Consider the following 56,937-nt stretch of genomic DNA (forward strand, 5'->3'; position numbering starts at 1 on the left):
CAATATAGAGTTCATAGCCTAAAACATAATGATGTCCCAGGCTCATAGTTATTACTGAATTATATTTCTACTTTAAAATCCACAACTTGTGGCATGTTATTTAAATTGTGGTGTGTTAGATAATCGATTAATAGCTGTGCACCCTCCACTTGTATATCTTTAACCACCTTTGCTTCTGCAAACATGTTATAATCACCGCCACCTACAGCACGATAATTGTTTACACAAACGGTATAGATCTTATCTTCGACTAATGGCTGTCCTTCCACTTTAATATCATGCACGCGATGCCCCATAGGCTCGCTCACTTTAATATTATATGATACGCCTCCAAATATGTCATAGTTATAATGTTGCGGTTTAGGATTTAAAAACGTGTCATTAATACCTACATCCCCGCTGTCCGTAAGATCAAAATAGCGTGCTGATTGTTCTAATGCTTCACGAATGCCCTTACCCGTCATCTCTAATACTTTAAACGTATTTGGAAACGGATAGTTATTGATAATATCACGCATTGTAATGGTCTTATCAAAGCCAGTCGCAGAATCAAATAATGCCGTACTTGCTATTTGAGCGCCGCTTGTTTGTAATAATGCATGTAGTAACACATTAATAAAAGGGTGCGGTGCAATTCTTGCAGTAAATGGCTCGTCAACAATCATATTCTGCTGAATTTCAGCAATCGGCGTATCTAACCACGTGTCCACATCACTTATTAATTGACTATCTTTATCGATTAATTTAAAAGCGCTGTCATCGTGCACTGGCAACAGTTCACTTGTACGCTGAACCAATTGTCTTCGATCATTGAATGTTAGCGTAACTTTACCAATTTGTGTCGCACGTGTTCCTGGTTGTAGAATAACTGTATCGTGCTTGATAGCAGCAATTTCACGGTGTTGATGCCCCGTAATAAGCACGTCAATGTCCGACCCAAAGCGCTGCAATATCTCAGACGCTTCATTTTCTCCAGTTAATACTTCAGTTGGTTGATACGTGTCAATGTTACGTTCAAAGCCCCCATGATAACTAACAACCACGATATCAGCCTGTTCACGTACTTGAGGTAATATGTCCTCTAACGTTTGAACTGCACTATTAAATGTTAAGTGTTGAATATACTCTGGTCGTTCCCAATGTGGAATATATTGTGTCGTTAAACCAATAATACCAATATTGTATCCTTGCTTCTTAATATACATGATTCCTTGTTCTGTTAATGGTTTATTATCTTTTAAAATATTGGCACAAAGGATTGGATAATTTAAGCGATTGATACTTTGAGTTAAATAGTTGAGACCATAGTTAAATTCATGGTTTCCTAATGTACCAAAGTCAAAACCAATACGATTATAGATATCCGTCAATGGCTTGCTAGAATGTATATGTGTAGCAAGGTAATGACAAAAAGGTGAACCTTGTAAAAAATCACCATTATCTATTTTAAAGCTAGCATCATAGCGCTGACGATCTTGTTCAATTATGTGGTTCGCCAATAATAGCCCCATCGGTTTATAACCTTTTGTCTGTTTAAAATCTGTTGGGAAAATATAACCATGTATATCACTTAAAATGTAAAATGCAAGTTGTGTCATCGCATGTTGTCCTCCATTACTTCAATTTTTCAGTTTTAAGGGTTTTATCTCCTTGCTTTAACCGTATATTAGCCCCTTTTAAAGACTCCGTTACCTTTGCTGAAATCGTCACTGAAGCTGTGCCATCTTTATTGACTTTAATGGTTGGAAGTGAACCATAGCCGATATTACTATATGATTTACCATCCGTTGAAAATTGACCGATTTGTTTACCACCATCTTGATAAATTCCTAATTTCAAATTATCTAATGCTTGGTTAGCCGGTAATTGTGACAAATTGATCGTGATGTTAAATGGCGTGTTAGTTTGCACATCTTTAGGAATAGCAAAGGCTACATTTTGCACAGCCGGTTGGTCTCCTGGTTGTTTATCACCATCATCTTTAGTAGATTTTGTACTGCCATAACTACCAGGCGCAAACGTTGATCGATCGTACCAATGATAACCTTCAGGTGGTTGTGACCATGGTTCTTTTTGCGGTTCTGTTGAATTTTGTGGCTGTTCAAAATCATGTAACACAGTCGCTTTATCTAATTTTACACCACTTTTAGCTAAATTCGGTGTTGCTTCTTTCTTACTTAACCAAGAAGTTAAGTTATTCAACAATTGTGCGTTATCTTCTTCTTTAAAACCATCATACGTTTTCTTTGTTTTACCCGTGTCTTCACGTAAATATTTTGGAGAACTGTCTTCTACCAATGAGGAGTCTCCAATAAAGGCAGCTTTTCCTTTACCTACCTTTGCAATAGCAATATAGGCACCTTCAGCTTTACCTCCACCATTATAAACACCTTGGTCAACTGCATGACTCCATTTCGCATTGTTACCTAAGTGATCAGGTGTGTATACAATTCCTTTTGCTTTTTTAGGATCTGTAATAGCAAGTGTTGAACCAGCATGCATAGACACAGATTTAACGCCTTTAGTAATGCCAAAACTTTCATCGCTTGAGACAAGATTAGATGTATTCAAATCCCCTAAAGCATTATAACGGAAACGCACACCAAAATTTTGGGCTAACCAGTCTGAGCTTGAAACACCTGCCATTGCTTTAGATTGTTTCTCTCCTTGATCCATATCCTTGGTCATATCCGCATAGGCACCACGACGATAGCCATTCATAGCTTCAGAAGAATCTATGCGGTTTAAATTTCTATCTGCATTGTAATGGTCAGAGATAAAAATGATACTTCCACCATGATTTACAAAATTCACAATGGCTTGTTGTTCAGTCGTCTTAAATGGAATATTCGCTTCTGGTATAACTAAAATATCACTATTTTTTAATGACTCTTGGCTAATATTTGCTTCCCCATCTAGTGATTTAACAGCAAAACCTTGTTTCTTCATTGAATCCGCATAATCAGAAAAACCACCATCAATAACCCAATCAGCCGCGCCAGCAGTTTGTCCATGAGAATTATCAAATAGAACTGTGCGTGAAGCTGTATTCGTTTCAGCTGCTTGTGTAGATGGAAACATGGATAATGCTAATGCTGAGGCAACTATAGTAGAGCTTACAACTTTTATCATTTTCATACTTGTCTAACTCCTTTTATTAACTTATTTTCACATACCAGCAGTATATTAAAAATCACACACAAACGGGTTACTATTAATGATATTTTATATATCTTTACCGATTTTAAATAATTTTTATTTAATTTTAACAAAAAGTTAACGAAATCTACACATAACATATAGTATAGTGTGCTACTCTATAATTGTCGATATTAAAGACATAGATACATATTGCAAAATAGTGAATGGGGGCAATGTTATTATATGAAACACGTTAAATATCTTCTACTACTCGTGTTATCGGTGGTTATCTTTGCAGCTGCTTGTGGAGGTAACAGTTCTTTAGATAACAATTCCAAAAGTTCCAACTCAGAATCAGGCAAAGGTAACTACAAACCAAAAGAATTAACGGTCCAATTTGTACCATCTCAAAATGCGGATAAATTAGAAGCAAAAGCAAAACCACTTGAAAAGCTACTATCCAAAGAATTAGACATTCCAGTAAAAGTATCCGTATCTACAAACTACAACACGATTGTTGAAGCGATGAAATCGAAAAAAGTCGATGTTGGTTTCTTACCACCAACAGCATACACATTAGCACATGATCAGAAAGCTGCTAACTTGTTATTACAAGCACAACGCTTTGGTGTGAACAAAGATGGATCACCTACGAAAAAGCTTGTTAAGGACTACAAATCAGAAATCTTAGTTAAAAAAGATTCAGGCATTAAAAGCTTAAAAGACTTAAAAGGGAAAAAAATTGCATTACAAGACGTCACATCTACAGCTGGTTATACTTTCCCAATTGCTACATTGAAAGAAAAAGCTGGTATTGACGCAACAAAAGATATGAAAATCGTCAATATGAAAGGTCATGACCAATCGATTATTTCATTATTAAATGGCGATGTGGATGCTGCGGCAGTATTCCAAGATGCACGTAATGTCGTTAAAAAAGACCAACCAAATGTATTCAAAGATACAAAGATTTTAGAATTAACAAAACCAATTCCAAACGATACAATTTCAGTTAGACCAGATATGGATAAAGATTTCCAAAAAAAATTGAAAAAAGCATTTAAAGATATCTCAAAAACTAAAGAAGGTCATAAAATCATCAGTGAAGTATATTCACATGAAGGATATACAGATGCGAAAGATTCTGACTTCGATATTGTTAGAGAATACGAGAAAAAAGTAAAAGATATGCAATAATTGGTTGTTATTTTCTACTGAATCATAGATAAAGAACGTCAATTGAAAAGCTAAGCCAAATTTTGGCATAGCTTTTCTTTATAACTTTATACAAAGTGAACCTTATTAGAGAAAGGTGTTATAACATGAGTCAAATAGAGTTTAAAGATGTGAGCAAAGTCTATCCGAATGGACATGTCGGCTTGAAAGATATTAATTTAAATATCGAAAAAGGAGATTTTGCAGTCATCGTTGGATTATCAGGCGCAGGTAAATCTACACTACTACGTTCTGTCAATCGCCTACATGATGTCACATCAGGGGATATTACAATTGAAGGAAAATCAATTACACAAGCAAAAGGAAAATCACTACTGTTGATGCGTCGTAATATCGGCATGATATTTCAACATTTTAACTTAGTAAAACGCTCTACCGTATTGCGTAACGTCTTAAGTGGCCGAGTTGGTTATCATCCTACCTGGAAAATGATTTTAGGCCTATTTCCTAAAGAAGATAAAATAAAAGCAATGGATGCATTAGAACGCGTCAATATTTTGGATAAATTTGATCAACGCTCGGATGAACTATCAGGTGGTCAACAACAACGTATTTCGATTGCGCGCGCGCTCGCCCAAGAACCTTCTATCATTCTAGCGGATGAACCAGTTGCTTCACTTGACCCACTAACAACAAAGCAAGTAATGGATGATTTAAAGAAAATCAATGAAGAATTAGGTATTACAATTTTAATTAATCTTCACTTTGTCGATTTAGCGCTAGAATATGGTACGAGAATTATAGGGTTGCGCGATGGTGAACTCGTATATGATGGTCCCGCTGAAGAAGCCACTGAAGAAGTATTTAATGAAATCTATGGTCGTCAATTAAAAGCCGACGAAAAGCTAGGAGTGAATTAAAATGACATCTCCAGCTACATCTACAAATAAATATGATAAATATTTAAATAAAAAACTATCATTAAAGACAAGCTTTTCTATACTAATCGTTGCCATCTTAGTCATTTGGAGTTTCGTGTATACGGGCTTTAGCTTCTCGGATTTAATGGTGGGTGTGCCTCAAATCGGAGACTTTTTCAAACAAATGTTTCCTCCTGAATGGAGTTATTTAAAAGCAATTTGGCAACCAATGTTAGATACGATTCGCATGGCAATCGTTGGGACATTTTTAGGTGCTATCGTTTCTGTTCCTATCGCATTAATTTGTGCCAGTAATATTATCCGTACAAAATGGATTACCATTCCTGCACGATTTATTTTGAACATTGTTCGAACAATACCTGATTTATTATTAGCTGCTATCTTTGTTGCTGTATTTGGTATTGGTCAAATTCCAGGGGTACTTGCCCTATTCATCTTAACAATTTGTGTTATAGCTAAGTTATTATACGAAGCAATTGAAACCATTGAACCTGGCCCAATGGAAGCCATGACTGCAGTTGGCGCAAATAAAACTAAATGGATTGTTTTTGGCGTCGTGCCACAAATTATTTCTACATATTTTTCATATGTATTATTTGCATTTGAAATTAATATTCGCGCTTCTGCTGTATTAGGACTGGTTGGCGCAGGTGGTATTGGCTTGTTCTATGACTCAACACTCGGCTTATTCCAGTACCCTCGTACAGCTATGATTATTTTATTCACTTTAGTCATTGTTGTTATTATTGACTATGTGAGTTCGAAAGTGAGGGAACAACTCGCATGACACACGAGCCACAAACTTTTCAATCACCTAAATATAATTTAAGCACTAAGAGACAAAAGCAACGTGTGATTAAACGCTGGGTTATCGCCATCGTGGTTGCCCTCATTGTGATATGGGGATTTGCTGGTATGCCAGCCCTTGAATTGAAAAGCAAATCTGTAGAAATCTTAAAAGCAATTTTTTCAGGATTATTCCATCCAGATTTAGGATATATTTATATACCTGAAGGAGAAGATTTATTACGCGGTCTGCTAGAAACCTTTGCCATTGCTGTCATTGGTACTTTTATTGCGGCAATTATTTGTATTCCATTCGCATTTTTAGGAGCCAATAACTTAGTCAAACTACGACCAGTGACAGGCACAACGAAATTTATTTTAAGTGTTATTCGTGTCTTCCCTGAAATTGTCATGGCACTCATCTTTATTAAAGCTGTAGGGCCTGGCTCCTTCTCTGGGGTTCTTGCTTTAGGTATTCACTCAGTTGGAATGCTAGGAAAACTCTTTGTAGAAGACATTGAAAGCTTAGATTTCACTTCTGTGGAGTCATTAAAGGCAAGCGGTGCTAATAAGACAAAGACATTAGTATTTGCTGTTATACCACAAATATTACCGTCATTTTTATCATTAATTCTGTATCGTTTTGAGCTTAATTTGCGTTCAGCATCAATTTTAGGATTAATTGGTGCAGGCGGTATTGGTACACCATTAATCTTTGCTTTACAAACACGATCTTGGGATCGTGTTGGAATCATTTTAATTGGCTTAGTGATAATGGTTGCGATTGTTGATTTAATCTCCGGCGCAATCCGTAAACGAATTGTATAACTTAAAACATTGATCATATCAAGCTGGAACATAATTTCCAAGGTAATAGCACAAAGATGGTTTAAAATTAAAAATCATCTTTGTGCTTTCTTTATATTTAATACTCCTTATTTTTAGGCTCTACGTCAAAATTGTTGGCTCACCTTCTTAGGGGACAGCTTCAGCTTGTCCTGTTCCCACAGGAGTCTCGCCAAAATACGTCATATTTATATGTAATTTTACATCAACATACTTTTAAAAAATAAGGCATTTTCGTATAATTTAATAAATACCACTAAGCGAAATGAACGAAGACCCTGAAGACCCTTATGAATGATTGTAATAGGACGCAACATGTACTATTAATAAAAACTCAATTTGAATACATTCAAATGATATATGCATTTTGATGTTTCTTTTTTGTCCGAAACATTTTTCTATATCTATACATAAGTTTTAAATTCTTACAAAATAAGTTGGAATTAGTATAAGTGTGCGTTATAATAATGATGTTCTTAATTATCTGAATATTCTAATAATAAATGGAGGTCCTTCTATGACAAACCAAAATTGGCATTTTGAAACTCAAACGATACATGCCGGACAAGAGATTGACGATTTTTCAAAATCACGTGCAGTACCTATTTATCAAACATCTAGTTATGTCTTTGATAATACACAACATGCCCAAGATTTATTCGCATTAGCACAACCTGGCAATATTTACACACGTATTATGAACCCAACCCAAAATGTATTCGAAGAACGCGTTGCAGCGCTTGAGGGTGGTATTGGCGCACTGGCTACATCGTCAGGCCAAGCTGCAATTACATTGGCATTATTAAATATTGTCAATGCTGGTGATGAAATCGTTGCTTCATCTAACCTTTACGGTGGTTCATACAACTTATTAAATGTCACTTTTAAAAAGCTTGGCATTACGGTCCATTTTGTTGACCCTGACCACCCTGAAAACTTTGCAGCACAAATTAATGACAACACAAAAGCAATATATGCTGAAACGATGGGTAATCCTAAAATTGATGCATTAGATATTACAGCAGTCGCTGATGTCGCACACCAACATGGCATCCCACTAATTATTGATAATACATTCGCCTCACCATATTTATGCCGACCTTTTGAATTTGGTGCGGACATCGTGATACATTCAGCTACAAAATTTATTGGCGGTCATGGTACGTCTATTGGTGGTATTATTGTAGATAGTGGCAAATTTAATTGGGACAATGGTAAATTCCCTGGTTTAGTTGAACCAGATGAAAGTTATCACGGTGTTTCTTATACAAAAGATGTAGGTGAAGCTGCTTATATTACAAAAGCACGTGTCCAACTTTTACGTGATTTAGGCTCAGCCGTATCACCTTACAATGTGCATGAATTCTTAATTGGTTTAGAGACTTTGCATTTACGCATGGAACGTCACTCCGCAAATGCACTCAAAGTCGCACAATTTTTAGATCAACATCCTAAAGTAACTTGGGTAAATTATCCTGGTTTAGTTAATAACAAATATCATGCTTTGGCAGAAAAATATTTACCTAAAGGTCAAGGCGCCATCTTAACATTTGGTGTTGATGGTAGCGTTGAAGATATTTCACGTTTTGTCGATGCATTAGATCTTTTCTCACTTTTAGCAAATGTGGGAGACTCTAAATCACTAGTTATTCATCCTGCAAGCACAACACATTTACAATTATCTGAGGAAGAACAACGCAAGTCAGGCGTATTACCTGAAATGGTTCGTTTATCAATTGGCACTGAAAATGCTGATGATATTATTAATGATTTAGCACAAGCATTAGAAACCGTTTAAGCATTAAAATATACTAAGGTTATCTATTATAAACGTTTTTGCCATAGATAATCTTAGTTTTTCTATTTATAATCTCTAAAAATATAATGTATAAGTTATATAAAAGACTCTCCAACACGTAAATTGCAAGAAATACACATGTTGGAGAGTCACTTTAAATTTGTTTTAATTTATTTTAAATTGCCAAACGTCATTTAAGTACTTATCAAAAATAATATCTTTTTGAAATACTTGGTACATTTCTCTTTGTTGGGCCCACCCCAACTTGCGTTGTTCGCGGAAATGCTTGTCGCATTTCTTTTTGTTGGGGCCCCACCCCAACTTGCGTTGCCTGGTGAATTTCTTCTCGAAATTCTCTTTGTTGGCCCCTATTTGGTCATTTTGCTTTTTTCTTCGAAGCCTAGTTTTTTGAGGTATTTGACGCTGTTTTCCATGTTGACTTTGTGGTTGTTTTTGTCGTATGAAAATAAGTCGAAGTTGCGTTTTATTTTTTGGATATCTGCTTTGTTATAATCGATATCTACTTTTTCGTCTATTTTTTCCCGTTCACTCGTTAAACGGTAGTCGACGCCTTTAGCATTTTCTAAAGCTTTGTGTTTCTTAAATAATGCTTTTCCTTCTTTTTCTGATAAGCCCATGTCATCATATTTTAAAGTGCTTATTGTTGATTGTGATATCACTTTATTATTTTTATAGGTTAATGAAGTAATGACATGCTTACCATCAATGTCCCCTTCATATGTCTTTGTGCGCTCTTTATCACATGCTGATAAAGTCACTATTGTAATAACAACAATGGCTATCATTGCTATAAACTTCTTCATACCTTCACCTGCTCATTTTTAGTTTATTTTATTATACCACTATATAAAAAATTTAGAACTTGTATGTAATGATTATTATGCATTTTTTGAAAATTCTATATACTTTTATTTTCTAAAACAAAACATGTTACAATGTAGTTATTCCAAGCTTAGGGGGTTATACATATGAAAGCGTCGATAGAATTATTAAAGACATTAACCGATGTTAATGGTATCGCTGGTCAAGAAATGCAAGTTAAAGAAACAATGAGAGATTATCTAAACCCAATTAGTGATAGTATCATTGAAGATCATTTGGGTGGCATTTTTGGTAAAAGAGAAGCTACGTATGGAACTAAGTCGATTATGTTAGCAGGTCATTTAGATGAAATTGGCTTTATTGTTACGAAAATTGATAATGAAGGCTTTATTAAGTTTCAACCCATTGGTGGCTGGTGGAGCCAAGTCATGCTATCGCAAAAAGTGACAATTACAACGGATCAAGGACAAGAAATACGAGGCATTATTGGATCTAAACCGCCCCATGTCCTTGAAGCTGAAGAGCGTAAAAAGGCTGTTGATATTAAAGACATGTTTATTGATATTGGTGCACGCAGCCGTGAAGATGTTGAGCAGCATGGTATCGAAGTAGGAAATATGATTACGCCATATAGTGAATTTGAAACATTAGCCAACAGTAAATATTTGACGGCTAAAGCATTTGATAATCGTTATGGCTGTGCTGTAGCAGTTGAAGTATTAAAAAACCTTAAAGATGAAAACCTTGGCATTAATCTGTACGCAGGTGCTACAGTCCAAGAAGAAGTAGGTTTACGTGGTGCTAAAGTGGCAGCTCAAACCATTAAACCCGATTTAGCTATCGCAGTTGATGTATGTGTACCTTATGATATTCCTGGTATGTCGGGTCAAACAAGTGAAACCGCACTAGGTAATGGTCCTGTAGTAATTATGATGGATGCCTCAAGCATAGCACATCAAGGCTTACGTCAACATATTAAAGAAGTTGCGAAAAAGCATTATATCAGTGTTCAATGGGATACTACACCAGGTGGTGGTACCGATGCCGGTAGTATTCACGTCGCAAATGAAGGCATTCCAACTATCACAATTGGTGTAGCCTTGCGTTACATGCATTCTAATGTCTCTGTTTTACATACAGATGATTATGAAAACTCAGTTCGACTTATTACTGAAATTGTTCGTTCTTTAAATGACGAGACCTATCAACAAATTGTGTGGTAAGTTACTTGGGTCAACACGTTTGACATCCTCATACGCTGTCAGACGTGTTTTTTTAAAGTCATCTTCTTTTATATTGTTCCAAAGACCAATCATCTCTTAAAAGATTAAAATTAAATCATATTATTATGTGCTATTACACACGATAAGTAAAACAAATTATAAAATATCGGAATATTCGCTTATTTAGTTATTGTATTTGATATACTGGGTGTTATCTTAAAGGAGGATGATGACATGCCCTCAAGTGTGAAACGTAAAGAGAAAGCATCGTTTATCACAAGATTTTTAAATGGCGTGGAATGGGTTGGAAATAAACTTCCTGACCCTGCAGTGTTATTCTTTATGATGTGTGTACTATTAGCCGTAATGACTTGGGTCATTTCTTGGTTCAATGTATCAGTCAAACATCCTGGTAATGGCCATACGATTCATATAAAAAGCATCATCAGTACTGACGGTATTGCTATGATTATGAATGATGCCATTAAGAACTTTTCAGAATTTCCTGCGCTTGGACTCGTATTAGCTGTAATGATTGGTATTGGCGCAGCAGAAAAATCTGGCTACTTTGACAAGCTTTTAATATCAGTCGTTAATCATGCGTCTAAAAAGCTCATCCTGCCAACAATTATATTTATCGGTATTATGGGCAGTATTGCTGGTGATGCGACGACCGTCATTTTGCCACCCTTAGCTGCAATGTTATTCATTAAAATTGGCTATCACCCTATTGCTGGTCTAGCCATGGCATATGCTTCTTCATTAGGTGGCTTTGGCGCAAACTTAATTATTGGCATGCAAGATGCATTAGTGTATGCATTTACAAATCCAGCCACTAAAATTGTGACAGATAAAGTGAACACCAATGTTGCTATGAATTGGTACTTTATTGCCGCAAGCGTCTTTATGCTTATACCTACGTTGTATTTTACAACAACAAAATTAGTAATACCGCACTTAGGTAAATACGATGATAGTAAGGCTGAGTTAGACGATACAGACCAACCTTCATCAACGGTTACACCGATTGAACAACGTGCATTACGTTGGGCAAATATCTCATTTATCGTTCTAGTTGTCGCATTAATTATCTGCGCTATTCCTGAAGGCAGCTGGTTGCGTAATCCAAAGACAGGTAGTCTCATCGATAATTCGCCATTGATTAATGGCGTAGGATTAGTGATACTCGTCATTTTCCTGATTCCTGGTGTAATATATGGCGTCCTTAGTAAACAAATCAAATCTACTAAAGATTTAGGAAAGATGATTTCTGATTCGTTAGCTACAATGAGTTCTTTTATTCTGATCGTGTTCTTTGCTGCACAATTGCTTGCTTTCTTAAAATGGAGTAATTTAGGTGTTATCGTGGCAGTTAAAGGCGCAAATTTATTACAAGGTCAACATGGTATCGTATTAATTATCGGTATTTTAATATTAAGCGGCTTGGTCAATATGGTGATTGGCAGTGCCTCTGCAAAATGGGGTATTCTGGCACCTATCTTTGTTCCGATGATGCTGTTAATTGGTTTTCATCCTGCGTTTACCCAGATGATTTATCGCGTTGGCGACTCTATTACCAATCCAATAACGCCAATGATGCCGTATATGCCTTTACTGCTAACATATGCGCAAAAATATGATAAAAATATGAAACTCGGCTCCTTATTATCTAGCCTAATGCCATACACAATCGTCCTTTCCATTGTATGGACGCTCTTCCTCATTATTTGGTATTTACTAGGCATTCCAGTAGGTCCTGGAGGTCCAATAAAAGCAAATTAGCAGTATAATCAGTTTGGACATAAATATAGAAAAAATTCGATAAGCAAGTTGTCTCCTTAGCGAGCCCATAACACAAAGTATGGATTATCAAAAAAGCACAAAGACGATTTTTTATTTCAAATCATCTTTGTGCTTTTATTTGTTGCCCCACCTCATTTTCAATTTGAAAATAATTATTCCGAGAAAGATACAATGAAATTCAAATATAATTCCCACTAATGTATTATAAAAACAAGGATTTTAATGTAGAATAATAGTAAAGAGGGTAATCATAATTAATAGACTATCCAAAGGCAATAGGAGGATACAATGGAAGAACGCATCGGCTTAATTGACATAGGATCTAACACAATTAGATTAGTCATTTTTAAATTTAGCAAAACAGCTGGCTTGAATGAAATACTAAACATTAAAACACCGGCAAGACTAAGTCAATACTTAACATCTAAAAAGGAAATGAGCAAAGACGGTATTAAAGTGCTCATTGAAGCGCTTAAAAGCTTTAAAAAAGTTGCGCAAGAATTTAACGTTACCGAGTTACATCCGATTGCAACAGCAGCTATCCGTCAATCTAAAAATAAAAACGCCATCATCAAACAGGTCAAAAAAGAATTAAATATTGATATGAAAATCATTCCAGAACTAGATGAAGCCTATTATGGCTTTTATGCCATCACACATACAACAGAAATTGCTAACGGTGTATCCGTTGATATTGGTGGTGGTTCAACCGAAGTAACATTATTTAAAGATAAGGAATTAGTTGAATCACATAGTTTTCCTTTTGGTGTCGTTACACTTACACGTATGTTTTTTGAAAATAAAGCGCACAACAACAAATCAGCTATTAAAGATATGGAAAAATTCATCTCTTCACAATTTGATGAATTATCTTGGCTACAAGATAAAGAAGTAGCCCTTGTCGGTGTGGGTGGTTCTGCACGAAACGTGGCTCGTATTCATCAATCGGAACACTCATATCCAATTGGTGGCGTACATAATTACACAATGTCTGATAATGATATTGAGGAAGTGCTAGATATCATACGCAAAAGTGACCGCGATGACTTAACTAATCTAGATGGACTGAGTCGTGACCGAGTTGATATTATTTTACCAGCTGTTTGCGTATTTAAAGCATTGTATAAAAAAGTAAACGCGACTCAATTTACATTTTCAAGAAATGGGTTACGTGAAGGCTACATCATTAAACAAATTCGTGACCGTTATACAGATGTTTTTGATAAATATAACGTTCGTAAAGAAGCTATCCATTTTCTTGCGAATGAATATCAAATTGAAGAAAGTAGCTCTGCGAGTCGACTTAAATTAGCTAAATCCCTATTATCACAGATCATGCAATATTCAGAGTTCAATTTAAGCGATAAAGAGCAACGATTGTTTGAAGAAGGCGCGTATATCTATTACTTAGGTAGCTTTATCGATTCAGATTCAAGCTCACCGCATAGCTATTATATTATTGCGAACTCAATGATTAATGGTTATACACATAAAGACCGTGTGAAACTAGCCCTACTTGCCAGCTTTAAAAATAAATCATTGCTAAAATTCTATTGTACTGAGACAAACTGGTTTGGAAATAAAGAGATCGATACCATTCAAATTCTTGGAGGCATTATTAAGTTTGTCAATGCACTCAATATTTCACACACAAGCTTTGTAGAAGATGTCTCATTGAAACCATTGAAAAAAGCTGAAGAAGATTTTGAACTCATCGTTTACCATAAAGGTGAACCTATTGCTGAAAAGTATCAGGCAATGCGCCAAAAAAAACATATAGAAAAAGTCTTAAAGGGTAAAGTTGCCATCACCTTTACAAAATATTAAAACTCTTATGCTATCTTTATGTTAGGTAAAACTGCCATAGCACGTACGTATATAACAAAAATTATGACTAAACGACAAGGTGTGTATAGACAATGCAAAATCAATTGGGAGAAAATAACATCAATTTACCGCAGTATTACAACAATCGAGAACTTAGCTGGTTAGATTTTAACTATCGTGTATTACAAGAAGCTTATGACGATAATAATCCTTTATTAGAAAAGTTAAATTTCATCTCTATCTTTAGCTCTAATTTAGATGAATTTTTTATGGTCCGGGTCGCTGGCTTAAAAGACCAAGTTAAAATGGGATATGATAAGCCTGAAAACAAAGCACAAATGACACCGCAAGAACAAGTTGATGCTATCCAAGAAAAGAATACCACATATGTTGATAAACAATATGAGCGCTATAATGAACTTATCGAAGAACTTCGACAATATGATATCGAAATGTCTCAACCTGAACAATTATCCAACCAACTATTAACTCGTCTTGAACAAGAGTTTAAGACAACCATATTGCCTACGCTTACACCTTTAGGTATTGATGCATATCATCCATTTCCAAAATTAAATAATAAAAGCTTAAATATCTTCGTTGATATTGATACGGAAGATGCGATAAATTCTGCTATTGTTCAAATTCCGTCATTAATACCTAGGTTCATTACACTCAATGAAGGTACAAAACAATATGTATTAATGGTTGAAGATGTGATTACTTATTTCATCAATTATCTATTCACGGGATACGAAGTTTTAAATACGTTTACATTCCGTATTACACGTAACGCCGATTTAACCATTCATGAGGATGGTGCTGAAGATTTACTTATCGAAATTGAACGTTTCTTGAAAGAACGTAAAAGTGGTTCAGCTGTGCGTTTAGAGGTTGACGGTCGCACCGCTAATTCAGACGATATTCCATGGCTCATTGATACGTTAGAAGTTGAGAACAATGACGTGTATTTTGTTAATGGACCACTCGATTTAACATTTTTATTTGGTTTGGTAGACCATTTATCACACAAATTAAAATTCTTAACTTATGAGCAATATACACCACAAGTACCGCGTTCTTTAGGTACTAATAATATTTATGAATTAGCTTTAAAACGCGATATTTTCTTCCATCATCCTTATGAATCATTTCAACCGATTGTCGACTTTATTCGCGAAGCTGCAGATGATCCTGATACAATTGCGATTAAACAAACATTGTACCGCGTAAGTAAAGATTCACCAATTATTAAAAGTTTAAAAGAAGCTGCCGAAAAAGGTAAACAAGTGACTGTACTTGTAGAATTAAAAGCGCGGTTTGATGAAGAAAATAATGTGCATTGGGCACGTATGTTAGAAGATGCTGGTTGTCATGTCATTTATGGTATGACACACTTAAAAACACATAGTAAAATTGCACTTGTAGTAAAACGTACTCATGGAACATTAACTTCATTCGTACATTTAGGTACAGGTAACTATAACGATAAAACAGCTAAACTCTATACAGATATGGGTATTATTACCACAAATAAAGAAATTGCGGAAGACGCGATTAATTTCTTTAATTATTTAAGTGGCTATTCGGTTAAGCCCGTATATAACAAATTAATCGTGGCACCATTTGATATTCGTGATGTCTTTATCGACCGTATCGACAAAGAAATTAAAAGTCACCACGAACATGGCAATGGCCATATTATCATGAAGATGAATTCATTAACTGATAAAGCGATCATCAAGAAATTGTTCGAAGCTTCTCAAGCAGGCGTTAAAATTCAGTTGATTATTCGTGGCATATGTTGTTTAAAACCTGGAATTCCTGGTATAAGTGAGAATATTGAAGTCGTTAGTATTGTAGGACGATTATTAGAACATTCTCGTATTTATTATTTCTATAATAATGGAGACCAACGTATTTATCTTTCTTCCGCTGACGTCATGACTCGGAATATGATTAAACGTGTTGAAATTTTATTCCCAGTTGAAGATAACGACATTGCCAAACGATTACTAGACTATATGAACTTACAATTATCAGACAATCAAAAGGGACGTTATCAAGATCAATATGGTCAATATCACTATATTAAAAACGATATGTCACCTTTAAATTCACAAGCCTATTTAATGCAAAAAGCAATTAAATATGGTAAACAATTAAAAAAGCTCGCGTCCCAGCCTTCAGGAGTTCCCGTCGTTTCTAAACGAGGCGCTGGTTGGGTTAAGAAACTCCGTGATACCTTTAAACGATAATACAAACAGCATGGCATATAAATCCCAAAATAATAGCACAAAGATGGTTTAACATAAATCATCTTTGTGCTTCTTTATTTACAACAATATTTCGTATTGTTGGCTCGCATTCTTAGAGGACAACTTCGACACCCCAGCTTGCGTTGTACGTAGAAATGCTTTTCGCATTCCTCTTTGCTGGGGCCCCCACCCCAGCTTGCGTTGTACGTAGAAGTGCTTATCGTATTCCTCTTTGCTTGGCCCTCATCCCAGCTTGCTTTGTTAGTAAAAACTGATTTTGCCAGTTTTTATGTCTGCAAATAAGATTGTAGAAATCATAGTGGAAGAAAAGAATCAGGCGCTGGAACTCTAATCACTTACATGTATATCCCAACATGTTTTTCTAATTTTTTACTGGGTGCTGGTACCATTGTTTTAAATATTGATAGAGTACTTCACTATATGTTTGCAATTCTGTCGCAGTAATTTTTTCATCTACACTATGCGCTTCGGTCAAACTTCCGGGACCATATAAAATTGTTGGTATACCAAAGTGTGCTGTCCAACCACCGTCTGTAACTGTCGTACTCATACCATGTTCTAAAGGTTTATGGTGTACAAGTTCATGTGCCTGTTGCAAAGCTTTAAATCCTGGATGGGTCGTTGGGATTTCAAAACTTGGAAAAATCTCTCCTTTATCTTCAATCATTGATGCACCACCCCATTCAAAGGACAATGGATGATCTTTCAACCAAATATCAGCTGCAGCTACTTGGTTTAAATATGTTTCAATTTCTGCAATAACATCTTCATAGCATTCATTAGGTAAATAGTGTACCGTAATCCATAAACGACATTCATCAGCAATAAAAGCAGGATGTCGGCCTCCTTCAATAACAGCAGGATTTATTGTATTTGCGCCAGGTGGCATTCCTGGACTCGATTTCATCACTGCCCAATGCCGTTCTAATTCATTTAATGCTTGAATGACTTTCATCATTTTTTCAATAGCGCTGGCACCAAATAAGCCACCACCTGCATGTATGGTTTGATGACGTGCGCCATCGTGTATTGTGTGCTTACTTTTAACTGTAATCCAGCCTGTAATCACGCCACCTTGACCTAACGCCATATTATCACTCGTATCTAAGACTAATGCTAAGTCGGCTTTAGGTCCGATTTCACAAGCACGCTTTGTCCCTGCTTCACCAACCTCTTCCCCAACTACAGAATGAACAATAATATCACCTTGAGGGAGACGTCCTTCTTGATGTAATCGCTCTAAGACATAAAATAAAGCAGCCATGCCACCTTTCATGTCACTAACACCACGACCATAGAGCCAGTCGTTAACATGCGTTAATTCAAATGGCGGATAGTTCCACTCACGATCATCATCGACAGAAGCCACATCCACATGTCCATTTAAAATTAACTTTGGTGCTGTTGGATCCTCACCTTTTAACGTGGCTACAATAATACTGTCATTAGGATAAAGTACCTCACGTTGAATTGTAAAACCTAAATCCTCAAGCAAGCGTTGAATATCATCTTGCAAAGGATTTGTATTACGTCCAGGAGGGCTTTCTGTATTATATTTCACCAATAATTCTAACAAGTCGAATAATCTTTGTTCCAATATTGTCATCACCCTTCATTACTTAGAAATTAGGTTATTCTATAATATCAGTGTAACATTCCCCAAGACATGGTTAGCAACTGAATAAGTTAAACTTAATTTGATGTCAGAGCTTTAATCATTACCATAAACTGCATCGATTATTTTTAAAATTCCGATAGTTCATTAAAGCCTTGGCTTATATTTTACGAAAATATTTCTATACTGGTCGTATAGTAATTTGATTTACATTGACATGTGGCGGTTGCGTTATGGCATAACGTATACTTTCAGCTATGTCATAGGTCTCTAGCTTTTTGCGGCCTCCAAAATCACTCTGTTCAGTCATTGGCGTATCAACCATACCTGGTAAAATACTAGTCACTTTAATGCCTGTACGTGCTAAATCTTTTTCTAACCCTCGACTAATCATCTGGACAGCAGCTTTTGTTGCACTATACACAGTACTATCTTTAGTTACCTCTTCAGCACTAATAGATGCTAAATTAATAATATGTCCCTCTTTGTATTGCTGATAATGTGGTAAAACTGCATTAATAGCATACAAAGTACCCTTTAGATTCGTGTCAATCATTGCATCCCAATCCTCAACTTGATGACTTGTGATTTGTGAACTTAAACTTAAACCTGCACTGTTAACAAGAATATCCACTCGACCAAAGTACTCAATCGCTTTAGCAATTAGTGCTTCTACCTCCTGACGTTGAGTCATATCTATTTCTACTATTAAGCTTTCATATTTACGCATATGCATAGCCACTTGATTTAATCTTTTTCTATTGCGTCCTGCTAATACAACTCTGAATCCCATGCTATGCATAGCTTTAGCAATTTCTTTACCAATACCACTACTTGCCCCAGTTATTACAGCAACACGTCCTACGATATTATCCATTTATAACTACATCCTTTTCTTTTGGCTTAGTATCTTTATAACCACTGTTGTTAAAACTAAAACAACTTACAAATTCCATTTGTAAAATATAATATTAAGGTATAAAGTGGAAGTATGTCTAATTAAAATGGGTTTATAGAAAGGGAGATAATGATGACTTATCATGATCGTGTCATGAAATTAAGAGCAGAAAAGAAACGCATGGGATTCAGTTTTCGTTTTGAAGACTTATTTAGTGAAGAAGAATTACTGAATATGACGGTAGCACAACGTAAAACAGCCGAAAAAAAGTTTATTCGTGAAATTGATAACATGCATGATGTTCGCATGCCCTTTAGCAGTCAAGATGGCTTCAAAAATAAACTTTATAATTTAGAGTATCAATATAATGAGGTTAAAAAGAATTTTAAAGTTGTTTAATACTAAAAGCCCACAACCAGTACGCATTGGTTTGTGGGCTTTCCAGAGATTATTCAATGTTATTGGGGTATATATGATGCCCTTGATGTTCGCCAGGAAGGGCATACGATACTTGGGTCAAAAAAGTCGAGTTCTTTTTTAGGGGCTGTCTTGATTAACTAGGTACAACTTCCTTGTGTTCAAGACCATATTGATATAATCGTTCTGCATCGATATATGGCATAGAGTCGATAGTGATGTAACCATCTCTAATATCACCAATTAATCCTTGGTTTACGCCTGTATGCACATGAATTTTATAACTGCTTTCATTTGAAAAAATAACTTGTTCAATTACTTTTCGCATCAGTTATCACTCCAATTACTTATTCCTTACATCTACTATAATACGCTCTTTTTTTATTTTTTAAAGTAATACGTGATGTATTTCATAAATTAGTCATTTATCTTAAAATTCACTTTATTTGTATATTTCAACTAATTTGAAGCTGCTTAAATTTGAGGTAAACCGACTGTAATTGTGAACAATTTATTGATGTATTGCCTTATTAAAATACGCATTGGCAGTTTCACCAATTGTTTCTGATAGCGCTGGATGAGGTTGAATCATAGCAGCTAAGTCTTCAAGTTGACCATGTGCAGCTCGCATAGCTGACATTTGCCCGACCACATCCGTAGCATTAGGACCCGCAGCAAAAATACCTAAAATATGGTGCGTGGCTTTATCAATAACCATTTTTATTACACCATTTGTTTCCCCCTTTATTAAAGCTTTCGGCGCTTCTTTAAAGTTTGATTGTGTCACTTTTACGTCATAACCTTGAGCAATTGCTTGTGCTTCAGATAAACCTATTGACGCTGATTCAACTCGCGTATAAATACATCTTGGTATATCCTCTTGTTTCACAGGGTCGGGATTCAGTCCTGCAATTTTCTCAGCCACAACGGCACCATGTGCACTTGCTGTATGCGCCAGTTGATAACCAGCTACAAGATCTCCAATTGCATAGACATGTGGCACCGATGTTTCGTTAAACTCATTCACTTTAATTGTTTTATCTTCCATAGTTAAATTAAGAGATTCAAATGCTTGTAAATTAGGACGTCGCCCAGTTGCAAATAGTAGTGTACCATAGGGTAACTGTGAACCATTTTCTAAATAAACAGCATCAGTATCTACTTTATTGACACGCGCATGTGTAACAATCTTTACACCCTGATGATCTAATAACTTCCGTATCGACGCTTGAACATCTTTATCCTCAGAGCGCAATATATTGTCACCAGACTCTAAAATCGTTACATGAACACTTAAATCAGCCATGGCAGATGCGAGTTCTGTCGCAATGACACCACCACCGACAATCGTTATTTGTTCTGGTAAAGTGGAATGCTTAAAGAACGAATCCGTCGTTTCATAATCAATCTTACCAACACCCTCAATAGGTGGCACGAATGGTGAACTTCCAGTCGCTAATACAATATCATTGGCATGAAGTACGCGGCCATTGACTTCAACAGATAAATCACTATGAACTACCGCTTCTCCTTGTATGTAATTTACATGATTTTCATCAAAAAGATGGTGAACATTGCCAATAATCTCATCCACCACCTCATCCTTACGATGATTCATTTTGTTAATATCCAGCTCAATATGATTTGCAAAAATGCCCCAATCTTTCGCTTGATTCATTTCATAAACACGCTTGCCATGTTCAATCAACAGCTTAGATTGAATACATCCTACATTGAAACATGTGCCCCCCACACGGTCCTTTTCAATGACGGCAACCTTCATCCCTAATTGAGCAGCGCGAATACTCGCAACATAACCCCCGGGTCCAGCACCGACCACAATCAAATCAAACTGTTCAACCATCATCTAAACCCCTTTCACAATGTGTGTATTGTAAATTTATTGTAAACGCTTACTTCAATCCTCATCATTATCATATCGTTAAGGATTGAGACGTGCAAATGAAAACAAGAATTAAATGATTAGTATAAATAAATGATGAAACTTACTTCACTTTTAGCCATTCACTAAGAATTTCTAAATTATAAAGAGAGCGGTTAGAATTCATTGTGAATTCGTATTCCCGCCCCTGCATGGTTGACTTGAATTGAAAAAGCTTGGGATAAGCATATTTTTAATCCCGTCAACTACTTCCAATATAGAGTTCAGAGCCTAAAAAATTATGCCCTATCCCCCATTCTTATGATTCAACTTTAATATTTTAATGTTTGGAATAACTGTTTATAGTTAGCGATGGCTTGAGTTTCCCTTAGTTGGTTTTTGGTCTGAACTTGTGAAAGAGGTTCTTTAACAATATCTGCCATTCTTTGGGCGAAGGCATCAATGTTGTTTGGTTCTACAAGATAACCGTTTGCGCCATCGTCGATAATTTCTGCTGGACCATATCGGACATCATATGAAATCACTGGGCAGCCTACTTCAATACTCTCCATAACGGTAAGTCCAAATCCCTCATATGCACTTGTGAGTAATGACGCTTTTGATTTTCTAAATTCGTCTAATGGATTTGATGTAAAATCATGAATTGTCACTTTATCTTGTATACCAAAATCATTAATTAAATCAAGCATCAATTGCTTTTGTTTGTCTTCATCTGCACCAAACACGTCAAGTCTCGTGCCATAACCATAACTTAAGAAACGGTGATAAGCCTTAATCAGATGGTCAACTTGCTTTTGTAAACTTAATCTACCTATAAAGATAAAACGATCTTGTTGCTGGATACTATCATGTTGAGGATAAGGTTGAATAAAATGCGGTAAAACTGTAATTTGTTGTTCACTAATGTCAAACGTACTTTGGATATCGCGCTTTTGCATCTCTGTTAACAAGACATACTGCGCAACATTTTCTGAATGCTCTAATGCAAACCGATATGACCGATTTATTTGCTGTCCTTCTAAATGACTATTATGAAATACTAAAACATTTTTCGTCTTATGTGTTTGTTTGAGTAATGGCATATCTAACAATCTTGCATCATTAAAGACAATATCACCGTCTTGGAAGCGCTGTTGAAAGTAATATTGGAATAGTTCTTTTTCTGACTTAAAAGCACGATAAAATAAATTATTTTTATAAATTTGAATAAAATCAATGCGTTTTGCAACTGTAGAATCAAAAAATTTACGGCAATACACGTTACCTGTTTGATCGATATATTCTTCCATTATTTTACGAAATGTTTGTCGTGAATAAAATGTTTTCCGATGCATCTGTCCATATTGATTAAACTCTCTGCGTTCAATTTTCTTTTTAGAAATTGGAGACATGACATCTTCAAATTGCACAATATCTGTGTTTTCATAATATTTTCGATATAAAACATACGTTTTTTCATTGTAATAACGCACCACATTGCCATCGTCAGATACTTTATAAGTTAGCCCTTCAATATCACGATTTGTTTCATGATATATGATCTTTTTTCTAAATTTTGTTGTAGGTATATTTAATAATTTAAAGCCAGATAACCAATCATACATATTTTCAAAAGTTGTAGACGGCGTTACTGTACCTTCTTCTCTAAATTGATGATATACCTCTAAATAATTAGCATTATAATTGGTTGTATAAATTTTATTTTGAATTCCTAGGTGTTGATCTAATAGGCGTATTCGACTCAATAATGCCTTAGTTCTTCCACCGTGTACGGGTGGTAATATACTTGTTACCGTGTTAATCATATATACATCTTCACCTTTAACATCCCTTTATATTTAGTCAATATTAATCCATTATATACTTTTTGTTCTTCTAAATATACAGCAAACAATAAAATCGCCTCCATAAATAATGACTTAGAATATTTCAAAATTCTATTTTTCTGTTTATAATTAATGTGATTGAGTTTACATTTCAAATGAGGATGTATGTTTTTTAAATAGAAGAATGAACGTATAAATATAGAAAAGGATGTCGTCGAAATGAACAAAGACCAATGGATTGCTAAAGCCAAAGAAAGTTTAACGCATACTTTCTACGAACAGCAATCAGCTGAAGAACAAGATGAAGGATTTGATACTACGCTTGCCTTTGGTACTGCTGGTATTAGAGGGAAATTCGGTCTAGGGGAAGGCCGTTTGAATAAATTTACAGTAAATAAAGTGGCTATCGGACTATCACGTTTTCTGCTAAAACAGCACAAAACACCGTCTGCGGTCATACATTATGATACAAGACATTTATCACCAGAATTTGCTCAAATCATAGCAAATGTTCTCGCAAGTCATGATATCACTGTTTACTTATCAGACACCTATCGCACTACACCAGATTTATCATATGCTGTCAGATATTTAGAAGCAGATGCTGGCGTCATGATTACAGCAAGCCATAACCCTAAAGACTATAACGGTATTAAAGTTTATGGTGCTGATGGTGGGCAGTTATCTACCGAACCTTCTAATAAACTTAGTAACATCATAGCGCAACTGGGTGATCCACTCTCACTCAATACTTATGAAGACATTGGAAATAAAACAGAGAATATTTATGCTGTACCAACTGAGGTGCGTAACCATTACTTTAATGATGTTCAACGACTCGTAGGTAATATTCCATCATCAGATTTAAAGGTCGTCTTTACAAGTTTACACGGTACGAGTGTGCCTGTTGTCCCAAATATTTTGGATGAACTTCACTTTACGAATTACAAGTTAGTAGAAGCACAATGCCAACCAGATGCGGAGTTCAGCTCAGTGACAAGTGCAAACCCAGAGGATTATAAGGCCTTTGACCAAGCAGTGTCATTAGCTCAAGAAACGAAAGCAGATTTACTGATTTGTACAGATCCAGATGCTGATCGCTTAGGCATTGCTGAACGTGACGCAGCTGGTCATATACATTATTATAATGGCAATCAAATTGGTGCTTTACTGTTAAATTATCGTATCAAGCAAACAGCAAAGATGACAAATCGTCTAATGATACAATCGATTGTCAGCAGCGAACTCAATGTGCGCCTAGCGCAGCATAACCATATCAACACTCGTCAAGTACTCACAGGCTTTAAATATATTGCCCAGGAAATCAGGCAGCTACCAGCTGATGAACACTTTATATTTGGATATGAAGAAAGTTATGGTTACCTAGCTGGTGACTTTGTACGCGATAAAGATGCAGTACAAATCGTCCCTTTGATTATTAAATATGCATCCCAATTGAAAAACGAAGGTAAAATGTTAAAAGATGTATTAAACCAAATTTATGAAACGGTTGGATATCACCATGATAAGTTGTTTTCTCATACCTTTGAAGGCCCTGCTGGCAAACAAAAAATTCATGCACTTATGACAACCTTTAGACAACATACACCTCATCATATAGCAGGTCTAAAAGTTACAGCCATTGAAGATTTTGAAAAAGGAGAAAAAATCAATCTCGTATCACAAACCACATCGCCTATAACATTACCGACAGCTAACGTCATTAAAATTTATTTTAATGACGGCTTTATCGCATTACGCCCATCCGGCACAGAACCTAAAATCAAACTCTATGTATCTTTAAGTATCGACCACTTTGAACAAACTGCACAAGCAATCAATCAAGCCGTTTTTAAATAATTTACTACAATCTCGCCTATGTAAAAGGTTGAATAACAACACCTACGTCTATATATTGGAACCAAGACGTAGGTGCTGTTATAATTCTTGTTTAAATTGGCATTCTATAACTTTAAATGACTAGAACAATGTGTTTACTAACTTTTTAATTATATGAGGTGCATAAGAATGAACAATTTTAGAGAGACATTAAAAGCAATAGGTTGGTGGGATTTAATCTTTCTTATACCAATGTTTCTCCTATTGAGCTACTTACCAATTTATAATGTTTTTAGCATAATATTAAACGTTATTATTGTATTCTTCTTTGCCATGGGACTGATTTTAACTACACATATCTTATGGGACTACTTTAAATCCAGACGTTAGTTCAAAACGTTTTAAATATATGACAAATGTAACCTATGGTCATCTCATTAAATATTATTTTAAGTCACTTTATATCCCCCAAAATAAATGGTGGTTGTGCTTCATATTTTTCCTTGTCTAAATGTTCTTTTTTAATGATTTCATCTGCTCCTATTTTGTTTTTAGCCTCTTCCTCTTTAAATAATTTTCCAAGTGTTTTGGGGTTATACCCTACTTCTTTAGTGAATTTAAATTCATTAACTGAAGAAATCAGTATTTTAAAGTAATATTTCTTATTTCCATTGATATAGCCATGGACAAAGTAATCATCCATTGGATTTTTTGTAAAACTCGTGACTTTCATTGAATGATATTCTTTAAGATTGTGTTTAAAGTACAAATCAATCCGCTTCTACTGTACTTCTATGTAATGATCTTTTTGACGTTTATGTAGTAAAAAGATTGAAAAGCTGATAACTAGCAGTATAAAAAGCAAAACCAAAGCCATTCTTTTTCTTGAATTCATTATGCCCCACCTTTCCAGTATTTCCGCTTATTTTAAATAGTATTTTATTAGTAGAATTTATCAATGCTTTAAATTATTTATTTAATTTCATTTTAATATTTCATTCACTTTAAATTCCATTATATTACTGTATATAATGCTAATATAATTAAAACTATGACCCAGGTGAACAACTATGACAATCAATTTAATACATAATAATAAAGAACACTTTACTTTTTTGTTAAGTTAAACAATAAGTGAAGTGTTCGTTTAGTGTTATCAATATTTTTGAATTATCGAGTTTATAAATTTAAATCTTTAATAAACTGTGTTAATTCTTCTTTCATTTCTTGATCTTTGAGGGCATATTCTATCGTTGTTTTAACAAACCCAAGTTTTTCTCCAACATCGTAGCGATCACCTTCAAAATCGTATGCATATACTTGATCATCTTTGTTTAGGCGTTCGATAGCATCTGTCAATTGTATTTCATTTCCAGCGCCTCTTTTTTGTGTTTTTAGATAATCAAATATATTGGCGGTTAAGACGTATCGTCCCATAATAGCTAAATTTGACGGTGCAGTACCTTGTGCTGGTTTTTCAACGAATTGTTTTACTTCATAACGACGACCATGTTTCTCTAAAGGATCTATGATGCCATAACGGTGTGTGTCTGATTCTGCTACTTCTTGCACACCAATAACGGACTTACCAGTCTCATCATACGCATCCATTAGTTGTTTGATTGCTGGTGTATCTGATTCTACTATGTCATCACCTAATAATACCGCAAATGGCTCATCACCTATAAATTGTCGCGCTGAATAAATCGCATGTCCTAAACCTTTTTGTTCTTTTTGTCTCACATAAAAAATATTAGCTAAATCCGTAGAATATTGGACTTTTTTTAGTAATTCTGTTTTCCCTTTTTCTTCTAATACCATTTCCAATTCTTTTTGATTGTCAAAATGGTCTTCGATGGCACGTTTATGTTTCCCAGTCACGATAATAATATCTTCAATTCCCGCACGTGACGCTTCTTCAACGATATATTGAATCGTTGGTTTATCTAAAATGGGTAACATCTCTTTAGGCATCGCTTTTGTTGCTGGCAAGAAACGTGTCCCTAATCCAGCAGCAGGTATGATGGCTTTTTTTATTTGTTTCATATCGTTTAGTAACCCCTTTCAATTTCAGTTTAAATTTTATCATTATTTGTAGTGTATTGATAGGGATTTTAACTGATATTTCATACTACACTATATTATTGCTATGATGATATATGTTTAGACAAACAGACTTATGAACAAGATGAAAATAATTCCTGACACAGAGATTATCGTTTCTAACATTGACCATGTTAAGAAGGTTTCTTTAACAGTTAAACCAAAGTATTCTTTAAACATCCAAAAGCCAGCGTCATTTACATGTGATAAGATGACACTTCCTGCACCAATCGCTAGCACAACAAGTGCTACATTTGCGTCTGAATGTTGCAGTAAGGGTAGCACAATACCCGTTGTGGATATTGCTGCAACCGTTGCTGAACCCAATGATATTCTTAATACTGCAGCTACAATCCATGCAAGTAAAATAGGTGACATCGTTGAACCTTCAAACATTTTAGAGATGGTATCACCGACACCGCCATCAATCAGTACTTGTTTAAATGTACCTCCACCGCCAATGATTAAAATCATCATGCCAATAGGATAAATTGCATTCGTTACAGATTCCATTATGTCATTTATTTTTCTGCCACGATGTAAGCCCATTGAGAAAATAGCAAAGATAACTGCAATCAACATTGCTGTTCCTGCTGTACCTATAAAGTAAACAACAGATTCAAAACCATTAGTCGCTTTACTGTGACCTGTAATCAATTGTACGATTGTAGAAAACAACATTAACAATACAGGTAATATTGCCGTAAATATACTCAAACCAAAACTTGGCATTTCTGCTTCTGTAAATGTTTTTTGTGTACCTAATGATGAAATATCGCCAACCTTAGTATATGCAGACGGCACCATTTTTTGTGCAAGCTTATTAAAGACAGGTCCTGCAATAATCGTTACTGGAATCGCAATAATAATACCAAATAATAAGACTTGACCAATATCTGCTTTCAATTCTTTAGCGATAACCACAGGCCCTGGATGCGGTGGTAAAAATCCGTGTGTCACTGATAAAGCAGTGACCATTGGCAATCCTAATTTAAGCGCAGATACGTTTGCGCGTTTAGCAATCGTGAATACTAGCGGGATTAATAAGACTAATCCTACTTCAAAGAACAGTGCAATACCGACAATAAATGCAGCTATTAACATTGCCCATTGTACGTACTTTTGACCGAATTTGTTAATCAAAGTATCGGCAATACGGTTTGCACCGCCACCATCTGCAAGTAATTTTCCAAGCATAGCTCCGAGCCCAAATATTAACGCAATATGTCCAAGCGTACTACCCATTCCGGCTTCGATTGTCGTCATAATTTTGCTTAATGGCATCCCTAATAACATCGCAGTTATTACTGATGTAATAATTAATGCAATAAATGTATTGAGTTTCAAACCTATAATTAATCCTAGTAGAATGATAATGCCTAGGACAACACTGATTAATGGCCAAATTTCTCCAAACATGGCAATCCCCTCTTCTTTAATCATTTTTAATTTATATTCTTACGTTGAAATGCAGCTATTTCTGTATAGTGATCTTCAAGTGAACGGCTTAAGTTGATAAAGATAGATACTAATTGTTGATAAATCTGTACCGTATCCGGATTTGGCTCATGATGATGTGTTGTTCCTACCATATCTTCGATTACAGAAAAATCTTCAATCTCACCTAATGCTAATAAGCCTAAGACACATGCACCTAGACACGAACTTTCATAACTTTCTGGCACAATTAACTTAGTATCAAAAATATCCGCCATCATTTGACGCCATACTTCACTTTTCGCAAAACCACCTGTCGCTTTAATCTTATTTGGCGTTTCATTCATGACTTCTATCAAAGCTAAATACACCGTATATAAGTTGAATAATACACCTTCTAATGCTGCACGTATCATATGTTCCTTTTGATGTGATAGCGTTAAACCAAAGAAGGAGCCACGTGCATCAGCATTCCACAGCGGTGCACGCTCCCCCGCTAAATACGGATGAAAAATCAATCCCTCCGCTCCTGGTGTTACTCTGCTAGCAATTTTCGTTAACACATCATAAGGATCGACGCCTAAACGCTTTGCAGTCTCTACTTCACTGGCTAAAAGTTCATCACGTAACCAGCGCAAGATGACACCACCATTATTTACTGGACCACCAATCACATAATGATTTTCTGTCAACACATAACAGAAAATACGTCCTTTGTAATCCGTGCGTGGTTTATCAATAACCGTCCGTATTGCACCTGAAGTCCCTATTGTTACTGCAACTTCACCTTTCCGATAGCTATTCACACCTAAATTAGAAAGCACACCATCACTTGCGCCAACAATCACAGGGGTATTTTCATCTATGCCCATCAATGTTGCATAACGCTTTTTCATGCCTTTTAAAATATGCGTTGTCGATACAAGCTTAGGTAATTGATCTCTTGAAATACCTAGTAAATCAAGCACCTCATCATCCCAATCTAGCTTTTCTAAATTAAATAAGCCTGTAGCTGATGCCATCGAATGGTCGATGACAAACGTATCAAAAAGTTGGTGTAATATGTAAGATTTGATATCTAAAAAGTACGCTGTATGCTGAAATATTTCTGGTTGTTCATGTTTCATCCAAAATATTTTTGCTAGCGGCGACATCGGATGAATAGGTGTACCCGTACGTTGATAAATATTCAAACCGTGATGTTGTTTATTTAATCGTTCTGCGTAGTGACTGGCTCTATTATCCGCCCAAGTGATGCTTTCAGTTAAGCGTTGGTGCGCTGCATTGACGGCTACGAGACTATGCATCTGTGCGCTAAAGGATATTAATTTAATATCTTCTTTAGCAATATCTGCCTCACGCACGACATATTTAACTGTCATTAGTACTGCATCGAATAATTCATCAGGATTTTCTTCTGAAATATCAACGTTTGGTGTATGCAGTGGATAACCAATATGATGTTTCATAATAAATTGTCCATGTTCATCGTAAAGTACTGATTTTGTGCTTGTCGTTCCAATATCGACACCAATCATATATTTCATAACGAACCCCTCTTTCTTTGTTATTTAACGTAACCAAAAGCTATCAATGTCTTTACCAACATCATCAAAGTTTAAATGAAATGCTTCACGTAACTTTGCTGTATCATAAGACGCAATAGCATCTATAAAAACGCTATGATTATGATGAATGCGTTCAAAATCCTCTATATCTTGCTGCATACGTTGTCGCATAGAAAGTAGAATTAGTGCTTCCATTACCGGTTTTAAATGATGCCAAAACGTTTTTAAATATTGATGATTAGTAGCAAAAATAACTGTTTCATGAAATTTAAAATCATGTTCTGTAAATGCTTCGGCATCCTCAAATTGCACTGCAACTTTCATCATTTCAAGATGTTTGCGCATATTTTTCGCAATACTTTGAAGGTCTTTATCTTTAATTTTGGCAAAAGCAAATGATTCAAGCATAAGCCGCAAGTCATACATTTCCTTTTTCTCTAGTTCACCAAATGCTAATACTTTCGCGCCCATACGTTCTAATTGAATCAGTTGATCGGTTTGTAATAACTTAAAGGCATCACGCACTGGGGAACGACTTACGTTATACTGCTTTGCCACTTGATTTTCGGTTAACAATGTATCTGTTTGTATTGTACCTTTAACAATTTGTAAACGAATTTCGGCTGCCAGTGCTTCACCTTTCGTCATGCCTTCTTGCCAAGCAACTGGATAATGGTCAGTCATCTCATCACCTCACTTATTTTTATTACAATCTAACTTGTATACAAGTATATTAATATATCACCCTTACTTTTGCAAGCGCTTTCTTTTTGATTGCACAGCTGTATTGAACTAATCAATGATACATTTTAAGGTCATATTTTTACTTTTTAAGCATAAAAAAATCCCCCAACACTTTTTAATAAAAGTTTGGAGGATTGTATAACTGATAGACTATTTAACTTCAGCACAATAATGTGTTTCGTGACAATGTGGGCAAGAGAGCTTACGTGTATGCATCGTATGTCGCGCTTTAATAAATGACCACATTCCTGGTTTAAAGCGTGTGTGACAATTTGGGCATAAATAATAAATATAGTGTCGATAAAAATATACAATACCTATCCCATAAATCACCAACAATGGTAGAACTTTGACAAATGGTAGCGCGCTGCGGTGTATAATACTAATAACAATACTTGTGTATTGAATAACCCCTATCACACCCGCACTTAACCATAGACGTCGATAAAAAGATTTAAGTTGTTTTGATTTTGTCATCATTAGATGAATGTCTGTAAATTCTTCTATTGGAGAAGTAGAATGTTGTGCAATCATCCTTTGTAATTGATTAATTGTATCGACAGTGCGTTTTGCATCATGCATGTCTTGTTCTAAGTTCTCTTTCTTCAATTGTAATATCAGTTTCAAAGATTTTAGTTGTTGATCGTCATTTAATAATTTCTTAATGTCATCAAGCGACAGTTCTAGCTCTTTCAACAATAAGATTAATTTCAAACGTTTTAAACTTTGTTCATTGTACATACGTCGTTGTCCATCCGTTGTACTTGCAGGTAGCAATAAACCTTTTTTGTGATAATACTGTAATGTACGCACTGTAATATTAAATTGCTGCGCTACTTCTCCGATACTATATTGAGACATTCAAGTCACCTCCTACCGTTAACGTACGCTATGACCTTACGTCACGTGCAAGCTTTTTTTAAAAATTTTTAAAAATTTTAGACATACGGCAGTCTTAAAACCCACTTATGAAGCTACCCATGCTTTTATTTGATCGACAATACCTTTCGTATCATCTTCTTGAGATTCTAGGACCGTAGGAAAATCTAAATGACCGATACCAGGGTAAACAACTTCAACTGCAGTACCACCAAACTCTTGATATTTTAGTAGCGTTTCATGCGAATCAGTATAAGGAATAATTTCGTCATCTTCTCCAGATATAAATAGCAGTTTAGGAAATTGCTCAATCTCTTCAATGTCTGGTAAATAGTCCGCTTTAATTGAATATTCAATATCCGTTAATATCGTTTTTACTGGTGCTAAAAAGGAAAATATATCTTTAGCACTTTCAGTTTTGGCATAAACTGTTTTATCTAATATATACTGTGGCAAGTTTTTTATTGCTGCCATTTCATCCTTTAAATGTTCACGCTTACTATCACCTAAAAATAATCGCGACAGCATACTGGTATTCGGGGTTATCCGCGCTGCACTATTTAAATAGACAAGATGTGTAATTGGTAATGTATTAAATTTAAGTAGTCGTGTCGCTATCATGCCACCCATTGAATAGCCTAGCAACATCATCTTTTAAATTCCATGCTGCTCAACCACTTGACTCAATACATCATATATCCTCTCAGAATAATCATCTAAAGTGTCTTTCGTTGTTGTTAATTCGGAACTTTCTCCTCTGCCTGGACAATTGACAAAAATCATTTGATATTCTCTGAAGTACGGCTCGAACATTGCCATAATACGGTAAGTCATCATCGCACCATGAATAAAGACAATGATGTCTGATGATGATCTATCTCCAGCAAATACGACTTCGCTTTGCTCATGATCATAATGTTTCAATGTATATTGTTCTGTCGAAAAATTCTGTTTGTTCATTCTTATAATACCTTAATTATTTTTATATTAATAGTCACTATTATAGTGAACTTCTATATAGTTAAGCATACACCAGACCATAAAATAGAGTAATAAACACTATTCATCGCAAGCCTATTAAGCACATTTCCACATAATATATATCACAATTTAAATATTTTTGTAATTTTATGTTGCTACATTCAACATTTGTCCATTATTCTGTTAAATTCAGCATTATGAATTTTAAGATATTTTTTTCTGTTATCATTTAATATATTTTTATCAATTTGATAATTATTCTTTTTGACCATATCTTTGAAGTCTTCTCTAACTTCTCTCGAAAACTGTACTTTCCCATCTTCAGTAAATGTAATTTTATGCTTATCAAAATAACCATCAATATCTCCAGGTTTCAATAATAATGCATTATTGGGATCATATGCCTCATCAATATCCCAATTCTTTAAAGCTACACTTGAAGCATAAATATGTGAAACAACCAAACCAATTGAAGGCTCTTTTGTTAGCCAACACACCTTTTGACCATACTCTTTAATACTTTCTTCAAAAATAGCCTTTTTCATTAAAGCAAAGCGATATGTATCTCTTTTAGTTGAATCATTATTACCTAAATACTCATTTGCATTTTCAGCCAAAGTTATATAAAATGATTCTATATATTTTTGTGATGTACTAAAAGTTCTGAATAATTCTAACTTTTTGAGAACATTTAAAATATATCTGATTTGATTATATTTTCTTTCTGCAAATTCGATATTAATTGCCCAGTTCTTATTATTTAATATTTCTTTTTCCCTTGCGTATCTTTTACCACTAATATCTAATTGCATTATTCCAACAAGCTCATCCATATTTAAAATTTTACTTTCTCTATTTAAAAGTGTGTTTACAATGAATTTCACTTGATTACTATCTCTATTATCATTAACTACTGAAGAATTAAATGATGCATGCTCATAAACAGTCTCTGAAAAAATTCTTTTTAAATCTTCTAATGTTTTGCCTGATTTTATATATTCAATAGCACCTTTGTTATAACCATTTAAATATGGCTTTATAAAACCTAATTTAATATATTGATTTATTTGTTTCCTTGTTGATGCATTTGTTTTATCGTCATTTGGATAGACAAATTTAATTTTTTCTTGCAATTCTTTATATTTAACTATTTTTTCATTAACATTCTTTCTCTTAGCTTCAGGATTTTTTATCAATTGATTTACATCTTTACTCGATAATTCATATTTATCAATATGAGTAACAATAATTTTTAAAGTCCTGATAAATTGGTCATCAAAAAATGCCGAAGTACCTAAAGTCAACTTCCAGTATTCTTCATAATTTTGATTTTCTATTCTACTTTTTTTACTATTCAAAACCATTTATAACCATCCTTTTTTTATCATTAATTACATTATACTATAATTTCTTATAAAACTAGTTTTTATAGGTGATTTTTTGAAGATGATATGGTATATTATGTGTATGAAAGAAATGGTGATTGAATGTTTAATTATATTGATTTATTTTGTGGTGCGGGAGGAATGTCATTAGGTTTTGACAAAGCTAATTTCCAACAAGTACTATCTATTGAATATGATAAAAAAATTGCAGAAACATACAATTTTAATTTCCCAAATCATAATTTGATAGTCAGAGATATAACTACTATAAAAAATGAAGAAATTTCTAATTTAACACATAACAAAAAAATAGATATTATTGTTGGGGGACCACCATGTCAAGGGTTTAGTTTAGCTGGTAAATTTGGTCGTACATTTATTGAAGACCCAAGAAATTTATTATTTAAGGAATATCTGCGTTTTGTAAAAGTCTTAAATCCTAAATTGTTTATTATAGAAAATGTAGCCAGAATGGTAAGCCATAATAAAGGTAAAACAATTAAAGAAATTACTTCAGCGATTAAAAGTTTAGGATATAATGTTGAATACAAAATATTACAAAGTGCTAACTATCATATACCACAAAAAAGACAAAGAGTAATTATTGTTGCATCCAAAGGTTTAGGATTTAAATTTCCTGATGAAACAAATAAAAAACTCACAATTAAAGACGCAATTGATGATTTACCTCCTCTAAATAGTGGGGAAACTTCAGATATACCAAATCATAATGCTATGAACCATAAACCTGAAATGCTAGAAAAAATGAAATATGTCACTGATGGTGGTAATAGAAACGACATTCCACCTGAATTAAGACCAAAATCAGGGGATGTAAGAAAATATATTCGCTATAATAGCTCTGAACCCTCCATTCCTATTACAGGCGACATGAGAAAAGTTTTCCATTATTCTCAAAATAGAGCTTTAACAGCTCGTGAACTAGCGAGAATCCAAACATTTCCTGATACTTTTATTTTCAAAGGAACAAGTATAAATATTCAACAACAAATTGGAAATGCAGTCCCTCCTAAATTAGCATTTTTATTGGCGCAACAGACAAAAGCTTTCTTATTGAAGGAGGAAAAAATTGGAACACAGATTCCCAAAAATTAATTATATAGGCAATAAGCAAAAATTATCATCATGGATTATAAAAAATTTACCTACGTTAAAAAACAATACCATTCTAGATTTATTTTCTGGAGGTTCTTCTGTTTCATATGAATTGAAAAAAAATAAATATAGCGTTATATCAAACGACGCTCTATATGCATCATTTGTTTTGTCTAAAGCTATTATTGAAAATAGTGAAATTTTTATTGAACCCTATTATTTGATTGAAGCAAACAACTATGATTTAACTGATAATGAATTAAACAAATATTTATGGTTATCTAATAGACTTTATTTCCCTCATGAAATTGAAGAAATTGCTAAGTTAATAGAATTTTCTAAAACTTTAGATGGATACATTAAATATATGTTTCTCTCGCTTTTAAGAAGAGCAATGATTAGAAAATTACCTTATTCTAGAATGAATATTACTTGGGAAAACATAGTAAAATTGCGTGACGAAGAATATTCATATAAAAAATATGGACGTCGTAGAGCATATCATAATTTGACATTTTCTGAACTTATGCTAAATGATTTAGAAAATTATAACCAAGCTATCTTTAATAACGGGTTTGATAATATTGCTTCTCAATTAGATGCTAAAGATGCGTTAATTAAATATAAAGACATTGCAGATCTAGTTTATATTGATCCACCTTATCCTGGAACAATGAATAATTATAATGAGTTTTATGGTATTTTCGATCAGATTTTTAATAAACAAATACAGTTTACCAATTTGACTAATAAAAATGAATTTTTATTTAATTTTAACGATCTATTAAGAATATGTTCTAACTATTATTCATATGCTATGATTAGCTTAAATACCAATGTTAAACCAAATTATTTAGAAATCATTGAACTTTTGAAACAATATGGAACAATCTCTATAACTGAAAAAAAACACAATTATCAAATTAGTGGTAAAGCTAATAAAAATTCGAATAATGAAATTCTTATTATTATAACATTCTAATTTGTTATTTCATTAAAATGTTATCTTATAACTCATCTTTTTCTGTTGTTTAGATTTTTAACTTTTTAATATTATTAAAATATTGATTATCTTAGCTGTATAATAAATCGTACTAGTAATGATTCACTGATATACTCCCTATAAAGTAGACATTGAAAAAATGAGAACTTTATAGGGAACTTTTTATATTTGTATAAAAATAATGCAATTACTTATATAATTATTAACAGACTAATAAAGAGAAAATGTTCCAGTGTGTATGTATACATAAGCTACTTTAAATATTAAAGATAAAATTTTACTATTAACAACCAAATTTTAGCAAACTATTTTTTAAGCTTTTTAAAATGCTTGAAATATTTAATTAAAAAATGATGTTTATTTAAAAATTGAAAACTGATTTATAAACTATTTGATTTACATTGATGATCAACTATTAGATACATATCGATATTTTCATGAATTAAGACGTTTATTAAAAGCAAACCAAACAGATAAGTTTCTTCAAATTATATTTTCTATTATCGTTATTTATATTACGTTTCATACAATAATCAGAACATTAAGCTAGCAAAAATAGTGTCAACTAACTGTTAATTTAGCAATATAGTTATCATTAGTTCAAGACTATTCTCATCTAAATTAAAAAGAGATTAAACAATATAAAATTGCTTAATCTCTCAAATCAGACTTACTAATCCGATTTGACCTAGAACCACCTTATTTGATTAACATTATTAAAAATTATTTATAAAAATTATAAGTTTAAAATAATATTTAATACCTAAATTTTTAAACCGTCCATTTTCTCTTATATTAAAGTTAAAATCAAATGACTAACTATGCTTTAAAGTAAAATTCTATAATTAATGTTTTATTTAAAGCCTCAAGATAAAAACGGTTCGTCACTAGTTTTTACATACATGTTTAGAAATATAATATATATTCTCAAAAGTAAAAATTTATAATTAATTTTATTTTTATAAAAAACTATAAAATTATAATATCCGACTTTAACAGTTTAAATTAAAATTACAAAAATTTATATTTCATTTCCTTAATTGGTATTATATTAGATTTATCGTTTTGATATTTCGGAATGCATTTGTTGCATTTTTGCTTCGACGTTTGTAATTTCATTGGCGCATTCTGTTAGGCGGTCTTTGTAGTCTTCCGTATTTGCGTTATTTTTATAGCGTATTTTATGTTCTAAGCTTGCCCACATATCCATGCCAATGGTTCTAATTTGAATTTCAACTGGTGTGATTTGGACACTATCTGATAAAAATACTGGAATTGTTACAACAAGATGTAAACTACGGTAACCATTTTCTTTAGGATGTTCAACATAATCTTTACGTTTTAATAATTCAACATCTTCTTGTTGTACAAGCATACGCTCAATCTCATAAATATCTTCTAAATAATTACAGACCACACGAATGCCGGCGATATCCATGATATGTTCTTTCGCATTTTGTGCATTGACAGGCAATCCTTTGCGCTTAAGCTTTTTCACTAAACTACTCATTTCCTTTATACGACGTTCCATATGGTGAATTGGATTATGCTTATAAACATAATTAAAGTTATCATCTAAAATATCTAGCTTAGTACAAATTTCTTTTAGTGCAGATGAATAAATATGATCTAATTCAACAAAGCCAATTAATGTATTAAAGGCTTCATCGCTATTTTTAAAATTGTTAATATTGCTATTAAATTCATGTCTTAAGTCTTCTATGTAAAGTGATGGCTTTCTTTCTACGTACATATTACTTCCTCCCGTCTTCGTTACATGTCTATTATAACGAATTTTGACTTAAACATAAGGAATTAACACTGTCATCACTCACATCATTATATAATTAAGGGAGCGGGACAGCATTCATTATGAATTCTTAGTCCCGCCCCGGCAAGGTTGACTAGGATTGAAAAAAGCTTGGTATTAGCGTATTTTCAATCCAGTCAACTACTGCCAATATAGAACTCAGAGCCTGAAATATAATTATATCCCAGACTCTTAGTAATATTATTGACTATTTTTCTTATGCGTGATTACGTGGGTATTTCGATTTTCTGCAATCTTTTGTGCACGTTCTACTGCTTGCTTTTTAGTATTATAAGTTGCTGTTGCCTGCTTTGCTCCTGATGTTTTAACTTTCCATTTTTCATCCTCAAAATATACATGAACGTTGTGATCATTTAGTTGTGGTTGCGCACTATTATCTTTCTCGTGTTGTGTAATATGTTTATGCTTTAGTTGCTCTATTTCTGATTCGGTTGCATCTTGATACCATTTTTCTGCTTGCTGTGTAGCAATTGGAATCACATCATGCTCATCATAACCATCCTTGAGCATTGCATTTCCAATGTCAATCGCTTTTTTACGTTCAAGCTGCGCTAAATTCTTCCAAGAAGGCGGATAATCGCTCATTGTCCAAGGCATGATAACACTCCTTCAATAACACGTATTTAATTAATAACATACCCTATACGCCATGATATAAACCCATCAGCCTTGTTGCGTAGCACTGCCATCTTCGGCATCCGAAATGTCTTTACGCTCAGCCAAACAATTGTTTTGTAGTTTCATCAAAGCCGATTTAATGTAGTTATATTGTGGTAAATCTGAAAGTGTATTTAAGGTTAACTGACTTTGAATATCGAAATGTTTCGCAATATTTTCAAATGTTACTAAATATTCTCCTAACTGTGTATCTGAAATGGTATAGCGCTGGTGATCAGCCATTGCGCGCATTAGCATAAAGTTGATTTCTTCTAACGCATAAATACTAGGATAGTAATAATTAATTACTTCTCTATTGCTAAAAATTTCACCACTTGCTGATTGATATACTTGAATCATATTCGACATTTTAACCGATAAATCCACACTTTCTGTACGTGTATACGCATCGTTGTCATAATAGTTTGCTGAAAATAAATAATGAAATACGCTAGCTTCTTTACGTACAACTTCTGCAATTGTATGAGGCAACATAGATGATGCCGTTTTACGATTTAATATTAAAATTCCTACTATAGCAATAGTAATTCCGATAATAACATCCAATATACGTGTATAGGCAATCTCCATCGATAAATTTCCTGAAGCTAAACCATTGAGTAAAATGACTTGCGTGGTAATAAAAATAACGGCAAAAGCATAATTTGCACCTACAAAAGCTTCGGTCATAGCTGCAGCTAGCCCCATTAAAATAACGGCAATCATCGTATGAGGATGGAAATAAAGAATACCGGATAATAACAAAGCTCCCAGAATTGTTCCAATGCCACGAGCGAATGCACGGTCAAACATTCGAACAGTTGTCATACCAAGCATGACTGTATGAGCTGAAATTACAATCCAATATGACTTTTGAATATTAAATGCTAATGCCACGAAGATAGCAACTGCCATAACAAACGCATAAATACAAGTGTTTTTAAAAACAAATGAATCAAGTGTTAAATTCTGAATAATTCGTTTACTGTATAATGGTTGACGGACTTTGGCCTCATGTTCAAGTTGCGTGTCTTGAGCATGAACTAACGCATCTATTTTTAAAATATGCTGTTCTAAATTATCGAATGTATTATCAATATCGACAGTTTTTGACCATAATTGCTGCTTTTCTCCTTTGCTAGTAGCATTATGTACAATCATTTCAACCATTTGAATTAAGTCTTGTGGCAAAGGGCGCACTTGGTTCTCATGTAATTCAAGTAATTCTGAATAAATACCTTGTGCTGTAGTATGTAAGAGTAATAACTTTTGAAAACGCGCGCTATATTTATCATGACGATTAGCTGCTGATGTGATTAAAAGTTTATCTGAATTATTAAAAGTTGCTACCGCAGATTGTGTTGCTTGTTTAAACGCATCGGGATTATCATAGTGATGCATTAAGTGTTGAATCATTTGGAAGTCCGCTTTAATTGCTTGGTCTTCAGGCTTTTCTTTGGTAAGACATATCGTAATTAAGACAACAATTGTTGCTAGTAATCCCCCAATTAACATTGCTAAACCTCTCACCCAAAAACTAGCCGGATCGACAGGCAAGTTACTAGATAAGGCAAATGTTACGATAAAGAATGTTGATGATGGCCCAGCGATTTTTAAAGCATTAAACATATAATACGGTATGACAGTAACAATAAGTAGTAAAAGCCCATACAACACAGGTTGTATAACAGTTAATGTGCCTAGCATCATACAGGTGGTAAAGGATAAAGAACAAACAATAACCGTTCTAATCATAGACTTTGCTGCACCTTTAAAAACATAAATATGAGATAATGTGCCTGTTGCCACCAGAATTCCAAGACTAAAGTAACCCATAAAGTAACCTATGAATGCTGGAATAATCATTAACAATCCTTGTCGTAAGCCTTTAAGATAATCTATTTTGTCTTTATTGATTTGGCTTAGCGATGTGAACAATGAAGTCACCTTTATCTCTCCTTTCTATCAATCATTTGAAACAATCCTCTATGTCACAATATTTTCTATTCTACCATTAACTATAGTGCTATGAGCAAGAGCTTTACACATCAAAAACCCCTCTTCCATGATTGGAAAAGAGGTTATTAAACGTGTAAACTTTACTGATGCTACTTATTGCACATGTGTTGTTAAAGCAATTTATTAAAACACACCACATTCATTTCAAATATACACTAGAATAATCCAAACATCATACTTACTAGCATATTATTCTCATTTGACTTCTGCAACATCAATCACAGGTTGCTCGCTCACGTACTTGCCAATATTATCACTAAATACTTTAAAATGTGCAGATTTATTATGTGCATCTACGGCTTGTTGATTGCGATAATTTTCAACAACTACAAATGAGTTAGGTTCTGTAACATCCTCATAGTGATGATAAAATAAATTACCAGGCTCTTGTTGTGTGGCATCTACCAAATCTTTCATTAGAGATAAATATGCCTCGCGATGTTCAGCTGCTACTTTTAATTTAGCGTTAATAATAATCATCACATTCACTCCTTTAAAGTTATACTTTTATTATAATCCTTCATGAATGAAATAAACAGCTGAAGACTTTTTATCTTCAACTGTTTATTTCAAATATAGTAGAGATTTCCTCTAGTAATAAGTTTATTTTAAAGTTTTACTTTCGTCTTTAAGCAATGGTTTGTCTGGTGCTACAAAGAACCAAAGTATTACTGCAATTACTGCTGGAATAATAAGCAATTGGAAAGTCATTGTCCATCCCAAAGAACTTACTAACGCACCTGCTAAGAATGGACTTACTAATGCACCGATATTGCCCCATAGGTTCATCCAACCTGATACAGTACCTGCAAAATTACGTCCAATATCATTAGCTGCTGCCCAACTCATTCCCATTGAAATACCCATACCACCAAGTCCTAATGATAACCAGAAAATAGTGACATATAGATTTTCCGTATGCACGGCAAAGAAAATGGCTACAGCAAAAACAATAAATCCTACAATCGCAATCACACCTCTAGATACAAAACGTGATTGACCTGTACTTAAAATTTTATCTGAGATTGCACCCGCTGATAAAATGAGGAAGAACATAATTAACCAAGGCAATGAACTAATTGCCATATCTTTAAAAGCAACATGATATTGTTCAGTTAAATATGTAGGCAACCAAATTAAGAATAATGTAATGATAAATTGCACTACAAAGTATTGTCCTGCAATGGCATAGAAACTAAAACGACGGAAGAATTGTCCCCAAGGTGCTACTGATTTTGATGTTTGCACAATATCACGATTTTCCATAATAAAACGTTTTTCTGCTTCATTTACCATTTTATGCTGTTCTGGTAAATCTTTAGCGATAATTCCCCAAAGAATCGCAATTAATATACCTGCAGCACCAAAAATATAGAACACTGCCTCCCAGTTAAATGCATTAACAATGGCTATCGTTACAATAGGTGCGAGCACAGGGCCAAAATAAGAACCTGCAAGCAATGCACTTGAAGCACGACCTTTTTCTGTTTTAGAGAACCATGTCGAGTTAAAAACTGCATTTGATGGATACATTGGTGCTTCCCCAACACCAAATAAAAATCTTACAAAGTAAAGCAAGCCATGGTGCTTAATCATACCTGTAAAAATGGTAAAAGCACTCCACCATAATAATGCTATCGTAATCATTTTTCTTGGCCCAAATTTTTCGGCTAACATTCCTGAAGGTACCTGCATTAATGCATAACCTAATGAGAAGAATGAAGCTAATAACCCAAATTGCTTTTTGTCCATTCCTAAATCTGCCATCATTTGTGGCGCGATATAAGAAATATTTGAACGGTCCATGTACGCAATGACACCAATAATAAAGAACGCGATTGCAAAGTACCAACGAACATTACTTCTTTTTTGAATCATAACTTTTGTTACTCCTTAAATTTTGTCGTTTCTTAAATTGCTGTTGAAGAAGTTTCAAAAAAGTCTGTCTAACGATGTTATATGACTCCCTTTTTAACACTGTCATCATAGGCTTTTTAAGTTATTTTTTTATCATATTAGCAGATTGCGGAAGCGGTTTCAATATTAAATTCACATTTTCGTCAATTTTTTTATATTTTTTGCATATTCTTAGCCGTCACATCGGAATAATTTGACTATTTTTATGTTAAATCCCCATAAAATCAGTGCCTAAACGAATTTTAACTAATTATTTGAATTTAATTTCTATAAACTTTAATGCATAAAACCAACAAATATACATCGAATTATTTGCAATAATTTGAATTACCTATTAAAACAATTAACATTTGTTATTTTGCCTTTATTCATGCACATTTAAGCATATATCTTTTATCAAAAACGTATCTCTATAAATTAAAAACAGTATTAAAATTTGAATTCAGCCATATTCTTTTGTAGAATGTAGTTAAATTAAACGCTAATAATCATATAATCATCCACTGGAAGTGCCTTTTATCTTAAGGCTGAGAGTAAAGAAGAGACTTTATAATTCCTGGAACCTGATCCAGACAGTACTGGCGTAGGGAAGTGGCGAAGGATATAAAGTAACGATACTATACGCTATTCCCTACTTGGGTTTAGCGTTTTTTTAATTTAAATGAGGTGATGTTCATTTTCATTGCGATAACAGAATATAAATTTTTAGACAACAACGATTTGCAGCACTTTCTTACTATCGAGCAGGACATAGATTTTTTACTTTTTAGAACTTCTATGTCTCAGAAGGAATTACAGCACTTTATTCAACAGTTAATTTATCAGGGATTTCCAAAATCTAAGATGATGATACACAGTGATGTCAAGCTGTTAAATACATTGGGATTACAGAATATTCACTTCCGAGAAAATGATGCACAAGCATTTCAACTTAAGTCTAAATATCCTGACATACACGTATCTATGTCTACACATCATTTATCTTCGGTAATCCGGGCTTATGAAGCGGGACTTGACGCGGTCTTTTTTGGGCATATTTTTCCTACACCTTCAAAATCCAATTTACCGCCACGTTCTCAAGTTGAAATCGATTCGGTATTAGAAGTTCCCATCCCTGTATATGCAATTGGTGGTATAACAACGGATACTATCCGCAAACTATCTCCAAACTTTGCTGGAATATGTGCAATTTCTTTCTTTATGAAATCATCCGCTTCAGTTATTCATCAATTTCGAAAGGAGTGGCATCATCATGCATGATGTACTAATTATTGGTTCAGGTGTCATCGGCATGTCCATTGCACGTTCTTTAAGTGAAAGCCATTTGGATATTGCGATTGTTGATAGAGATGTTCCTGGCAAACATGCTTCTTATAAGGCAGGTGGAATGTTAGGCGCTCAAAATGAATTTACTTATGACAGCGCTCTATTTCGTCTCGCGCTTGAATCGCGAGCTATGTTTCCTGATTTAGCCGCAGACTTATTTCAAGAAACAGGTATCGACATTCAGTTTCAAAATTCTGGGTTAATTAAAGTAGCTAGCAGCAAAGATGATGTTAATCACTTAATGGCTCAGTATGAATTTTTAAATGCACATGATTCAAGTGTCACTAAATTAAGCGATAACGCTTTAAAGCAACTTTCACATGGCACAATCAATCCTAGTCCATTATCAATTTATATCCCAAAAGACGGACAAATTAATGCACATCATTACACACAAGCCTTATTAAAATCAATTTTAAAGCGTGATATTCATCGATACTATGAAACAGAAGTTACCAATATACGTAAAGATAATGGCTTTTATCAAGTTATGACAACAACCGGTACATTATATGCGCAAAAAGTGATTGTCGCAGGAGGTGCATGGTCATCAGAATTACTTGAACATTATCATTTGCCACGTAAAGTTATCGGGGTAAAAGGTGAAGTTATTTTAGTCGAACATAATGACTTGAAACTTACCGAAACCGTTTTTATGACAAATGGTTGCTATATTGTACCTAAGAAACCTAACCGTTTCTTAATTGGTGCAACCAGCGACTTTGATAATTATTCTGTCGGCAATACCGATGATGGAATACATTGGTTACTTGAAAAGTCAAGCGAACGCATTCCAGCATTAGCGCACAGTAAAATCATTAAACAATGGTCTGGTGTGCGACCATACACTGAACAAGAACTACCGATTATGGATCGCATTGATGATGGTCTATTTGCCATTACTGGTCACTACCGTAACGGTATTTTATTGTCACCTATAATTGGCAGAGATATTGCAAATTGGTTGTTATCTGGTATCAAACCAGATATTTATAACACATTTTCAGCGACTAGGAGGGAAACATATGAAGTGCATGATTAATGGTGACCCTTTCACATTTGACAAGGAACAATCCATTCAAGATGTGTTACTTGCATTAGAATTAGATCCGAAACGTGTCATCGTTGAATATAATGACACTTTAATTAAACAAGATGACTACCACAGTCACACGGTAAGACAAGACGATAAATTAGAATTACTAGAATTTGTTGGAGGCGGATAATATGTTTAAAATTGGCTCATTAGAATTAAAATCACGTTTATTATTAGGCACAGGTAAATTTGACAATGAAGACATTCAAACCAAAGCGATTGAAGCGTCAGAAACAAATGTCTTAACTTTTGCGGTAAGACGCATGAACTTATATGACAAAAATTTACCAAACCCACTTGCAAATATTAATCTCAAAGATTTTATTACATTCCCAAATACAGCTGGAGCGAAAACAGCGAAAGAAGCGATTCGTATTGCTGAAATTGCTAATCATGCCGGTGTATGTGACATGATTAAAGTTGAAGTGATTGGTAATGATGAAACACTCTTACCCGATCCATTTGAAACGTATGAAGCTTGTAAAGTATTGTTAGAAAAAGGCTATATCGTTTGCCCTTATATTTCTAATGATGTCGTCCTAGCAAAACGATTGGAAGAACTAGGTGTTCATGCGGTAATGCCGCTTGCTTCACCTATTGGTACAGGCCGAGGTATTAATAATCAGCTTAACTTAAGTTATATCATTAAAAATTCCAATGTTCCTGTAATTGTTGATGCCGGCATTGGATCACCAAAAGATGCATGTCATGCTATGGAATTAGGGGCTGATGGTATCTTACTCAATACAGCTGTGTCAGGGGCAAAAGACCCTGTAAAAATGGCAGAAGCAATGAAATTAGGTATCCAAGCAGGTCGCTTATCTTATGAGGCAGGACGTATTCCAGTTAAATATACTGCACAAGCATCTAGCCCAACTGAAGGACTCGGTTTCTTATAATGTCTCGTTATGAGCGACAAATACGTTTTGCCCCTTTTGGCGAACATGGACAAACTGCACTATCGCACGCGCAAATTTTAATTATGGGTGCTGGTGCGCTAGGCAGTCATGTTGCTGCACAACTAGCTCGTATGGGGGCGCGAAATTTATATATTGTTGACATGGATATCATTGAAACATCTAATTTGCATCGTCAATCACTCTATACTGAAGAAGACGCAGATAATATGCTACCTAAAGTAGAGGCTATCAAACAACATATTCAACACATTAATAGTGAGGTTAATGTAACGACCTTCTATCAAGAAGTCGAGTCCTCAACGATAGAAGCATTATTGACAAGCGTGCAACCAGACATTGTGATTGACGGTATGGATCATTTTAAAATTCGTTATTTAATAAATGAAGTATGCCATAAATATCAAATTCCTTGGGTTTATGGTGCTGCGGTTGGCAGTAAAGGAACGGTGTATGGCATAGATTTTAAAGGTCCTTGTTTAAAATGCTTGCTACAATATATTCCTGAGACGGGTGAAAGTTGTGCAATAAATGGTGTTCTTCCACCTATCATTTCACAAGTCGCAAGTTATGAAGTGATGGAAGCCGTTCGATACCTCATTGGTGTAGGCTTTTCAAAACAATTAATTACACTCGATGTATTCAACGTCTCATATAAGGCTATGAACGTCGATGTATTACAAGATGACAACTGTCAAGTATGTGTGCAAGGCTATTATGAGATATTGGAAACCAAACAACAAACACATATCGAAAATTTATGTGGAAAAACATATTTATTTCGTTTCCAAACACACGCCTTTGACTATGCACATCATTTCTCAGGACATATCATTAAAGAAACACCTTTCGCTAAGCTGATACACTATCAAAATTACCGCATGACACTGTTTCAAGATGGTCGTATGAACGTCTATGGCGTCACAAACAATGAAGAAGCGCAACAGTTATACCATCAGTTCTTAAAAGCATTAAAATGAGTTAATAACTTCAAAATTATAGCTAAATAAATGATAAAGCAAGCAATTCATAGTAAATTTGATTATAATGAATTTACTATGAATTTTTTGTTTGATATAACTAAAGTGGATTGTTAAATCTTAAAGGAGTTTACTGTCTTTATGGAACAAATCATTACTGATTTTATAAATCAATGGGGCTATACTGCCATTTTTATTTTAATTTTGTTAGAAAATGTCTTACCCGTCGTACCATCTGAAATTATTTTAACCTTTGCCGGTTTAATGTCTGTGAAATCCGGCCTATCTATTGCAATATTATTTACGATTTCAACAATCGCTTCTTTTATTGGTTTATTAATTTTATTCTATCTCTGCCGTCTTATTTCAGAAAACAGTCTATATCGATTTGTTGATAAATATGGTAAATGGGTTAAATTAAAAAGCAAAGATTTAAAACGTGCAAACGATTGGTTCAAGAAATATGGGGCTTGGGCGGTATTATTATGTCGCTTTATTCCTGTATTGCGTGTCTTGATTACCATTCCAGCAGGTATTAACCGCATGAATGTTGTTAAGTTCGTAACACTGTCGTTATTAGGTACTACGATTTGGAACTTTACGCTCATTTTTTTAGGTCGTGTACTTAGCGATAGCTTCGACGTACTGATGAATGCACTTCATACTTATTCTTATGTAATGTATATCATTCTAATTATTGCAATCCTTTATCTTGCTTATCGACTCTTTTTCAAAAAACGTAAAAATATCAAATAATAAATAGAGAACTTAGAAGTGACGCAACATAACTTCTAAGTTTTTTTATTCTTAAGCGCTTATGTTGAAATGTTCTGTATTTTTGTTAATAATTTATGTAAGCGATTTAATCATTGATATAGAAGTATTATTTCGATTTAAACTATATACAGGAGTGACGCAATTATGACACCGAATACACTAAGTGAACTTAAGCAAAAGTATTTAGATTTACTTTCCCATCATTACGATAGCCCAGAAAAATTAGCAACTGAGATTATTAATTTAGAGTCTATTTTAGAATTACCAAAAGGCACGGAACACTTTGTCAGTGATTTACACGGTGAATATGATTCGTTCCAACATGTATTGCGCAATGGTTCAGGCAACGTACGCGCGAAGATAAATGATATCTTTAAAGATAAATTAACCACTAAAGAAATTAATGATTTAGCTGCCCTTGTTTATTATCCCGAAGAAAAGTTAAAGCTAATTAAAAATGAATTTAATTCTAGAGGACAACTCAATCTGTGGTATATCACTACGATTGAACGCCTAATTGAACTTATTACATACTGTTCTTCTAAATATACACGTTCAAAATTGCGGAAAGCTTTACCGACGCAATATGTCTATATTGTTGAAGAACTATTGTACAAAAGTAATGAATTTAATAACAAAAAATCTTATTATGAAACACTCGTGAACCAAATTATTGAACTTGAACAATCAGATGATTTAATTATCGGTTTATCTTATACAATTCAACGATTAGTCGTGAACCATCTCCATGTTGTTGGTGACATTTATGACCGTGGACCTCAACCAGATAAAATTATGGATACACTTATCGATTATCATTCTGTCGATATCCAATGGGGTAATCATGACGTATTATGGATTGGTGCCTATGCCGGTTCAAAGGTGTGTTTAGCCAACTTACTTCGCATTTGCGCGCGTTATGATAACTTAGATATTATCGAAGATGCATATGGCATTAATTTACGACCGTTACTCACTCTTGCGGAAGCCTATTATGACGGGAACAATCCTGCTTTCAAGCCTAAAAAACGGCCGGATAAAAAAGCTGCTTTAACGAAACTAGAAGAAGATCAAATAACAAAAATACATCAAGCGATTGCCATAATCCAATTCAAATTAGAAATACCTATTATTAAACGACGTCCAAACTTTGAAATGGAAGAGCGTCTCGTGCTTGAAAAAACAGATTATGACAACAACAAGATTACTGTGTATGGTAAGACCTACCCATTAACAAATACGTGCTTTACTACTGTGGATCCACAAAATCCTGGTCAATTGTTACCTGAAGAAGAAGATGTTATTAATAAGCTGTTATTGTCATTCCAACAATCAGAAAAATTAAAACGTCATATGTCATTTTTAATGCAAAAAGGTACATTATATCTTCCTTATAACGGTAATTTACTCATCCATGGCTGTATTCCTGTTGATGAAAATGGAGAAATGGAAGCTTTTGAAATTGAAGGTGTGAAACATCAAGGACGTGATTTACTAGATGTATTTGAAACGCATGTACGTGAAGCATTTGACCATAAGGATATTACAGACGACTTATCTACTGACCTAGTGTGGTATTTATGGACTGGTAAATATAGTTCATTATTTGGTAAACGTGCCATGACAACATTTGAACGTTATTTTATTGAAGATAAGGTCTCACATAAAGAAGAAAAGAACCCTTATTATCACCTACGTGAAGATGTGGACATGATTCGTAAAATGTTAAAAGACTTTGGTCTGAATCCTGATGAAGGACGTATTATCAATGGGCATACACCTGTTAAAGAAATTGATGGAGAAGACCCAATTAAAGCTGATGGTAAAATGCTTGTAATTGATGGTGGTTTCTCAAAAGCCTATCAAAAAACTACAGGTATTGCTGGCTATACATTATTATACAATTCATTCGGTATGCAGCTTGTTGCTCACCAAGAATTTAATACGAAAGATAAAGTACTATCTGATGGGGCTGATGAACTATCTGTACGTCGAGTCGTAGATGAAGAGCTACAACGCAAAAAAATACGTGATACCAATGATGGTTACCATATTCAAGAACAAATCGATATTCTCAAGACATTAATGCATGATCGCTATCTTAATTAGCTGACACATTTTTTCAATAAAAACGCGCATCTTTTTCTATTGATGCGCGTTTGTTATTTTAAACATTATATACATTTTTAAGCACGCCATAAATACCGTCTTCATAATGTGGCATCTTTTTAGTACTATGATTAAACCTAACAACCTGATTGTCATCAATATGATAAATAATCATATCAGATGAATGATCATAATCAAATTGTGCAGCTGGAACATCGATAATATTTTGATTAACAATGCAGTTGTCAAACCATTTCGGACTATGATTTTCATCAAATAAAATATGATGTCGTAAAGGACCATTTAAGTTATTTCGAGCTTGTTCATCAGTAAAGGATACAGGCATCATATCCACATTAGTTAAGCCAAATTCAGGTACCAATTCATTAAAAGCTAGACTATTAAAAATAAATGACTTAGTCATCAGTAAACATTTATTATAGCGAATTAAATCGGCATAGATGCGGTCATTGCTTGACAACAAGTTACCTTCAAACACTTCAAAGCCTAATTGTTGAGCTTGTTCTGTCGTATTGGTAAATAAGTTGAAGACCATAACGGGAATATGATGTTCACGCAATTTTGATCCTAAATGAAACGAAAAGGCACTTTCCCCAACGATGATGACACCAGGTGGTTCTGTACTAGCTAATCCAAGTCCTTTACTAAGCGGTGTAAAGCTAAAGCCATAAATCACGACAGTAATAAAAACTAAACCAAACGTTACGGGCGTGATGTAAGATGCCATTTTTACACCATTATCCATAAATAAAGCCCCAAAAAATTGTGCCACGGTTAATACCACGATTCCTCTAGGTGCCATCATTGCGACTAAGGCACGCTCTTTTTTCGTTATCTCAGTGCCTATAGTTGAAAGCAGAACGGATATAGGGCGAACAAGAACAATCATTACTAATGCAAACAGAACTAATTGCCATGACAATATATTGACTAAAATATCTGATGTTAAAGATGATGTGATAAGTATAAATACAGTTGACACCAGAATAGATGATAAATTTTCAATAAAATGATCTGATTCTTTAAAAATTAAATCATGTCGTTTTTGACGCGCCATCATCAAACCAAAAATAGTAACAGCTAGCAAACCTGATTCAGGTAGTATTTGGTCACATATACTAAAAACTAATAAAATAAAGACTAGTTGAATTGACGGCATAAGACCTTGTGAAATAAAGTCTAATTTAATTAGCCAATTGAACAAGAATGATGCACCAAATCCAATCGCAATCGTACCAATAATCTGACAGCCGAATATAAGTATCACATGCAAACCAAAACCTTCATCAATAATTTGATAAATATAAAAGGCACTTAACGCTAATATGGGGCCAATGGGATCAAGAATAATACTTTCCCAACGTAAAATAGAATCGACATTTTTTCGTACTTTCGCTTGCTTGAGCAGTGGTTGAATAACAGTTGGTCCCGTGATTAAAAACAATCCAGCAACAACGATAGCAACGGCTATAGGGAAATGTAAAATCATATGTAATGCTATAGCACCTAATACCCAAGCAATCGCAGCACCTACAGTGATGATACGTAATATAGCTTTAGAAATACCTTTCAATTCACGAAAGTCTAGGTTGCTGCTCCCTTCAAATAAAATAATCGCAACCGCTAATGAAACAATAGGACTAAAAATGTCAGAACCAAGCGTTTCTTTAGGATTTGCTAAACCCAATATCGGACCAACTAATAAACCTACAATCGACATGACGACGATTGACGGCCATTTAATACGATTGGCAAGCCATTGACTAAATATTCCTAGTGTTAAAAACAACACGATGACTAACATAATTGGCAAATTAAACGACATAGTGCCCCCCCTTTTACGATATACTTTCTTAAGAATCATGCTATATATTAGCAAATTTTAATGCTAAATGCATTAAGACTGTCTAACCCATTCTTGATTAAACTTAAGATGTATTTATACCATACACGTTATAGGGGAAATATCGCTATTTGTATATTCCAAAAATACAACTTTACTCTTGAGACAAACTTCCCATTTCTTTTTTTCTCAAAATAGTCTAATATATATAGATATTGCTTTATATAATAAATTTAATTTTAAATATATATATATACTATTTGGTTAGAAAGGATGACATACATGAGTTCATTTAGAGAATCAATGATGGTCGCCTTTGCTTTTGTAGGTGTCGTTGTTGGTGCAGGGTTTGCCACTGGTCAAGAAATTTTTCAATTCTTTACGATTCATGGGAGTGGCAGTATTCCTGGTCTGATTATTACAGGAGCAATGATTACTGTTGGTGGTATCTTCGTTCTTAATACAGGATATCGTCTCAGAGCGTACAATCATTCACAAGCAATTCGTTACTATTTACACCCAACAATCGCCCAATTTTTTGATATTGTTTTAACATTATTTTTACTTTCTTTAGCTATTATTATGACGGCTGGCGGTGCCTCTACAATACATGAAAGCTTTAAATTACCATATTGGATTAGCTCGCTCTTATTAGTGCTATTAATCTTAGCTACACTATTTTTAAAATTCGAACGTCTTATTACTGTTTTAGGCATGGTCACTCCTTTCCTAATCATTGTAGTAACAATTATTGCTGTTTATTACTTTATAACTGGACATCTCGATTTTTCAATTGTGGATTCAGACAATAACAAACTTCAAACACATTCGCCTGGTTGGTGGTTTGATGGCTTAAACTATGCAAGTTTACAAATTGCAGCTGCTTTTAGCTTTTTATCTGTGATGGGTGGTCGTCTCCAATATAAATCTTCGACGCTTTGGGGCGGATTATGCGGAGGGCTAATTGTAACTTTTTTAATACTAATGATTAATCTTGGATTATTAACGAAATACACGGAAATCAAAGGTGTTGCCTTACCTTCACTTTTACTCGCTCAACATATATCTCCTATTTTGGGGACGATTATGTCTGTGATTATGGTGTTAGTGATTTATAACACTGTTGTCGGCTTAATGTATGCCTTTGCTGCACGTTTTAGTGAACCATTTACTACTAAATACTATGTCATGATTATCATCATGGCGATAGCAACGTACATTTGCACATTTATTGGCTTTATTTCTTTAATCGGAAAAGTCTTCCCTATTATGGGATTATTCGGCTTCATTCTACTTATTCCAATTATATTTAAAGGTTTTAAACGCTTAAAAACACTTAAAAGTTAAATTAAAAAGTTCCTAAAGCGTTTTGACTCCCTTTAGGAACTTTAATTTTTAAGTTATTTAGCTAAAAGTTCTTGCCCTTTTTCTAATCCTTCTTGAGTTATTTCATGACTATTTACCCAAACTTCTGTAATCGTAGCACCATTCTGTTTAAATAGATTAATCACTTTTTGACTTTGTTCTAATGGTACTATCGGATCATTTTGTCCCATAGATAATAGGACTTGAACGTTACTCATATCTCTAGTTAACGTCACATCAACTGGATATAGTGGTGCGTATAGCAATGCTTTTTTAAATGGCGCTTCTGGACGTAACATTAAATTAATAGCTATATTAGAACCATTTGAGAACCCTACTAATACCGCTTTATCTAAATCAAAATGATATTGCTTTGCCGCTTCATGAATAAAATCTAATAAACGCTGTCCACGATAATTAAGATCGGCTTCATCATAAACACCTTCAGCCAGACGTTTAAAATAACGATTCATTCCATTTTCATTCACTTCACCACGAATACCTAGCAAATTATAATCAGAATTCAAAGCCGTTCCGAATGGAATTAAATCGGCTTCATCACCACCTGTGCCATGTAATAATATTAACGTTGGTGCATCTTCTTGACCTTTTCTAAAAATATGTTCCATTTCTATCCCCACTTTCTCACTATGAATTTAATTTTAATGGTGTTAAGGCTGCTTCAATTTCATGACGACGCGCTTCATAGAACGGTGGCAATTGAAGTGCTGTACCTAATTCATCGATATCTTCATCAACCGTAAACCCTGGTCCTACAGTAGCAAATTCAAAGATTATATGCCCAGGTTCTTTAGAGTAAATTGCATGAAAGTAAAAACGTTCTTTCACATCTGTAACGTTAAACCCTTTATTCACCATATATTTACGCCACTCTAGTTGCGATTCATTATTAGGCACGGCCCAAGCAATATGATGAAAGATACCTGTACCCCAGCGCACACGTTGTGGATTGACAAAATTTTTGATAATAACTTGATGATGAATGTCTCCTACAGTTTGAAATTGAACATTGTCGCTCGTAGTTTGAACATGTTCCAAACCTAAGTCATTGTGTAATAATTGTCGAGTGGCTTCTGGATTAGCAGAAAGCATAGTGACACCATGAAACCCAATAATGTCATTTGTTTTCATTTCTTCATCACTTTCAACCATTGCTAACGTTAAACCATGTATATCTTCAAATTCTAACGTAGGTTGATTAAATGATTGCGTTTGACGTGTTTTGACTCCGTGTGCATTTAAGTGCATTTCCCAACTTGTCATACTATCTTTAGGAATTCTAAATGCTAAACGACCAATCTGTCCTGAACCAATACGTCCCCTATATTGATTTGGCCAGTTAAAGAAAGTTAACACCATGTCTGAATTTACTTTCTCGTTTGAAAAATATAAGTGATACGTATCGATATCTTCAAAATTAACTGTTTGCTTAATTAATTTTAAGTTTAAAATATTTGTGTAAAAATCATAAGTCTCTTGTGCATTTCCAACAATTGCAGAAATATGATGAATGCGTTGAATCGATTCCATCATGTTCGTCCTCCTTATTTATAGCTTTTACCCGTTGTGTCAAATGGTCTTACTTGTGTTTCAATATAATCTCTTTGTTCTTCTAAAAAAGGTGGTAATGATAATTTCTCGCCTAACGTTTCATATGGCTCATCACCCATAAATCCAGGTCCATCTGTTGAAATTTCAAGTAATATGTGGCCGAGACGTGCATAAAGTGCTTCGAAATAGAAGCGATCGACTAATCCAGAGTTTGGAATGCGTGCTTCTGAGTATTTTTTAATCCATTGTTCAATCGCTTCATGATCTTTAACTCTAAATGATACGTGGTGAACTTCACCATATCCCTGAAAGGCATTCGGACTTTTAGAATCTCTTCTTAAAATGACTTGTCCCCCATTACCACCTTCACCAACTTCTAATAGTGCAACATCATCTTCGCTAACAACGACTTTCATGCCATATATATCTTCTAATAACTTTTTAAAATCATCGAAGTAACTTACTATAATTTCAATTGGTCCTAAGCCATAGATTGCTTTGTCTTCTGGCACTGGTCCATTTTTCCATGGTTTACCAGGTGCTACGCCAGTATTGCCTTCATCAGATACTAATTGATAATCTTGACCATCTTCTTCTTGAAATGGTAATACCTTTTTACCAAATAATGTTTGGATTCCTTCATGTTCAACACCATATTCGTCAAAACGTTTTAAATAATACTCTAATGCATCATCATTAGGTACGCGAAATGATGGTTTTGTTATTGAATTTGTGCCTTTACGGCCTTTTGGAATACCAGGAAAATCAAAAAATGTCATATCCGTTCCTGCAGAACCAACATCGTCAGCAAAGAAAGTGTGATATGTTTGAATATCATCTTGGTTAACTGTCTTTTTAACGAGTCTCATACCTAGAATTTCAGTAAAAAATTTATAATTGCGTGCTGCATCATCTGTAATTGCAGTGACATGGTGAATACCTAATAATTGATTGTTTGTCATAAATAATGCCTCCTCTATTTTATTTCGATTTCGAGATAATTTTAAATTGAAAGAAAAGTGCACATTTTTACACGTCGGCATTTTGTGCACTTAGCTTTTTGAATGTTTGTTGTAATGTCACTAATTCTTCATCTGATAACACTGAAAATGCGTGTTCTAATGTTATCGCATGTTGCGGGAATATGTCCGCCATAAACTGTTGACCTTTTTCAGTTAACGTTGCATTGTATATGCGCTTATCTCTTAAATCCTTCTCTCGTAATAGCCACCCTTTCTCCTCAAGCTGACTCACTACATACGAAATACTGCTACTAGCAATCAGTACTCTATCCCTAATACGTTGAATGGGTTGAGGACCTTTGTTATAAAGTAACTCTAGTACAGCAAATTCTGTAATATTAAGTCCATAATTTTTCACATCTCGTTGAACAATTTTTTCCAAAGTATCTAAAGTTCGATTTAGACCGACAAAAGCTTTTAATGATTGTCGCGTGCGATCCACATCCTCACCACCCTTCAATTTATTTCGATTTCGAGATAAATTATACACGCTAATATTTTTATAGTCAATACTTTTGTTTTATGCGATATAACTTCGATGCTAAATTTGGTTGCTTCTCTAATTTTCTAAGTCATGCATTGCTTATTAATTTGTAGCAACTGAAAGATTTTAAAAATTAAGCTATTCATACGTATTCTCAATCATATCTTTGTTAATTCTTTTCGTTTTTATATTTATCCCAGTTGCCCCCATCCATAGATATATCATTTGTTTGTCTTTTTAATTTGCCATCTTCACCTAATTTACTTGGAGATACACCATCTTTATAAAAATACATCATCTTGGTTCCGGGTAATTTTTTCATTGTGTCATTCGTTGGTATTTGTATATTCCATGAGTATCTATTAACATTATCCGAAGTTTTTTTATTATAGTACGCAATAAAATCATATTCCATTCCTTTTTTAATGTAGGGATATTTACCGATTAAATTCTCCATTTGCTGATTAAATTCTGCTCCTTTTAACTTCATAACTGGTTTGAATTCTTTTTTGAATTTATTTAAATCATCAATACTATCTGTATTAACATTTAAGTACTGTTTGGTAACGCCATTAAATTCTTGCTTTTTCTCAAGTTGCTCGTTCATGGCATAGTAACCATTTT

47 protein-coding genes, 2 pseudogenes and 1 riboswitch are annotated in these 56,937 nt (G+C 34.2%); of the genes and pseudogenes, 22 read left to right on the forward strand and 27 right to left on the reverse strand.

Features of this window, described 5'->3' with window-relative positions; genetic code table 11:
- Positions 1-59: 59 nt before the first annotated feature.
- Both HMPREF2864_RS09375 and HMPREF2864_RS09380 read right to left on the reverse strand, forming a co-directional pair.
- Positions 60-1,598, reverse strand: coding sequence for a bifunctional metallophosphatase/5'-nucleotidase (locus tag HMPREF2864_RS09375; protein WP_002460364.1), 1,539 nt, complete (start codon positions 1,596-1,598; stop codon positions 60-62).
- A 16-nt stretch (positions 1,599-1,614) separates the two neighbouring features.
- Positions 1,615-3,138 (reverse strand): DNA-binding protein, encoded by a 1,524-nt coding sequence (locus HMPREF2864_RS09380; protein ID WP_070545475.1) that lies wholly within the window; start codon positions 3,136-3,138, stop codon positions 1,615-1,617.
- A gap of 246 nt (positions 3,139-3,384) precedes the next feature.
- Here HMPREF2864_RS09380 and HMPREF2864_RS09385 point away from each other — a divergent pair, with 246 nt between their 5' ends.
- From HMPREF2864_RS09385 to HMPREF2864_RS09405, 5 genes are all read left to right on the forward strand, one after another.
- Positions 3,385-4,338: a phosphate/phosphite/phosphonate ABC transporter substrate-binding protein gene (locus HMPREF2864_RS09385; protein ID WP_070545477.1), complete on the forward strand. Its 954-nt coding sequence runs from the start codon at positions 3,385-3,387 to the stop codon at positions 4,336-4,338.
- Between the two features lie 125 nt (positions 4,339-4,463).
- The gene (gene phnC / locus HMPREF2864_RS09390) at positions 4,464-5,237 is read left to right on the forward strand and encodes a phosphonate ABC transporter ATP-binding protein (protein ID WP_002460368.1); all 774 of its coding nucleotides are present in this window, start codon (positions 4,464-4,466) and stop codon (positions 5,235-5,237) included.
- A gap of 1 nt (position 5,238) precedes the next feature.
- Positions 5,239-6,045, forward strand: coding sequence for a phosphonate ABC transporter, permease protein PhnE (gene phnE / locus HMPREF2864_RS09395; protein ID WP_002492572.1), 807 nt, complete (start codon positions 5,239-5,241; stop codon positions 6,043-6,045).
- Entirely contained in the window at positions 6,042-6,872 is an 831-nt protein-coding gene (gene phnE / locus HMPREF2864_RS09400) for a phosphonate ABC transporter, permease protein PhnE (protein ID WP_002478658.1), read from the forward strand. Before phnE (HMPREF2864_RS09395) ends, phnE (HMPREF2864_RS09400) begins: the two co-directional genes overlap by 4 nt.
- 535 nt (positions 6,873-7,407) lie before the next feature.
- Positions 7,408-8,688 carry an O-acetylhomoserine aminocarboxypropyltransferase/cysteine synthase family protein gene (locus HMPREF2864_RS09405; RefSeq protein WP_070545480.1) on the forward strand — a complete coding sequence of 427 codons (1,281 nt, stop codon included), beginning with the start codon at positions 7,408-7,410 and terminating at the stop codon, positions 8,686-8,688.
- A 368-nt stretch (positions 8,689-9,056) separates the two neighbouring features.
- On the opposite strand, the gene HMPREF2864_RS09410 is transcribed toward HMPREF2864_RS09405, so the two are convergent.
- Positions 9,057-9,512 carry a DUF1307 domain-containing protein gene (locus HMPREF2864_RS09410; protein WP_002460375.1) on the reverse strand — a complete coding sequence of 152 codons (456 nt, stop codon included), beginning with the start codon at positions 9,510-9,512 and terminating at the stop codon, positions 9,057-9,059.
- 165 nt (positions 9,513-9,677) lie between these two features.
- Between HMPREF2864_RS09410 and HMPREF2864_RS09415 the strand changes: the two genes are divergently transcribed.
- The 4 genes from HMPREF2864_RS09415 to HMPREF2864_RS09430 all read left to right on the forward strand — a co-directional run bounded on the left by HMPREF2864_RS09415 (position 9,678) and on the right by HMPREF2864_RS09430 (position 16,642).
- Positions 9,678-10,754, forward strand: coding sequence for a M42 family metallopeptidase (locus tag HMPREF2864_RS09415; protein WP_002478655.1), 1,077 nt, complete (start codon positions 9,678-9,680; stop codon positions 10,752-10,754).
- A 234-nt stretch (positions 10,755-10,988) separates the two neighbouring features.
- A complete protein-coding gene (locus HMPREF2864_RS09420; RefSeq protein ID WP_002460377.1) occupies positions 10,989-12,536 on the forward strand; it encodes an AbgT family transporter in 1,548 nt (515 codons plus the stop codon).
- Positions 12,537-12,845: 309 nt separating this feature from the next.
- Positions 12,846-14,384: an exopolyphosphatase gene (gene ppx, locus HMPREF2864_RS09425; RefSeq protein ID WP_002460378.1), complete on the forward strand. Its 1,539-nt coding sequence runs from the start codon at positions 12,846-12,848 to the stop codon at positions 14,382-14,384.
- Between the two features lie 92 nt (positions 14,385-14,476).
- Positions 14,477-16,642 carry an RNA degradosome polyphosphate kinase gene (locus HMPREF2864_RS09430; RefSeq protein WP_002478653.1) on the forward strand — a complete coding sequence of 722 codons (2,166 nt, stop codon included), beginning with the start codon at positions 14,477-14,479 and terminating at the stop codon, positions 16,640-16,642.
- A gap of 382 nt (positions 16,643-17,024) precedes the next feature.
- Here HMPREF2864_RS09430 and HMPREF2864_RS09435 read toward each other — a convergent pair whose 3' ends face one another.
- On the reverse strand, positions 17,025-18,269 hold the full coding sequence (locus HMPREF2864_RS09435; RefSeq protein WP_002460380.1) for an acetylornithine deacetylase: 1,245 nt from the start codon (positions 18,267-18,269) through the stop codon (positions 17,025-17,027).
- Positions 18,270-18,459: 190 nt separating this feature from the next.
- The gene (locus HMPREF2864_RS09440; RefSeq protein WP_070545481.1) at positions 18,460-19,155 is read right to left on the reverse strand and encodes an SDR family oxidoreductase; all 696 of its coding nucleotides are present in this window, start codon (positions 19,153-19,155) and stop codon (positions 18,460-18,462) included.
- A gap of 153 nt (positions 19,156-19,308) precedes the next feature.
- On the opposite strand from HMPREF2864_RS09440, the gene HMPREF2864_RS09445 reads away from it, so the two are divergent.
- Positions 19,309-19,575: a DUF1413 domain-containing protein gene (locus HMPREF2864_RS09445; protein ID WP_002478650.1), complete on the forward strand. Its 267-nt coding sequence runs from the start codon at positions 19,309-19,311 to the stop codon at positions 19,573-19,575.
- A 154-nt stretch (positions 19,576-19,729) separates the two neighbouring features.
- On the opposite strand, the gene HMPREF2864_RS09450 is transcribed toward HMPREF2864_RS09445, so the two are convergent.
- The 3 genes from HMPREF2864_RS09450 to HMPREF2864_RS09460 form a co-directional block, all read right to left on the reverse strand.
- Entirely contained in the window at positions 19,730-19,921 is a 192-nt protein-coding gene (locus tag HMPREF2864_RS09450; protein ID WP_002460385.1) for a hypothetical protein, read from the reverse strand.
- Positions 19,922-20,104: 183 nt separating this feature from the next.
- Complete coding sequence (gene lpdA / locus HMPREF2864_RS09455) at positions 20,105-21,457, reverse strand: dihydrolipoyl dehydrogenase (protein WP_070545485.1); 1,353 nt, start codon at positions 21,455-21,457, stop codon at positions 20,105-20,107.
- Between the two features lie 350 nt (positions 21,458-21,807).
- Complete coding sequence (locus HMPREF2864_RS09460; RefSeq protein ID WP_002460388.1) at positions 21,808-23,301, reverse strand: glycosyltransferase; 1,494 nt, start codon at positions 23,299-23,301, stop codon at positions 21,808-21,810.
- Between the two features lie 240 nt (positions 23,302-23,541).
- On the opposite strand from HMPREF2864_RS09460, the gene HMPREF2864_RS09465 reads away from it, so the two are divergent.
- Positions 23,542-25,182, forward strand: coding sequence for a phospho-sugar mutase (locus HMPREF2864_RS09465; RefSeq protein ID WP_070545487.1), 1,641 nt, complete (start codon positions 23,542-23,544; stop codon positions 25,180-25,182).
- Between the two features lie 168 nt (positions 25,183-25,350).
- Positions 25,351-25,551 carry a DUF6007 family protein gene (locus tag HMPREF2864_RS12225; RefSeq protein ID WP_002478646.1) on the forward strand — a complete coding sequence of 67 codons (201 nt, stop codon included), beginning with the start codon at positions 25,351-25,353 and terminating at the stop codon, positions 25,549-25,551.
- Between the two features lie 64 nt (positions 25,552-25,615).
- On the opposite strand, the gene HMPREF2864_RS09475 is transcribed toward HMPREF2864_RS12225, so the two are convergent.
- The 8 genes and pseudogenes from HMPREF2864_RS09475 to HMPREF2864_RS09510 form a co-directional block, all read right to left on the reverse strand.
- Positions 25,616-25,930: a DUF1433 domain-containing protein gene (locus HMPREF2864_RS09475; protein ID WP_080555272.1), complete on the reverse strand. Its 315-nt coding sequence runs from the start codon at positions 25,928-25,930 to the stop codon at positions 25,616-25,618.
- Between the two features lie 410 nt (positions 25,931-26,340).
- Positions 26,341-27,207, reverse strand: a complete 867-nt coding sequence (gene galU / locus HMPREF2864_RS09480) for a UTP--glucose-1-phosphate uridylyltransferase GalU (protein WP_002460395.1) — start codon at positions 27,205-27,207, stop codon at positions 26,341-26,343.
- Positions 27,208-27,324: 117 nt separating this feature from the next.
- The gene (locus HMPREF2864_RS09485) at positions 27,325-28,683 is read right to left on the reverse strand and encodes a gluconate:H+ symporter (protein ID WP_002478644.1); all 1,359 of its coding nucleotides are present in this window, start codon (positions 28,681-28,683) and stop codon (positions 27,325-27,327) included.
- Positions 28,684-28,709: 26 nt separating this feature from the next.
- Positions 28,710-30,248, reverse strand: coding sequence for a gluconokinase (gntK, locus tag HMPREF2864_RS09490; protein ID WP_070545488.1), 1,539 nt, complete (start codon positions 30,246-30,248; stop codon positions 28,710-28,712).
- A gap of 24 nt (positions 30,249-30,272) precedes the next feature.
- Complete coding sequence (locus tag HMPREF2864_RS09495; RefSeq protein WP_002460400.1) at positions 30,273-30,953, reverse strand: GntR family transcriptional regulator; 681 nt, start codon at positions 30,951-30,953, stop codon at positions 30,273-30,275.
- A gap of 210 nt (positions 30,954-31,163) precedes the next feature.
- Positions 31,164-31,874 (reverse strand): MerR family transcriptional regulator, encoded by a 711-nt coding sequence (locus HMPREF2864_RS09500; RefSeq protein WP_002460401.1) that lies wholly within the window; start codon positions 31,872-31,874, stop codon positions 31,164-31,166.
- Between the two features lie 105 nt (positions 31,875-31,979).
- Positions 31,980-32,852: pseudogene (locus tag HMPREF2864_RS09505) on the reverse strand (alpha/beta fold hydrolase).
- 182 nt (positions 32,853-33,034) lie between these two features.
- Entirely contained in the window at positions 33,035-34,237 is a 1,203-nt protein-coding gene (locus tag HMPREF2864_RS09510) for an HNH endonuclease family protein (protein WP_070545490.1), read from the reverse strand.
- A 123-nt stretch (positions 34,238-34,360) separates the two neighbouring features.
- Here HMPREF2864_RS09510 and HMPREF2864_RS09515 point away from each other — a divergent pair, with 123 nt between their 5' ends.
- Entirely contained in the window at positions 34,361-35,374 is a 1,014-nt protein-coding gene (locus HMPREF2864_RS09515; protein ID WP_070545493.1) for a DNA cytosine methyltransferase, read from the forward strand.
- On the forward strand, positions 35,349-36,356 hold the full coding sequence (locus tag HMPREF2864_RS09520; RefSeq protein ID WP_070545495.1) for a DNA adenine methylase: 1,008 nt from the start codon (positions 35,349-35,351) through the stop codon (positions 36,354-36,356). Before HMPREF2864_RS09515 ends, HMPREF2864_RS09520 begins: the two co-directional genes overlap by 26 nt.
- A 1,078-nt stretch (positions 36,357-37,434) precedes the next feature.
- On the opposite strand, the gene HMPREF2864_RS09525 is transcribed toward HMPREF2864_RS09520, so the two are convergent.
- From HMPREF2864_RS09525 to HMPREF2864_RS09545, 5 genes are all read right to left on the reverse strand, one after another.
- The gene (locus HMPREF2864_RS09525) at positions 37,435-38,130 is read right to left on the reverse strand and encodes a GTP pyrophosphokinase (RefSeq protein ID WP_002460404.1); all 696 of its coding nucleotides are present in this window, start codon (positions 38,128-38,130) and stop codon (positions 37,435-37,437) included.
- A gap of 258 nt (positions 38,131-38,388) precedes the next feature.
- Positions 38,389-38,805 (reverse strand): DUF2188 domain-containing protein, encoded by a 417-nt coding sequence (locus HMPREF2864_RS09530; protein ID WP_037545310.1) that lies wholly within the window; start codon positions 38,803-38,805, stop codon positions 38,389-38,391.
- A gap of 66 nt (positions 38,806-38,871) precedes the next feature.
- Positions 38,872-40,812 carry an FUSC family protein gene (locus HMPREF2864_RS09535; protein ID WP_070545496.1) on the reverse strand — a complete coding sequence of 647 codons (1,941 nt, stop codon included), beginning with the start codon at positions 40,810-40,812 and terminating at the stop codon, positions 38,872-38,874.
- 267 nt (positions 40,813-41,079) lie between these two features.
- On the reverse strand, positions 41,080-41,364 hold the full coding sequence (locus HMPREF2864_RS09540; protein ID WP_002460409.1) for a putative quinol monooxygenase: 285 nt from the start codon (positions 41,362-41,364) through the stop codon (positions 41,080-41,082).
- Positions 41,365-41,487: 123 nt separating this feature from the next.
- A complete protein-coding gene (locus HMPREF2864_RS09545) occupies positions 41,488-42,762 on the reverse strand; it encodes a pyruvate MFS transporter (protein WP_002460411.1) in 1,275 nt (424 codons plus the stop codon).
- Between the two features lie 534 nt (positions 42,763-43,296).
- Positions 43,297-43,408, forward strand: a riboswitch (TPP riboswitch).
- A gap of 62 nt (positions 43,409-43,470) precedes the next feature.
- Between HMPREF2864_RS09545 and HMPREF2864_RS09550 the strand changes: the two genes are divergently transcribed.
- From HMPREF2864_RS09550 to HMPREF2864_RS09580, 7 genes are all read left to right on the forward strand, one after another.
- Positions 43,471-44,061 (forward strand): thiamine phosphate synthase, encoded by a 591-nt coding sequence (locus tag HMPREF2864_RS09550; RefSeq protein WP_070545498.1) that lies wholly within the window; start codon positions 43,471-43,473, stop codon positions 44,059-44,061.
- Positions 44,054-45,169, forward strand: a complete 1,116-nt coding sequence (thiO, locus tag HMPREF2864_RS09555; RefSeq protein WP_002460414.1) for a glycine oxidase ThiO — start codon at positions 44,054-44,056, stop codon at positions 45,167-45,169. The genes HMPREF2864_RS09550 and thiO overlap by 8 nt, the downstream gene beginning before the upstream one ends.
- Positions 45,153-45,353, forward strand: coding sequence for a sulfur carrier protein ThiS (gene thiS, locus HMPREF2864_RS09560; RefSeq protein WP_002460415.1), 201 nt, complete (start codon positions 45,153-45,155; stop codon positions 45,351-45,353). Before thiO ends, thiS begins: the two co-directional genes overlap by 17 nt.
- A 1-nt stretch (position 45,354) precedes the next feature.
- The gene (locus tag HMPREF2864_RS09565) at positions 45,355-46,122 is read left to right on the forward strand and encodes a thiazole synthase (RefSeq protein ID WP_070572198.1); all 768 of its coding nucleotides are present in this window, start codon (positions 45,355-45,357) and stop codon (positions 46,120-46,122) included.
- A complete protein-coding gene (locus tag HMPREF2864_RS09570) occupies positions 46,122-47,120 on the forward strand; it encodes a ThiF family adenylyltransferase (RefSeq protein WP_002460417.1) in 999 nt (332 codons plus the stop codon). The genes HMPREF2864_RS09565 and HMPREF2864_RS09570 overlap by 1 nt, the downstream gene beginning before the upstream one ends.
- A 141-nt stretch (positions 47,121-47,261) precedes the next feature.
- Positions 47,262-47,876: an undecaprenyl phosphate transporter UptA gene (locus HMPREF2864_RS09575; RefSeq protein ID WP_070545501.1), complete on the forward strand. Its 615-nt coding sequence runs from the start codon at positions 47,262-47,264 to the stop codon at positions 47,874-47,876.
- Positions 47,877-48,041: 165 nt separating this feature from the next.
- Complete coding sequence (locus tag HMPREF2864_RS09580) at positions 48,042-50,006, forward strand: fructose-bisphosphatase class III (RefSeq protein WP_002478636.1); 1,965 nt, start codon at positions 48,042-48,044, stop codon at positions 50,004-50,006.
- A 58-nt stretch (positions 50,007-50,064) separates the two neighbouring features.
- Here HMPREF2864_RS09580 and HMPREF2864_RS09585 read toward each other — a convergent pair whose 3' ends face one another.
- Positions 50,065-51,852, reverse strand: a complete 1,788-nt coding sequence (locus HMPREF2864_RS09585) for a cation:proton antiporter (protein WP_037543285.1) — start codon at positions 51,850-51,852, stop codon at positions 50,065-50,067.
- A 300-nt stretch (positions 51,853-52,152) separates the two neighbouring features.
- On the opposite strand from HMPREF2864_RS09585, the gene HMPREF2864_RS09590 reads away from it, so the two are divergent.
- Positions 52,153-53,217 carry a YkvI family membrane protein gene (locus HMPREF2864_RS09590; protein ID WP_002478634.1) on the forward strand — a complete coding sequence of 355 codons (1,065 nt, stop codon included), beginning with the start codon at positions 52,153-52,155 and terminating at the stop codon, positions 53,215-53,217.
- Positions 53,218-53,270: 53 nt separating this feature from the next.
- On the opposite strand, the gene HMPREF2864_RS09595 is transcribed toward HMPREF2864_RS09590, so the two are convergent.
- The 5 genes and pseudogenes from HMPREF2864_RS09595 to HMPREF2864_RS09615 form a co-directional block, all read right to left on the reverse strand.
- The gene (locus tag HMPREF2864_RS09595; protein ID WP_037543288.1) at positions 53,271-53,864 is read right to left on the reverse strand and encodes a methylhydroquinone degradation carboxylesterase MhqD; all 594 of its coding nucleotides are present in this window, start codon (positions 53,862-53,864) and stop codon (positions 53,271-53,273) included.
- 19 nt (positions 53,865-53,883) lie between these two features.
- Positions 53,884-54,789 (reverse strand): ring-cleaving dioxygenase, encoded by a 906-nt coding sequence (locus HMPREF2864_RS09600; RefSeq protein WP_070545503.1) that lies wholly within the window; start codon positions 54,787-54,789, stop codon positions 53,884-53,886.
- 11 nt (positions 54,790-54,800) lie between these two features.
- On the reverse strand, positions 54,801-55,769 hold the full coding sequence (locus HMPREF2864_RS09605; protein WP_070545505.1) for a ring-cleaving dioxygenase MhqE: 969 nt from the start codon (positions 55,767-55,769) through the stop codon (positions 54,801-54,803).
- A 67-nt stretch (positions 55,770-55,836) separates the two neighbouring features.
- The gene (locus HMPREF2864_RS09610; protein WP_062078109.1) at positions 55,837-56,271 is read right to left on the reverse strand and encodes a MarR family transcriptional regulator MhqR; all 435 of its coding nucleotides are present in this window, start codon (positions 56,269-56,271) and stop codon (positions 55,837-55,839) included.
- Positions 56,272-56,482: 211 nt separating this feature from the next.
- Positions 56,483-56,937, reverse strand: a pseudogene (locus HMPREF2864_RS09615) (hypothetical protein); the annotation flags it as partial.

It is taken from the genome of Staphylococcus sp. HMSC059F04 (genome assembly GCF_001812565.1).
In the GTDB taxonomy this organism is placed as follows: domain Bacteria; phylum Bacillota; class Bacilli; order Staphylococcales; family Staphylococcaceae; genus Staphylococcus; species Staphylococcus lugdunensis.

Excerpts from the sequence above, each read along its gene's own strand:
- HMPREF2864_RS09450 (WP_002460385.1), bottom strand. The coding sequence starts at position 19,921 with ATGCGAAAAGTAATTGAACAAGTTATTTTTTCAAATGAAAGCAGTTAT.
- phnC (WP_002460368.1), top strand. The coding sequence starts at position 4,464 with ATGAGTCAAATAGAGTTTAAAGATGTGAGCAAAGTCTATCCGAATGGA.
- HMPREF2864_RS09570 (WP_002460417.1), top strand. The coding sequence starts at position 46,122 with ATGTCTCGTTATGAGCGACAAATACGTTTTGCCCCTTTTGGCGAACAT.
- phnE (WP_002478658.1), top strand. The coding sequence starts at position 6,042 with ATGACACACGAGCCACAAACTTTTCAATCACCTAAATATAATTTAAGC.
- HMPREF2864_RS09485 (WP_002478644.1), bottom strand. The coding sequence starts at position 28,683 with ATGTTTGGAGAAATTTGGCCATTAATCAGTGTTGTCCTAGGCATTATC.
- thiO (WP_002460414.1), top strand. The coding sequence starts at position 44,054 with ATGCATGATGTACTAATTATTGGTTCAGGTGTCATCGGCATGTCCATT.
- HMPREF2864_RS09385 (WP_070545477.1), top strand. The coding sequence starts at position 3,385 with ATGAAACACGTTAAATATCTTCTACTACTCGTGTTATCGGTGGTTATC.
- HMPREF2864_RS09545 (WP_002460411.1), bottom strand. The coding sequence starts at position 42,762 with ATGATTCAAAAAAGAAGTAATGTTCGTTGGTACTTTGCAATCGCGTTC.
- HMPREF2864_RS09600 (WP_070545503.1), bottom strand. The coding sequence starts at position 54,789 with ATGATGGAATCGATTCAACGCATTCATCATATTTCTGCAATTGTTGGA.
- HMPREF2864_RS09590 (WP_002478634.1), top strand. The coding sequence starts at position 52,153 with ATGAGTTCATTTAGAGAATCAATGATGGTCGCCTTTGCTTTTGTAGGT.
- HMPREF2864_RS09415 (WP_002478655.1), top strand. The coding sequence starts at position 9,678 with ATGAAAGCGTCGATAGAATTATTAAAGACATTAACCGATGTTAATGGT.
- HMPREF2864_RS09445 (WP_002478650.1), top strand. The coding sequence starts at position 19,309 with ATGACTTATCATGATCGTGTCATGAAATTAAGAGCAGAAAAGAAACGC.
- HMPREF2864_RS09580 (WP_002478636.1), top strand. The coding sequence starts at position 48,042 with ATGACACCGAATACACTAAGTGAACTTAAGCAAAAGTATTTAGATTTA.
- HMPREF2864_RS09525 (WP_002460404.1), bottom strand. The coding sequence starts at position 38,130 with ATGTACGTAGAAAGAAAGCCATCACTTTACATAGAAGACTTAAGACAT.
- HMPREF2864_RS09405 (WP_070545480.1), top strand. The coding sequence starts at position 7,408 with ATGACAAACCAAAATTGGCATTTTGAAACTCAAACGATACATGCCGGA.
- HMPREF2864_RS09585 (WP_037543285.1), bottom strand. The coding sequence starts at position 51,852 with ATGTCGTTTAATTTGCCAATTATGTTAGTCATCGTGTTGTTTTTAACA.
- HMPREF2864_RS09575 (WP_070545501.1), top strand. The coding sequence starts at position 47,262 with ATGGAACAAATCATTACTGATTTTATAAATCAATGGGGCTATACTGCC.
- lpdA (WP_070545485.1), bottom strand. The coding sequence starts at position 21,457 with ATGGTTGAACAGTTTGATTTGATTGTGGTCGGTGCTGGACCCGGGGGT.
- HMPREF2864_RS09595 (WP_037543288.1), bottom strand. The coding sequence starts at position 53,864 with ATGGAACATATTTTTAGAAAAGGTCAAGAAGATGCACCAACGTTAATA.
- HMPREF2864_RS09605 (WP_070545505.1), bottom strand. The coding sequence starts at position 55,769 with ATGACAAACAATCAATTATTAGGTATTCACCATGTCACTGCAATTACA.
- HMPREF2864_RS09465 (WP_070545487.1), top strand. The coding sequence starts at position 23,542 with ATGAACAAAGACCAATGGATTGCTAAAGCCAAAGAAAGTTTAACGCAT.
- HMPREF2864_RS09440 (WP_070545481.1), bottom strand. The coding sequence starts at position 19,155 with ATGGATAATATCGTAGGACGTGTTGCTGTAATAACTGGGGCAAGTAGT.
- HMPREF2864_RS09495 (WP_002460400.1), bottom strand. The coding sequence starts at position 30,953 with ATGACTGACCATTATCCAGTTGCTTGGCAAGAAGGCATGACGAAAGGT.
- HMPREF2864_RS09550 (WP_070545498.1), top strand. The coding sequence starts at position 43,471 with ATGTTCATTTTCATTGCGATAACAGAATATAAATTTTTAGACAACAAC.
- HMPREF2864_RS12225 (WP_002478646.1), top strand. The coding sequence starts at position 25,351 with ATGAACAATTTTAGAGAGACATTAAAAGCAATAGGTTGGTGGGATTTA.
- HMPREF2864_RS09510 (WP_070545490.1), bottom strand. The coding sequence starts at position 34,237 with ATGGTTTTGAATAGTAAAAAAAGTAGAATAGAAAATCAAAATTATGAA.
- ppx (WP_002460378.1), top strand. The coding sequence starts at position 12,846 with ATGGAAGAACGCATCGGCTTAATTGACATAGGATCTAACACAATTAGA.
- HMPREF2864_RS09540 (WP_002460409.1), bottom strand. The coding sequence starts at position 41,364 with ATGATTATTATTAACGCTAAATTAAAAGTAGCAGCTGAACATCGCGAG.
- galU (WP_002460395.1), bottom strand. The coding sequence starts at position 27,207 with ATGAAACAAATAAAAAAAGCCATCATACCTGCTGCTGGATTAGGGACA.
- phnE (WP_002492572.1), top strand. The coding sequence starts at position 5,239 with ATGACATCTCCAGCTACATCTACAAATAAATATGATAAATATTTAAAT.
- HMPREF2864_RS09515 (WP_070545493.1), top strand. The coding sequence starts at position 34,361 with ATGTTTAATTATATTGATTTATTTTGTGGTGCGGGAGGAATGTCATTA.
- HMPREF2864_RS09500 (WP_002460401.1), bottom strand. The coding sequence starts at position 31,874 with ATGTCTCAATATAGTATCGGAGAAGTAGCGCAGCAATTTAATATTACA.
- HMPREF2864_RS09530 (WP_037545310.1), bottom strand. The coding sequence starts at position 38,805 with ATGCCTTGGACAATGAGCGATTATCCGCCTTCTTGGAAGAATTTAGCG.
- gntK (WP_070545488.1), bottom strand. The coding sequence starts at position 30,248 with ATGAAATATATGATTGGTGTCGATATTGGAACGACAAGCACAAAATCA.
- HMPREF2864_RS09460 (WP_002460388.1), bottom strand. The coding sequence starts at position 23,301 with ATGATTAACACGGTAACAAGTATATTACCACCCGTACACGGTGGAAGA.
- HMPREF2864_RS09380 (WP_070545475.1), bottom strand. The coding sequence starts at position 3,138 with ATGAAAATGATAAAAGTTGTAAGCTCTACTATAGTTGCCTCAGCATTA.
- HMPREF2864_RS09430 (WP_002478653.1), top strand. The coding sequence starts at position 14,477 with ATGCAAAATCAATTGGGAGAAAATAACATCAATTTACCGCAGTATTAC.
- HMPREF2864_RS09375 (WP_002460364.1), bottom strand. The coding sequence starts at position 1,598 with ATGACACAACTTGCATTTTACATTTTAAGTGATATACATGGTTATATT.
- HMPREF2864_RS09435 (WP_002460380.1), bottom strand. The coding sequence starts at position 18,269 with ATGACAATATTGGAACAAAGATTATTCGACTTGTTAGAATTATTGGTG.
- thiS (WP_002460415.1), top strand. The coding sequence starts at position 45,153 with ATGAAGTGCATGATTAATGGTGACCCTTTCACATTTGACAAGGAACAA.
- HMPREF2864_RS09565 (WP_070572198.1), top strand. The coding sequence starts at position 45,355 with ATGTTTAAAATTGGCTCATTAGAATTAAAATCACGTTTATTATTAGGC.
- HMPREF2864_RS09420 (WP_002460377.1), top strand. The coding sequence starts at position 10,989 with ATGCCCTCAAGTGTGAAACGTAAAGAGAAAGCATCGTTTATCACAAGA.
- HMPREF2864_RS09410 (WP_002460375.1), bottom strand. The coding sequence starts at position 9,512 with ATGAAGAAGTTTATAGCAATGATAGCCATTGTTGTTATTACAATAGTG.